Annotated in this window: 49 protein-coding genes and 3 pseudogenes (2 of these 52 cut by a window edge); 28 read left to right on the top strand and 24 right to left on the bottom strand. The window is 33.2% G+C overall.

The window, feature by feature from the left end; genetic code table 11:
- The 6 genes from P8I29_05600 to P8I29_05575 all read left to right on the top strand — a co-directional run.
- Window positions 1–792 carry the 3' portion of a tetratricopeptide repeat protein gene (locus P8I29_05600; GenBank protein ID MDG1917276.1) on the top strand. Its footprint begins 1,041 nt before the window's first position, so 792 of the gene's 1,833 nt are visible here — the last part of the coding sequence; the start codon falls outside the window, past its left edge; the stop codon is at window positions 790–792.
- Complete coding sequence (gene mltG, locus P8I29_05595) at window positions 792–1,844, top strand: endolytic transglycosylase MltG (GenBank protein ID MDG1917275.1); 1,053 nt, start codon at window positions 792–794, stop codon at window positions 1,842–1,844. The genes P8I29_05600 and mltG overlap by 1 nt, the downstream gene beginning before the upstream one ends.
- A gap of 7 nt (window positions 1,845–1,851) precedes the next feature.
- The gene (locus tag P8I29_05590) at window positions 1,852–3,237 is read left to right on the top strand and encodes a phosphoglucomutase/phosphomannomutase family protein (GenBank protein ID MDG1917274.1); all 1,386 of its coding nucleotides are present in this window, start codon (window positions 1,852–1,854) and stop codon (window positions 3,235–3,237) included.
- Window positions 3,238–3,409: 172 nt separating this feature from the next.
- On the top strand, window positions 3,410–4,675 hold the full coding sequence (locus P8I29_05585; GenBank protein MDG1917273.1) for a DEAD/DEAH box helicase: 1,266 nt from the start codon (window positions 3,410–3,412) through the stop codon (window positions 4,673–4,675).
- A 92-nt stretch (window positions 4,676–4,767) separates the two neighbouring features.
- The gene (locus P8I29_05580) at window positions 4,768–5,532 is read left to right on the top strand and encodes a hypothetical protein (GenBank protein ID MDG1917272.1); all 765 of its coding nucleotides are present in this window, start codon (window positions 4,768–4,770) and stop codon (window positions 5,530–5,532) included.
- 13 nt (window positions 5,533–5,545) lie between these two features.
- On the top strand, window positions 5,546–5,962 hold the full coding sequence (locus P8I29_05575) for a DUF2141 domain-containing protein (protein MDG1917271.1): 417 nt from the start codon (window positions 5,546–5,548) through the stop codon (window positions 5,960–5,962).
- A gap of 66 nt (window positions 5,963–6,028) precedes the next feature.
- Here the strand turns inward: P8I29_05575 and P8I29_05570 are convergent, their stop codons facing one another.
- Window positions 6,029–6,658 carry a peroxiredoxin gene (locus tag P8I29_05570; protein MDG1917270.1) on the bottom strand — a complete coding sequence of 210 codons (630 nt, stop codon included), beginning with the start codon at window positions 6,656–6,658 and terminating at the stop codon, window positions 6,029–6,031.
- 59 nt (window positions 6,659–6,717) lie between these two features.
- Window positions 6,718–7,293: pseudogene (locus P8I29_05565) on the bottom strand (DNA-3-methyladenine glycosylase I).
- Between the two features lie 83 nt (window positions 7,294–7,376).
- Here P8I29_05565 and ettA point away from each other — a divergent pair.
- Complete coding sequence (ettA, locus tag P8I29_05560) at window positions 7,377–9,065, top strand: energy-dependent translational throttle protein EttA (GenBank protein ID MDG1917269.1); 1,689 nt, start codon at window positions 7,377–7,379, stop codon at window positions 9,063–9,065.
- On the opposite strand, the gene P8I29_05555 is transcribed toward ettA, so the two are convergent.
- From P8I29_05555 to P8I29_05525, 7 genes are all read right to left on the bottom strand, one after another.
- Window positions 9,062–10,438 carry an LptF/LptG family permease gene (locus tag P8I29_05555; protein MDG1917268.1) on the bottom strand — a complete coding sequence of 459 codons (1,377 nt, stop codon included), beginning with the start codon at window positions 10,436–10,438 and terminating at the stop codon, window positions 9,062–9,064. The two genes, ettA and P8I29_05555, sit on opposite strands and share 4 nt — an antisense overlap.
- A gap of 16 nt (window positions 10,439–10,454) precedes the next feature.
- The gene (locus tag P8I29_05550) at window positions 10,455–10,829 is read right to left on the bottom strand and encodes an START-like domain-containing protein (protein ID MDG1917267.1); all 375 of its coding nucleotides are present in this window, start codon (window positions 10,827–10,829) and stop codon (window positions 10,455–10,457) included.
- 58 nt (window positions 10,830–10,887) lie between these two features.
- Window positions 10,888–11,604: an SAM-dependent methyltransferase gene (locus P8I29_05545; protein ID MDG1917266.1), complete on the bottom strand. Its 717-nt coding sequence runs from the start codon at window positions 11,602–11,604 to the stop codon at window positions 10,888–10,890.
- Entirely contained in the window at window positions 11,591–12,019 is a 429-nt protein-coding gene (locus P8I29_05540) for a low molecular weight phosphotyrosine protein phosphatase (protein MDG1917265.1), read from the bottom strand. The genes P8I29_05545 and P8I29_05540 overlap by 14 nt, the downstream gene beginning before the upstream one ends.
- Window positions 12,020–12,040: 21 nt before the next feature.
- The gene (gene dnaA, locus P8I29_05535) at window positions 12,041–13,474 is read right to left on the bottom strand and encodes a chromosomal replication initiator protein DnaA (GenBank protein ID MDG1917264.1); all 1,434 of its coding nucleotides are present in this window, start codon (window positions 13,472–13,474) and stop codon (window positions 12,041–12,043) included.
- 184 nt (window positions 13,475–13,658) lie between these two features.
- A complete protein-coding gene (locus P8I29_05530; GenBank protein MDG1917263.1) occupies window positions 13,659–14,588 on the bottom strand; it encodes a metallophosphatase in 930 nt (309 codons plus the stop codon).
- Entirely contained in the window at window positions 14,578–15,255 is a 678-nt protein-coding gene (locus tag P8I29_05525) for a 5'-nucleotidase (protein ID MDG1917262.1), read from the bottom strand. The genes P8I29_05530 and P8I29_05525 overlap by 11 nt, the downstream gene beginning before the upstream one ends.
- 128 nt (window positions 15,256–15,383) lie before the next feature.
- Here P8I29_05525 and P8I29_05520 point away from each other — a divergent pair, with 128 nt between their 5' ends.
- The 3 genes from P8I29_05520 to P8I29_05510 are packed head-to-tail and all read left to right on the top strand — an operon-like array spanning window position 15,384 to window position 17,358.
- A complete protein-coding gene (locus P8I29_05520) occupies window positions 15,384–16,313 on the top strand; it encodes an SPFH domain-containing protein (protein MDG1917261.1) in 930 nt (309 codons plus the stop codon).
- 5 nt (window positions 16,314–16,318) lie between these two features.
- A complete protein-coding gene (locus P8I29_05515; GenBank protein MDG1917260.1) occupies window positions 16,319–16,726 on the top strand; it encodes a thioesterase family protein in 408 nt (135 codons plus the stop codon).
- Window positions 16,723–17,358: an aquaporin gene (locus tag P8I29_05510; GenBank protein MDG1917259.1), complete on the top strand. Its 636-nt coding sequence runs from the start codon at window positions 16,723–16,725 to the stop codon at window positions 17,356–17,358. The genes P8I29_05515 and P8I29_05510 overlap by 4 nt, the downstream gene beginning before the upstream one ends.
- On the opposite strand, the gene P8I29_05505 is transcribed toward P8I29_05510, so the two are convergent.
- From P8I29_05505 to ribD, 4 genes are read right to left on the bottom strand one after another with little or no spacing between them, the layout of a single operon-like run.
- Window positions 17,348–18,268: a M20/M25/M40 family metallo-hydrolase gene (locus tag P8I29_05505; GenBank protein ID MDG1917258.1), complete on the bottom strand. Its 921-nt coding sequence runs from the start codon at window positions 18,266–18,268 to the stop codon at window positions 17,348–17,350. The two genes, P8I29_05510 and P8I29_05505, sit on opposite strands and share 11 nt — an antisense overlap.
- A complete protein-coding gene (locus tag P8I29_05500) occupies window positions 18,269–18,883 on the bottom strand; it encodes a YigZ family protein (protein MDG1917257.1) in 615 nt (204 codons plus the stop codon). It abuts the gene before it with no gap.
- Window positions 18,884–19,723: a DMT family transporter gene (locus P8I29_05495; protein MDG1917256.1), complete on the bottom strand. Its 840-nt coding sequence runs from the start codon at window positions 19,721–19,723 to the stop codon at window positions 18,884–18,886.
- Complete coding sequence (gene ribD / locus P8I29_05490) at window positions 19,720–20,730, bottom strand: bifunctional diaminohydroxyphosphoribosylaminopyrimidine deaminase/5-amino-6-(5-phosphoribosylamino)uracil reductase RibD (GenBank protein ID MDG1917255.1); 1,011 nt, start codon at window positions 20,728–20,730, stop codon at window positions 19,720–19,722. The genes P8I29_05495 and ribD overlap by 4 nt, the downstream gene beginning before the upstream one ends.
- 31 nt (window positions 20,731–20,761) lie before the next feature.
- Between ribD and prmC the strand changes: the two genes are divergently transcribed.
- The 4 genes from prmC to dapA are packed head-to-tail and all read left to right on the top strand — an operon-like array spanning window position 20,762 to window position 25,033.
- The gene (gene prmC, locus P8I29_05485; protein MDG1917254.1) at window positions 20,762–21,601 is read left to right on the top strand and encodes a peptide chain release factor N(5)-glutamine methyltransferase; all 840 of its coding nucleotides are present in this window, start codon (window positions 20,762–20,764) and stop codon (window positions 21,599–21,601) included.
- A gap of 12 nt (window positions 21,602–21,613) precedes the next feature.
- Window positions 21,614–23,605, top strand: coding sequence for an NAD-dependent DNA ligase LigA (gene ligA / locus P8I29_05480; protein ID MDG1917253.1), 1,992 nt, complete (start codon window positions 21,614–21,616; stop codon window positions 23,603–23,605).
- A complete protein-coding gene (locus P8I29_05475; protein ID MDG1917252.1) occupies window positions 23,605–24,162 on the top strand; it encodes a hypothetical protein in 558 nt (185 codons plus the stop codon). Before ligA ends, P8I29_05475 begins: the two co-directional genes overlap by 1 nt.
- On the top strand, window positions 24,152–25,033 hold the full coding sequence (gene dapA / locus P8I29_05470) for a 4-hydroxy-tetrahydrodipicolinate synthase (GenBank protein MDG1917251.1): 882 nt from the start codon (window positions 24,152–24,154) through the stop codon (window positions 25,031–25,033). Before P8I29_05475 ends, dapA begins: the two co-directional genes overlap by 11 nt.
- Here the strand turns inward: dapA and P8I29_05465 are convergent.
- Window positions 25,030–26,271 carry a pyridoxal phosphate-dependent aminotransferase family protein gene (locus tag P8I29_05465; protein MDG1917250.1) on the bottom strand — a complete coding sequence of 414 codons (1,242 nt, stop codon included), beginning with the start codon at window positions 26,269–26,271 and terminating at the stop codon, window positions 25,030–25,032. The genes dapA and P8I29_05465 overlap by 4 nt on opposite strands.
- Window positions 26,272–26,400: 129 nt before the next feature.
- Here P8I29_05465 and bamD point away from each other — a divergent pair, with 129 nt between their 5' ends.
- Genes bamD through P8I29_05435 form a run of 6 tightly spaced genes read left to right on the top strand, consistent with a single transcriptional unit; the run spans window position 26,401 to window position 32,193 of the window.
- Window positions 26,401–27,192, top strand: a complete 792-nt coding sequence (gene bamD, locus P8I29_05460; GenBank protein MDG1917249.1) for an outer membrane protein assembly factor BamD — start codon at window positions 26,401–26,403, stop codon at window positions 27,190–27,192.
- On the top strand, window positions 27,189–27,533 hold the full coding sequence (locus tag P8I29_05455; GenBank protein MDG1917248.1) for a DNA-directed RNA polymerase subunit omega: 345 nt from the start codon (window positions 27,189–27,191) through the stop codon (window positions 27,531–27,533). Before bamD ends, P8I29_05455 begins: the two co-directional genes overlap by 4 nt.
- A complete protein-coding gene (gene coaBC, locus P8I29_05450; GenBank protein ID MDG1917247.1) occupies window positions 27,533–28,738 on the top strand; it encodes a bifunctional phosphopantothenoylcysteine decarboxylase/phosphopantothenate--cysteine ligase CoaBC in 1,206 nt (401 codons plus the stop codon). Before P8I29_05455 ends, coaBC begins: the two co-directional genes overlap by 1 nt.
- Window positions 28,738–29,679 (top strand): DUF4835 family protein, encoded by a 942-nt coding sequence (locus P8I29_05445; GenBank protein ID MDG1917246.1) that lies wholly within the window; start codon window positions 28,738–28,740, stop codon window positions 29,677–29,679. The genes coaBC and P8I29_05445 overlap by 1 nt, the downstream gene beginning before the upstream one ends.
- Before the next feature lie 3 nt (window positions 29,680–29,682).
- Complete coding sequence (recN, locus tag P8I29_05440; GenBank protein ID MDG1917245.1) at window positions 29,683–31,341, top strand: DNA repair protein RecN; 1,659 nt, start codon at window positions 29,683–29,685, stop codon at window positions 31,339–31,341.
- Between the two features lie 39 nt (window positions 31,342–31,380).
- Window positions 31,381–32,193: an SDR family oxidoreductase gene (locus P8I29_05435; protein ID MDG1917244.1), complete on the top strand. Its 813-nt coding sequence runs from the start codon at window positions 31,381–31,383 to the stop codon at window positions 32,191–32,193.
- A 54-nt stretch (window positions 32,194–32,247) separates the two neighbouring features.
- On the opposite strand, the gene P8I29_05430 is transcribed toward P8I29_05435, so the two are convergent.
- On the bottom strand, window positions 32,248–34,818 hold the full coding sequence (locus tag P8I29_05430; protein ID MDG1917243.1) for an ATP-dependent Clp protease ATP-binding subunit: 2,571 nt from the start codon (window positions 34,816–34,818) through the stop codon (window positions 32,248–32,250).
- A 179-nt stretch (window positions 34,819–34,997) separates the two neighbouring features.
- On the opposite strand from P8I29_05430, the gene gyrA reads away from it, so the two are divergent.
- The 3 genes from gyrA (at window position 34,998) to P8I29_05415 (ending at window position 41,562) form a co-directional block, all read left to right on the top strand.
- On the top strand, window positions 34,998–37,511 hold the full coding sequence (gene gyrA / locus P8I29_05425) for a DNA gyrase subunit A (GenBank protein MDG1917242.1): 2,514 nt from the start codon (window positions 34,998–35,000) through the stop codon (window positions 37,509–37,511).
- Between the two features lie 85 nt (window positions 37,512–37,596).
- Window positions 37,597–40,401, top strand: a complete 2,805-nt coding sequence (locus P8I29_05420; protein ID MDG1917241.1) for a pitrilysin family protein — start codon at window positions 37,597–37,599, stop codon at window positions 40,399–40,401.
- A complete protein-coding gene (locus P8I29_05415; GenBank protein ID MDG1917240.1) occupies window positions 40,402–41,562 on the top strand; it encodes a tetratricopeptide repeat protein in 1,161 nt (386 codons plus the stop codon).
- A gap of 197 nt (window positions 41,563–41,759) precedes the next feature.
- Here P8I29_05415 and P8I29_05410 read toward each other — a convergent pair.
- From P8I29_05410 to yaaA, 7 genes and pseudogenes are all read right to left on the bottom strand, one after another.
- Window positions 41,760–41,885 (bottom strand): annotated as a pseudogene (locus tag P8I29_05410) (M48 family peptidase).
- Window positions 41,886–41,997: 112 nt separating this feature from the next.
- Entirely contained in the window at window positions 41,998–43,878 is a 1,881-nt protein-coding gene (locus P8I29_05405) for an ABC-F family ATP-binding cassette domain-containing protein (protein MDG1917239.1), read from the bottom strand.
- Window positions 43,875–45,080, bottom strand: coding sequence for an NAD(P)/FAD-dependent oxidoreductase (locus tag P8I29_05400; protein ID MDG1917238.1), 1,206 nt, complete (start codon window positions 45,078–45,080; stop codon window positions 43,875–43,877). Before P8I29_05400 ends, P8I29_05405 begins: the two co-directional genes overlap by 4 nt.
- A gap of 70 nt (window positions 45,081–45,150) precedes the next feature.
- Window positions 45,151–46,908, bottom strand: a complete 1,758-nt coding sequence (typA, locus tag P8I29_05395; protein MDG1917237.1) for a translational GTPase TypA — start codon at window positions 46,906–46,908, stop codon at window positions 45,151–45,153.
- A 3-nt stretch (window positions 46,909–46,911) separates the two neighbouring features.
- Window positions 46,912–48,630: a DEAD/DEAH box helicase gene (locus tag P8I29_05390; GenBank protein ID MDG1917236.1), complete on the bottom strand. Its 1,719-nt coding sequence runs from the start codon at window positions 48,628–48,630 to the stop codon at window positions 46,912–46,914.
- 126 nt (window positions 48,631–48,756) lie between these two features.
- Complete coding sequence (locus P8I29_05385; protein MDG1917235.1) at window positions 48,757–48,957, bottom strand: hypothetical protein; 201 nt, start codon at window positions 48,955–48,957, stop codon at window positions 48,757–48,759.
- Window positions 48,958–49,450: 493 nt separating this feature from the next.
- Window positions 49,451–50,224 (bottom strand): peroxide stress protein YaaA, encoded by a 774-nt coding sequence (gene yaaA / locus P8I29_05380; protein MDG1917234.1) that lies wholly within the window; start codon window positions 50,222–50,224, stop codon window positions 49,451–49,453.
- A 97-nt stretch (window positions 50,225–50,321) separates the two neighbouring features.
- On the opposite strand from yaaA, the gene P8I29_05375 reads away from it, so the two are divergent.
- The 3 genes and pseudogenes from P8I29_05375 (at window position 50,322) to P8I29_05365 (ending at window position 53,866) form a co-directional block, all read left to right on the top strand.
- Window positions 50,322–51,179, top strand: coding sequence for a DMT family transporter (locus P8I29_05375; protein ID MDG1917233.1), 858 nt, complete (start codon window positions 50,322–50,324; stop codon window positions 51,177–51,179).
- 55 nt (window positions 51,180–51,234) lie between these two features.
- A complete protein-coding gene (locus tag P8I29_05370) occupies window positions 51,235–52,698 on the top strand; it encodes a DUF5106 domain-containing protein (protein ID MDG1917232.1) in 1,464 nt (487 codons plus the stop codon).
- 63 nt (window positions 52,699–52,761) lie between these two features.
- Window positions 52,762–53,866: pseudogene (locus P8I29_05365) on the top strand (OmpA family protein).
- 50 nt (window positions 53,867–53,916) lie between these two features.
- On the opposite strand, the gene P8I29_05360 reads toward P8I29_05365, so the two are convergent.
- Window positions 53,917–54,447 (bottom strand): Smr/MutS family protein, encoded by a 531-nt coding sequence (locus P8I29_05360; protein MDG1917231.1) that lies wholly within the window; start codon window positions 54,445–54,447, stop codon window positions 53,917–53,919.
- Window positions 54,437–55,288 (bottom strand): DUF2279 domain-containing protein, encoded by an 852-nt coding sequence (locus P8I29_05355; protein MDG1917230.1) that lies wholly within the window; start codon window positions 55,286–55,288, stop codon window positions 54,437–54,439. The genes P8I29_05360 and P8I29_05355 overlap by 11 nt, the downstream gene beginning before the upstream one ends.
- A gap of 88 nt (window positions 55,289–55,376) precedes the next feature.
- Between P8I29_05355 and fahA the strand changes: the two genes are divergently transcribed.
- Both fahA and P8I29_05345 read left to right on the top strand, forming a co-directional pair.
- Window positions 55,377–56,627, top strand: coding sequence for a fumarylacetoacetase (gene fahA / locus P8I29_05350; protein ID MDG1917229.1), 1,251 nt, complete (start codon window positions 55,377–55,379; stop codon window positions 56,625–56,627).
- Window positions 56,628–56,639: 12 nt separating this feature from the next.
- A protein-coding gene (locus tag P8I29_05345; GenBank protein ID MDG1917228.1) for a bifunctional (p)ppGpp synthetase/guanosine-3',5'-bis(diphosphate) 3'-pyrophosphohydrolase crosses the window boundary here: on the top strand, window positions 56,640–57,671 show its start. It continues 1,176 nt past the right edge of the window; the window shows 1,032 of its 2,208 coding nt (coding positions 1–1,032); it begins with the start codon at window positions 56,640–56,642; its stop codon lies off the right edge, out of view.

Below are 57,671 nucleotides of genomic sequence, written 5' to 3'. Positions count from 1 at the left end.
TCTACAATTGACATTCCACATGTGAGTATTCACGATCATAAAATAGGAATCCATAATCTTAAAGACACTCTCCATCCTAAGGGTGAATTCATAGGACTTGAGGCGGTTAATAATTCTAATCCATCGAAAATAACTAGAGCAAAAGCCTATTTATATCAGTACGAAAAATTTGATTCTCAACCGTATTTGCTCGACTCAGCACTTAGCTTATTAAATTCTATTTCTTTGGAAAAGTCTTTTAAAGAACGCATACACCTTTACTACCTTAAAGAAGATGATATTTCTATTTTAAATATTTGTAACTCTTTAGATGATTTATCTCTTGATAAGAAGTCATATGACAATTCTGATGCTTGGACAGCTTATCGAATAGCGCAATCTTATCAAAATCAAGGGTTGAGTAAACAAAGTTTATCATTCTATCTGATATCAGTGGACTTGAGCCCTTATGTATTAGATTTTCGCTTGAAGTTAGCAGATATGTACTCCTCATTATTATTATACCCAGAAGCGGAGAAAGAATACAGAACCCTTTTGGCGCAGTTTTCAAAGCATGAAAACGCATGGTGTAACTTGGGTTATGTTTTGCTACAGCAAGGACAACAGCAAGCCGCTTTGGACTGTTACAATAATGCTTTAGATTTAAACCCTCAACACATACAATCTCTATTGAATAAAGCAAGTTTAATGATTTTGAAAGGTGAAATTAGTAAAGGAAAGTTATATTTGAAGCTAATTTTAGATATAGACCCTGATAACGCCAAGGTTGAGTATCTTTTGAGTACACTTTAATGAGAAAGAAGAAAAGTTTTTTTACAAAATTTATTTGGAGTTTAATAGGCGTTCTTTTTTTAAGTGGCGCTATTACGGCATCGGTTTTTTTAGGCAGAATATATAAGCCCAATGTATCTTTAGAGTATCAAAAAGACGTTTATATTTATATTCCTACTGGTGCTAGTTTTGAGGATGTTTTACAGATACTTTCAGATGAAGGTGTCATCATCAGTTCGTCTTCTTTTCGTTGGATTTCGGAGCAGAAGCGTTATACCAATAACATCAAGTCGGGTCGTTATCTTTTAAAAGATGGCATGAACAATAATGAGCTAGTTAATCTGCTTCGTTCTGGACGTCAAACACCTGTCAATGTAGTTTTCAATAACATGCGTACTAAAGAAGAGTTTGCTGGTAAAATAGCCTCTCAGATAGAATTAGACTCTTTAGAGATTTTGGATGCTATGCTAGATACCATTTTTTTAAATCAAGTGGGGTTAAATGCTTTTAATGTCAGTAGTTTGTTTATACCCAATACCTATGAATTTTATTGGAATACTACCGTAACGAATTTTCTTTCACGTATGGTTGCAGAACACCATCATTTTTGGAATAATAGCCGTAGGGCAAAAGCTAGGCAATTAAATTTATCTCCTGAAGAAGTGGTTACTTTAGCTTCTATAGTAGAGAAAGAAACTCTTCAAAAAAGTGAGCAGCCAATAGTAGCGGGATTATACATTAACCGCCTGAGAAAGGGTATGAAATTACAATCCGATCCAACCGTGATTTTTGCCATTGGCGATTTTTCAATTAGACGGGTACTGAAGAAAGATTTAAAATACGATTCTCCTTTCAATACATACAAATACAAAGGATTACCTATAGGGCCAATCTTTTTACCATCCATTCGTGCTATAGATGCCGTATTAAATTACGAAAAGCATGATTATTTATACATGTGTGCAAAAGAGGATTTTTCAGGATTTCATAATTTTGCCGTATCTGGATTGCAACACTATGCTAATGCAGCTAAATATAGAAATGCCCTGAATAACAGAAACATTAAAAGATAAAACATTTATGAAAATTAAATTTGGAACTGACGGCTGGAGAGCTATAATAGCACAAGACTACACTGTAGATAATGTAGCACGAGTAACCGTAGCTGCCTCACAATGGTTAAATGATAATTTCGATAATCCATCGGTAGTTATTGGTCACGATTGTCGTTTTGCAGGGCCTTTATTTGCTGAAACAGCGGCTAAGGTATTTAACCATTTTGGTATTAAGGTAACTATGGCAGACCGTTTTGTGAGTACGCCTATGCTTTCTTTGGGTGTTGTAGAGCTTAAAGCTGATTTGGGTGTTGTTATTACAGCTAGTCATAATCCGCCAGAATACAACGGCTACAAGCTTAAAGGGAATTTTGGAGGTCCATTGTTATCAGACGATATACAAGCGGTAGAAGATATTATCCCTGATACTCATGGCTTGGATTTAAAAAGCCTAACAATGGATGGAGTAGAAACGGCTGATTTGGTTCAGATGTATTTGGATAAGGCCAAAGCTAATTTTGACTTAGAGGCTATTAATAATTCAGATTTCAATTGGGGTTATGATGCTATGTATGGTGCTGGTAGAGAAGCTGTTCCAGCTTTATTACCTGAAACGACCTTATTCCATTGCACTAATAACCCCGGTTTTAAAGGCACTGCTCCTGAGCCTATACACAGAAATCTTTTAGAATTTTCAGAATATATCAAAACTACTGGCAAAATAGATTGCGGTTTAGCTACCGATGGTGATGCCGATAGGATAGGGCTTTATAATAGCAAAGGTGATTTCATTGACTCTCATCACATTATTTTGTTGTTAATTCATTATTTGGTAAAATATAAGGGAATGAATGGCAAGATTGTTACAGCCTTTTCTTGTTCAGTTAAGGTAGAGCAAATGTGTAAGCATTATGGATTGGAGCACGAAATTGTCAAAGTAGGGTTTAAGCACGTAGCAGGAGTGATGCTCAAAGAAGATGTTTTACTAGGTGGTGAAGAGTCTGGTGGTGTCGCTATCAAAGGGCATATTCCTGAAAGAGATGGTATATGGATGGGCTTAGTCATTTGGGAATACATGGCAAAGACAGGTAAGAGTTTAGACGATCTTATTCAAGAAGTGTACGATATAGTAGGGGAATTTGCCTTTGAACGTATAGACTTACACCTTGATGAAGCTAAAAAGTTAGAAATAGTAGAGAATTGCGAGAAAGGTGTTTATACAGCCTTTGGCGATATGCCAATAGTAAAAACAGAAACTATTGATGGTTTTAAATACTACTTCGATGCAGACAGTTGGATAATGATACGACCTTCAGGAACAGAACCCGTATTGCGTACCTATGCTGAAGCTAAAAATCAAGCTAAGTGTTTTGAGATTCTTAAAAAGGTACATCAAGCTCTACTAGATTAGATTTGACGCTTTGATCTTTTAATAAAAGCAAATCCGTAATCTTATTTTTCTTTAGGTTCAAACATTGTATAATATTTAGCCTGTTCTATTAAAATTCAATTAGATTTGCTTTTTCCTATCAATTAGCGCCTTAGGACTAATATGACCTAAAATATGGCGAAAATCAATATATATGAATTTTAAAGATTTAAAATTAATTCCTTCTATACTACAAGCATTAAAGGATCAAAAATACACTGAGCCCACTTCTATACAAGCTAAAGCAATACCACTAATCCTAAGTGGGAATGATATATTAGGAAGTGCACAAACTGGAACAGGAAAAACGGCTGCTTTTTCTATCCCTATTGTTCAAAACCTTGAGAATATGCGACAGCATTCAAAGGGGCAAAGAAAAGTATTGTCGTTAATAGTAACCCCAACCAGAGAACTTGCCATACAAATTGGAGAAAGTTTTACAGCTTATTCGAAATACACTAAGCTGAAGAATACCGTCATCTTTGGTGGTGTTGGTCAGGGTGCACAAGTCAAAGCATTGAACAATGGGGTTGATGTGTTGGTAGCCACACCAGGCCGTTTGCTAGATTTGATTAATCAGGGTTATATTTCTTTAAAAAATGTAAAATACTTTGTTTTAGATGAAGCCGACAGAATGCTAGATATGGGCTTTATTCACGACATTAAGAAGATTTTAGCTATGTTGCCACACAAAAGGCAGTCTTTGTTTTTTTCTGCTACTATGCCTAAAAACATTTTGGATTTATCTCGACAGATATTAGATAATCCAGAGAAAGTAGTGGTTAATCCAGTATCTTCAACAGCAGAAACCATACAGCAGTTTGTTTATATGACAAATAAAAACTGTAAAAGTAGTTTGTTATTACACATCCTCGACAATAAAGAGATTAAGCAAGTTCTATTATTTTCAAAGACCAAACATGGCGCAGATAAAATAGTAAAAAACCTTGCTAAGAAGGGCATTGCTTCCGCTGCTATCCATGGTAATAAGGGACAAAACCAACGTCAAAAAGCACTTAAAAATTTCAAGGAAGGACATATTAGAGTGCTGGTTGCTACGGATATTGCAGCACGAGGGATAGATATTGATAAATTACGTTTTGTTATCAATTATGATATTCCTAACGAATCAGAAACCTATGTGCACCGTATTGGTCGTTGTGGTCGTGCTGGTGAAGAGGGTATATCAATCTCTATTTGTGAGCCCGAAGAAATAGTTTTTTTAAAAGATATAGAAAAGCTAACCAAACAGAGGATTAATGTTGTCGATGAGAATCCATTTCCTCAGACTGATAAACCGATGACTGCAGCAGAGCGTAAAGAAGCAGAAAAAGAAAAGCAAAGGAGAAAACAAGAGTTCTTTGCCAATAGAAAGAAGAAAAAAAACGCATCAAATTCTAATAGAAACAGAAGAAGGTAATAGCTTATTTATTGTCAATTAAAGTTTATTTATAACTAAATTTTAATGAGTTTTTAATAACATTGATTTGAACTTATTTAAAACTTAAAACGATGAAAAAAACGATCTTTTCCATTATAGCATTAGTGCTATTTTTTGCCTGTGGCAACAGCTCTACTTCGGAGTGTAAAAAATCTTCTGACAATGTAATTTCTAATGTACAACTTAAAAATTATGCCGTAGTATGGCAATGGGCAGTTAATGATGCTGATATGATACGTAAGCATCTTCCTGCTATGAATGAAGAAATGTTAGCCATGTGGCGAAATGGTGATATTGAAAATGCCTACTACAACGCTGATTCGGAAATATCAGTGGTGGAGAATCTGCCTAATATCTGTTATTTTTTGAAGGCAGAATCTTACAAAAGTGCTAGAGAATTCTTAAATTCATTATCAGTAGTTAAAAATGGAATAGCCACTTTTAGTGTCTTTCCAGTAGGAAGCAAGTGGTTTGGTAGAAACGCTGAAGCCATACAAGCAAACGGCATTCGTAGATCTTATGTTTCCGTATGGAAAGTACTTGAAGAAATTAAGCAAGAAGAGAATCTGCAAATGATTCAAACTCAAGCCAATTCCATTAAATCCCTATATCAGCAAGGCAGTATAGAAAATGTATATTGGGAACTCTCTGGAGAAGAAGATGCTTACAAACGAAGAAATAACAATATTACAGATTTCGTCTTTTTCATCAATAGTGATAGTAAAGATGAAGCTAGAGCCCTTTGCGATAGTTTGCCTTTTACGGCTGAAGGTTTGGTTTCTTATGACCTTATTCCAGTTGGTGTCTTTTGGTTAGGTGATTATGAGGAAAACTAAAAAGTGAGATTGTATGCGTTACTTACTTATAGTACTTGTCCTATTGGTGATTTTTCTCTTTCCTAGAAAGAATAAGTGCGAAATAGAAGTAGTGGTTACTAATGTTTCTGAACGAAAAGGAAGTATAGAACTCGCTATTTTTAATGATCCGGAAGTATTCCTTTTAAAAAATAAATCCTTTAAAAAATATTCCAAAAAAGCTAAAAGCGATAGTTTAATTCTTCGCCTTAAAAACATACCTAAAGGCAATTATGCTATATCTTTATATCAAGATGTTAATTCTGATAATGTATGTAATCTAAGTTTTGCAGGTATTCCTAAAGAACCCTTTGGTTTTTCAAATAATTACAAACCTTTTTTGAAAAAACCATCTTTTAAGGATTGTCAATTTAGTCTGCAAAAAGATACCTATACATATACGGTTAATTGATGTTATCCCATAAAAAAAGCCCGAGCAAACGCTCGGGCTTTTAATTGAATATATTTTACGAATTATCTAGTGCTTAGAAAGGTAGTCTGCTACACCAGCAAAACTTTCTTTCATAGCCTCTTTACCTTTTGACCAGTTAGCTGGACAAACTTCGCCTTCTTCTTCAAAATGCTGTAAAGCATCTACCATTCTTAGAGCTTCATCTACATTTCTCCCTAAAGGGAAATTATTGACAATTTGGTGTTGCACAACACCTTCTTTGTCGATAAGGAATAACCCTCTGTAGGCAATCATTGGGCCATCAGCTTCTAGTTCGTCATTTTCATTAACGAAGTAGTCACCTGCTAATACACCGAAGTTTTCGGCTACTGTCTTGGCAACATCTGCAACTATAGGGTAAGTGATGCCTTTGATACCACCGTTTTCTTTAGCAACTTGTAACCATCCCCAGTGACTTTCAGGAGTATCCGTTGAACAAGCAACTACTTCAACACCTTTAGCCTTAAATTCGTCTAATTTAGCTTGAAAAGCATGCAATTCTGATGGGCATACGAAAGTAAAATCCTTAGGGTAAAAGAAAAACAACACGTGCTTTTTACCTATGAATTGTTCCAATGAAAAGTCAGAAACTATTTCTCCACCATTAACAACAGCTTTAGTGTTGAACTTTGGTGCTTTTTTTCCTACTAATACCATATTTTTAAATTTAATTTATTGAGTTACTTTAAATAAGGTGCAAATTTAAGCATAAAGAACTACTTATCGAAACTTATTTTTTGTATTTCTTGATATCTGAAACAATGTATAGTATGATCATTTACTAGACCTGAGGCTTGCATAAAAGCGTAACAAATAGTACTTACAACAAATTTAAATCCTCTAGCTTTTAAATCTTTACTCATTTTATCAGAAAGGGGGGTGGTAGTGGGTATTTCAGACAAATGTTGATAACGATTGTGAATAACCTTACCATCTGTAAATTGCCAAATGTAAGTGTTGAAACTGCTAAATCCTTTTTGAATATCAATAAAGGCTTGGGCATTGCTTACGGTAGCTTTAATTTTTAATCGGTTACTAATGATGTTAGAGTCCTCTTTGAGTTTAGCCATTTCTTCCTCTGTCATTTGAGCTACCTTATGCACATCGAAATCATAAAAAGCATTCCTAAAACCTTCTCTTTTTTGCAAAATGATTTTTCAACTCAAACCAGCCTGAAAGGTATCCAATACGAGGTATTCAAACCATTTTTTGTCATCTGTAACAGGAACGCCCCATTCGGTATCGTGGTAATCCATTTCTACTGTTGAAGGCCATTGACATCGTTTTTTCATAAGTGATCGTATTTCGTTCAAAACTATTGCTTTTTCTAACAACATATTTTTTCAAAATAACGATATTTGTGGCAAATATTCTAATTATGTCCGACCAGCAAATCATATTTTCAATGAACAGGGTAAGTAAGACTTTCCCTTCCAATAACAAACAAGTTTTAAAAGATATACACCTATCCTTTTTCTATGGTGCTAAAATTGGTATTATAGGTCTTAATGGCTCAGGAAAATCTACTTTACTCAAAATAATCGCTGGTTTGGATAAATCTTTTCAAGGAGATGTCCATTTTTCTAAAGATCATACTATAGGATATCTAGCGCAAGAGCCTGAAATGGACGATTCCAAGACAGTCATGGACATCGTTAAAGAAGGTATGCAAGAAGCTGTTGACCTTATTGCAGAATACAACGATATCAATAATCAGTTTGCTTTACCTGAAGTTTATGAAAATCCAGATAAGATGGAAAAACTGATGGCAAAACAAGGTGAGCTGCAAGACCAAATAGATGCTGCAGGAGCTTGGGATTTAGAAACTAAGCTTAATATCGCAATGGATGCTTTACGTTGCCCTGAAGGTGAAAAGTCTGTTTCTGTATTATCAGGAGGAGAGAAGAGACGTGTAGCACTTTGTCGATTATTGTTGAAAGAACCAGATATCTTATTATTGGATGAGCCAACTAACCACTTAGATGCTGAATCCGTACACTGGTTAGAACAGCATTTACAACAATATAAAGGAACAGTTATTGCCATTACTCACGATAGGTATTTCTTAGATAATGTAGCCGGATGGATATTGGAATTAGATAGAGGAGAAGGTATTCCTTGGAAGGGCAATTATTCTTCGTGGTTAGACCAAAAATCTAAGCGTTTGGCACAAGAAGAAAAACAAGCTAGCAAACGAAGAAAAACTCTAGAAAGAGAATTGGAATGGGTACGTATGAGCCCTAAAGGAAGACAGTCCAAATCCAAAGCTCGTTTGAGTAATTACGATAAACTCTTGAGTGAAGAAAACAGACAGCAAGAGGAAAAAATCGAATTATATATTCCGCCAGGACCACGATTAGGGACTAATGTAATTGAGGCTAATGGTGTTTCCAAAGCCTTTGATGATAAGTTATTGTACGAAGATTTGAACTTTAAATTACCTCCAGCAGGTATAGTGGGTATAGTAGGACCAAATGGAGCAGGAAAAACTACCCTGTTCAGAATGATCATGGGACAGGAAGAAGCTGATGGTGGTTCTTTTAGTATTGGTGAAACGGTTAAGGTTTCTTACGTTGACCAACAACATGCTGATATAGACCCTGAAAAAACCATTTGGGAACAAGTCACAGGTGGTAATGAATTGCTCGAAGTGGCTGGTAAAAAAGTCAATTCACGTTCTTATGTAGCGAAGTTTAATTTTCAAGGTTCTGACCAAAACAAAAAAGTAGGGGTTTTATCTGGGGGAGAAAGAAACAGACTTCACTTGGCTATGACATTAAGAGATGAGGGTAATGTATTACTCCTTGATGAGCCTACAAACGACCTTGATGTCAATACTTTACGTGCTTTGGAAGAAGGCTTAGAAAACTTTGGTGGATGTGCTGTTATTATCTCTCACGATCGTTGGTTCTTAGATAGAGTATGTACGCATATCCTAGCTTTTGAAGGCGATTCTCAGGTTTATTTCTTTGAAGGTGGGTACAGCGATTATGAAGAAAATCGTAAAAAGAGATTAGGTGATGTAGGGCCTACACGTATAAGGTATAAAAAGCTTGTTCGTTAATTCTTTCTTACCAATAATTTTTTGATCGAGGGTAAGCTAAATACTTGAGAGTCCGAATTAGCTTTTAAGCTCAAAAAGATACCCACAGGCAAGAGGATAAGGTTAGCAGTCCACATGCCTTCTGTAACAGACAATTCAGATTCTTTAACCATCTTTTCTGCTGTTACTGAAACAATGTGGTATGTGATGAAAAATCCAACAGAAACAATCACAGGCATTCCAAAGCCCCCTTTTCTAATAATTGCACCAAGTGGTGCTCCAATTAAAAAAAAGATAATACAAGCAACAGCAAGTGTCCATTTTCTATGCCATTCCACTTTGTGTTTAATTGCAATTTTATTAGCGTAGTTTTGATCGTTAATGGTATTACTAAGCATCGACTTTAAGTACTTGACAGAGGAAATAGCATTGCTATACACCTTAGAGGGATAATATGCCATATTCTTGTCTTTTTTAGCAAAACTACTTTCCAATTGTGAGTAGTTTACCTCAATCTTATCTGAAATATTGTTTTTGAATAGTTGTAGTTTAGTATCTGATTTAGAGTAAATAGAGTCTATTGCTACTGTTAGTTGTTGGTTATTCATCATCGCATAGTGATTGCGATACAATTCTTCACTGGTGCGTTTCATACCAAAATCAGACATGTCAAAACGTAAAATATCTTGTTTAAATTGACTGCGTTGAAGTGGGCGTTTTTCTTTCTTTTTATTAATATTCATCTCATAGTAGCTGTAGCCATTCTCTAGTGAAATGATAAAGTAATTTTCGTTTTCTGACAGATACATTTGCCCTTTTTCGGCAACAATTACTTTGTCGTTGCCTTGTTCGGAGGTATGATCGTAAATCATAACACCCTCTAGATCAATACCGTTTTCTAGTTTTTTGTCAATTTTGATACTGTATCCACTCAATTCATTATAAAACATACCTTCCTTAATGTTTAAGGCTGGTTTTTGTTTTCTAATATCGTATAGGAGCGATCCCGCTTTCAAATTGGCATAAGGCATAAAATAATTAGAAAATAGAAATGATGAAATTGAAATAACAATAATAAAAGCTAATAATGGCGTCATACATTTCCTTAAAGATACACCAGCAGATTTTATAGCCATGAGTTCGTTTTTCTCAGCGATATTACCAAATGTCATGATAGAGGAAAGTAGAATAGATATAGGTAATGCCATAGGGACAAAACGAGCGGCGGCATAGAAAAGCAATTTAGCTATAATTATAAAATCCAATCCTTTACCGACTAAGTCGTCAATGTATTTCCACAAGAACTGCATAAGCAATAGAAAAATTGCTATGAGAAAAGTAAAAATGAATGGACCGATAAATGATTTAATAATGAAAAGATGTAACTTTTTCATTCGGTCAGAATTCTTATTATGATCCTATCAAATGCTTCAAGTTATCAATCTGAGCATCCCATAGGTTAGTAGCGTCTTCTTTATCCTCTTCATCTTCAGCAAAGTCTGAAACAATTAGAGAGACATCAGAGGTTAATTCATCAATTTGAATTCTAAATTCAAAGTATTCATCATCTTCAGAGTCTAACCATCTAAAGCGTATGTGTTCTCCTTTTTTCTTACTGATTAGTTCAGCTTCTTGAGAGCTTCCTTCCCAAGTAAATGTGTAAATACCTTCTCTACTAACGTTTACATCATCGGCAAACCATTCGGATAAGCCACTGATTGTAGATAAGCGTTCGTATAGTATTTTTATAGAGGAGTGTAAAGGATATTCTAGTTGATATAGCATATTTTTTTGTTTTTTAGCTTTGCTGTCAATATATACAAATAATTTGCAATTGCAAGAGTTAGTATTTGTGAATTAAAAAAACACTAGGTTTTTTATTTAAGTTTAGAGACTTTTTTCTCCAATTTTTAATCGTATCTCTTGTTATATTTTCTGATTCTGTACTAATATTTGTCGCTACTACTAGCACAGTATTAGGATGGCAATATTTGCATAAATCTTCAAGCATATGATTGTTACGAAAGGGTGTTTCTATAAACAATTGTGTTTGTTGATGTCTTAACGATAAATCTTCTAAAAATAGTATGCGCTTTTTACGTTCAGCCTTATCTTTTGGTAAATAACCATTAAAAGCAAAGTTCTGACCATTGAGTCCAGATGCCATTACGGACATTAAAATGGATGATGGACCAACAAGAGGTACAACTTTTATCTTTTTTGAGTGTGCAATTTTTACTATATCAGCTCCTGGATCTGCAATGCCGGGGCAACCTGCTTCAGATAAAAGTCCTATATTTTCCCCTTCTTCAATACTATTCAGCATACTTGTTAGCTCTAGATTTTTAGTATGTTTATTTAGTAAATGGAACTTTAAATCGTCAATGGCAGTTTTGATGTTTGACTTGATAAGAAAGCGTCTTGCTGAACGTATATTTTCTACAATAAACTCGGAGCAACTGTTAATTTGAAGTGTATTTTCAGAAGGTAAGACCGAATTTATTTCTGTATCACCTAATGTACAAGGTATTAGTATGAGTTTTCCTCTATTGGATTTCATGGTTTATCTTTTGACAAGCATCGTAAACTAATTCATAAACTTGTATAAAGCCGTCTTTTCCACCAAAATAAGGGTCTGGAACATTACGGTTGTCAGATAAGGTGTGATAGACCTTTTCCATTTGAGATTCGTTTTGTGCTAATGCCACAACATTATTATAATTTTCAGAGTCCATTACGAATATCTTATCGAACTTATCAAAGTCATTTGAAGTAAATTGTCTAGCAGTAAGATTGGAAATGTCTATTCCATAAGCTTTGGCTGTTTCAATCATCCTTGAGTCTGGTGGGTTACCAATATGATAATTAGACGTTCCCGCAGAATCCACAATAATATCAGGGTTGATATGAGATAAAATACCTTCAGCTAGAGGAGATCGACATATATTTCCTAAACAAACAAACAGTATTTTCATTGTACTGAGTTTGAGAAAATATTAATTGAGTGTTAGTTTCTTCTCAATATCGTTCACAAAAGCTCTGAATTGCTTATCAGTATCAATGAGGTTATTGACAGTTTTACAAGCGTGTAATACGGTAGCATGGTCTTTATTACCACAATGAATACCAATATTAGCAAGAGAGTTTTTGGTTAGCTGTTTAGAAAAATACATAGCTAATTGTCTAGCCTGTACAATTTCTCTTTTTCTTGTTTTTGACTTCATCAATTCGATAGGAATATCGAAATAGTCGCAAACTACTTTTTGTATGTAGTCAATAGAAATTTCTCTTGCTGTATTTTTCACAAATTTATCTAGCATTTCTTTTGCTAAATCGATAGTGATATTCTTCTTGTTAAGTGAAGATTGAGCTAATAGAGATATCAAAGCGCCTTCTAATTCTCTAACATTGGTTGTGATAGAGTAGGCAATATATTCAACGACTTCGTAAGGCATTTCTATACCATCGTTGTATAGTTTCTTTTTCAGTATTGCAATTCGTGTTTCTAAATCTGGAGACTGCAAGTCCGCTGATAATCCCCACTTAAAGCGAGATAATAAACGTTGTTCAACACCTTGCATATCTACAGGTGCTTTATCCGATGTTAAAATGATTTGTTTTCCGTTTTGGTGCAAGTGGTTGAAAATATGGAAGAACGCATCTTGTGTTTTTTCTTTTCCTGCAAAAAACTGAACATCATCTATAATAAGTACATCTATAGACTGGTAGAAATGAATAAAGTCATTCTTTTTGTTGTCCATTATGGCGTCAACAAATTGAGTTTGGAATTTGTCGGCTGATACATATAAAACCGTCTTTTCAGGGTCTAAATTTTTAACCTCTATACCAATGGCATTAGCAAGGTGAGTTTTTCCTAGTCCGCCATTACCATAAATAAGTAGGGGATTAAAAGAAGTGCCACCAGGTTTTTGCGCTACTGCATATCCTGCAGAACGAGCCAGCCTGTTGCAATCGCCCTCAACAAAAGTGTTGAATGAAAAATTAGCATTTAGTTGTGGATCAACTTGTATCTTTTTAAGCCCAGGAATAACAAATGGATTTCTTATTGAAGTCTCATTGATATTGATAGGCATGTGAATGGGTGTGTTCTTTAGATTGCCTTTGCCGCTACTTGGCACCTTTGTTACATAAGGTTTAGTATTGTAGTTGTTGTCCATTACTATACTATACTCTAACTTACCATCTTCGCCTAATTCTTTCTTTACGGTCTTTTTAAGTAAGTCGATATAATGTTGCTCAAGCCACTCGTAGAAAAATTGAGATGGTACCTGTATTGTTAGTACGTCACCTTTCAAGCGGATTGGTTTAATTGGTTCAAACCAAGTTTTAAAAGATTGCGGGCTAACATTATCTTTTATAATGCTAAGGCAATTATTCCATACAATCTCGAAAACTTTATCTTCTGTCATTTAACTTGTTAAATTAAAAATTAAATACGCCTTTATTAATTGTTAAAATTCAAAAACAAATGTGTTAATAAAAAAGTTTAAAAAAAAATTTCTAGCTCTTGATTTTAATGTTTTTTTTACAGATGTACTTTTTTTCAATTCTTTTAATAACTCTTATCAGAAAGCAGAATTAAAAACTTTTTTGTTAGGAGCGTACATCTAACGTATTACTCTTAAAAGAGTGTTCTAAATTAAGAAATTCTGACTTATTTTCATCAAAATAAAAGTCAATTTTCCCTAATTTAATTGCACCGAATCCAACTTGACTGATTAACACCTCTTTATTAGCGCTGTTTTGAACAATTACGGGCTCATTAAGAAATGAGTGTGTATGGCCACCAATGATTAGATCAATGTTTTTTGTTTGAACAGCTAATTTCATATCACTCATCTTATTGGATTTATATTTAAATCCAAGATGCGAAAGACATATTACTAAATCGCAGTTTAATGTATTCTTTAAATAACGTGCCTTTTCATTAGCTGTAGATACAGGGTCCAAGTAGTTGGTGTTGCCATAAAGATTAGGATCAACTAAGCCTTTTAATTCAATACCAATGCCGAAAACACCTACTTTAATACCACTCTTATTGAATACTTTGTGTGGAATTACTTTATCTTGTAATATAGTGTTACTGAAGTCGTAATTAGATGATATAAATGGGAAGTTAGCATGATGCATTTGATTTGCTAAGCCATCTATACCATTATCGAAATCATGATTTCCGATAGTCACAGCATCATAGCCCATTTCACTCATTAGTCTAAATTCTAATTCGCCACCAAATAAGTTAAAATAGGGGGTGCCTTGAAAGATGTCTCCTGCATCTAGTAGAAGAATATTTTCCTCTTCTTGTCTTATCTTCTTTACTAAGGAAGATAATTGAAACATACCGCCTAATCCTTTATTTCTTCCAGATGAAAAAGCTTCTATATGGCTGTGCATATCATTAGTATGTAATATGGTAAGCTTTACGTTTTTTGGAGAAGGCGTTGAGAATGCTTGAAACGGCGCAAGTCCTAATAATGTTGTGCCTAAGCCAATTTGTTTTATAAATTTTCTTCTAGTTTTCATCAAATAAAATTAAATGTCTTTCATCTAAATTTGATGAAATAGTATCCTGTCTTGTACAGTAATTAATAAGGGCATCTCTCATTTTAACTCCAACTTTATGTTGTGTTTTATCTTTGAAGAACTTCATTTTATCTCCACCATTGGCTAAATAGTCTGTGGTAAGCACTAGAAATAAGGTGTCGTTTAATGTAAAGTTATCAGCAAAAGCGATAGGTTGCCCTTCAGTGATGTTGAAATAACTTTTGAGGTCAAGCATTTCTACTTTGTTCAATTCCAATACCACTAATTCGTTTTCAAAAGGCATAAGCTTAAATAAGTCACGTTTTGTAATATCGCCTTGTGGTAATGGACTTCTTAAACCTCCAGTATTGAAAAAGCTAAGGTCTATATCATCTGAATATAATTCTTGTGCCATTTCTAAACATACATCGGAAGTCCAATTACCGAGTAAACTCTCAGGTTTTGATTTTCTCATGTCTTTAGACGAATAACATAAAACAGTATTCATCTGTGCATCTAATTCGGTTTTGTAGGGTAGGATAGTATAATAAATACTGCTATCTACTTCTGTAGATTGGACATCATAAACCACACGGCTAACTGATGAATAGTCACTATTGGATTGATTGAATACCGCAAGGGCTAATAAAAAGTAAATGAACTGCATGACACAAATCTAAAGTTTATACTTTAATTATTGTTAAAAAATTATTGATTAATTAACGATTACAAAAATAAGTTAACGAATCTAATTCATTAAATTTGAAGTCAATAATAATTTAAATTAAAACAATCATGAATAAATTAATCTTTCTCTTACCTCTTGTTATCATTCTTTTACCCCTAACATTCTTTGTGGTAAAACAACAAACAGCAGCTGTTATTGAGCGTTTCGGTAAATTCACTTCAATACGTCATTCAGGCTTACAGCTTAAAATACCTGTTATTGATAGAATTGCAGGAAAACTCAGTTTGAAAATTCAGCAATTAGATGTTGTTGTTGAAACCAAAACTAAAGACGATGTATTTGTTAAGCTTAAAGTATCGGTACAGTTTCAAGTTATAAAAACAAAAGTGTATGACGCCTTCTATAAACTCGACTATCCTCACGACCAAATTACTTCTTATGTTTTTGATGTTATTAGAGCGGAAGTTCCTAAGATGAAGTTAGACGATGTATTTGAGAAGAAAAATGATATCGCAATAGCGGTTAAGTCTGAGCTTAATGACGCTATGATAGAATACGGTTATGATATTATTAAGACTCTTGTTACTGATATTGACCCAGACGCTCAAGTTAAAAATGCGATGAACCGTATTAATGCTGCTGAACGTGAAAAAGTTGCTGCTCAATACGAAGGGGATGCTGCTCGTATTTTAATTGTAGAGAAAGCTAAAGCAGAGGCAGAAAGTAAACGTTTGCAAGGACAAGGTATTGCCGATCAAAGAAGAGAAATAGCGAGAGGCTTGGAAGAATCTGTTGAAGTGTTAAATAAGGTTGGGATCAATTCGCAGGAAGCTTCTGCACTGATTGTTGTTACTCAACATTACGATACCTTACAAGCTGTTGGTGCTGACACTAATAGTAATCTTATTTTATTACCTAATTCGCCACAAGCCGGTTCGGATATGCTGAATAATATGGTAGCTTCTTTTACGGCTAGTAATCAGATTGGTGAGGCAATGAAGAAACAAGATCAGAGAAAAGATAAAAAATCAGAATAAAGTACATGTTCACCTTTCAAACAAGCTTAAGAGTTCGTTATGCTGAAACGGACAAAATGGGTTACGTCTATTATGGCAATTATGCTACTTACTTTGAAGTGGCTCGGGTAGAAGCCCTTAGGAGTTTGGGTATTAACTATAAAGAAATGGAAGATAAGGGGGTAATGCTACCTGTTCTTTCTTATTCTACCAAATTTTTCAAACCAGCATTTTACGATGAAGAATTAACTATTAAGCTATTCATTAAAGAAATGCCCAAGGCACGAATTCATTTTCATTTTGAAACTTATAACGAATCATCAGTTAAAATTAATGAGGCTGAAGTTGTACTCGTCTTTGTTGATATGGCAAAAAACAAGCCTTGTTCAGCACCTCAAGAGTTAATCACACAATTAAAACATTTCGGTTTATGAAAAGATATTGGGCAGAGTTTTTAGGTACTTTCATGATGGTATTTGCGGGTACTGGTGCTATGGTCATAAATGATCTTTACGGTAGTGTTTCTCATTTGGGTATTGGCTTAACTTTTGGCTTGGTCGTTATGGCTGTTATTTATTCTATAGGAAGTATTTCAGGAGCACATATAAATCCGGCAGTTAGTATTGCTTTTTGGGTAGCCAAACGTTTTGAAGGTAAAGAATTATTGCCATATATAAGTTTTCAGTTAATGGGTGCTTTTGTGGCTAGTCTGAGTTTAAAAGTTATGTTCCCAGAACATGAATTATTAGGAGCTACTTTGCCAGTAGATACTTGGCAACAATCGTTTGTATTGGAATTTATTTTAACCTTTATTCTAATGTTTGTCATTTTACTTCTTTCTGAAGGAAGCAAAGAAGTAGGCGTAATGACGGGTTTAGTGATAGGCTCGGTAGTAGCTTTTGAAGCTATTTTTGCAGGGCCTGTATCGGGAGCGTCTATGAATCCAGCTCGTTCTATTGCTCCAGCAGTTGTATCAGGACATTTAGCTCATCTGTGGTTATATGTCGTTTCTACAACTTTAGGAGCTGTGGCTTCTGTTTTTGCAGTAAAATTGATTAAAGATTAATCATCAGATAATTATACATTTTAACCATAGATTCTATATCTGACTTATGTACTTTCTCATCTGGTGTATGTACAAAGTCTTCGGGAGCACCAATAAAACACCAATCAAAAGGGTAGGGCGAACGCTGTAGCGCATTTCCATCACTACCTCCAGCACTTTCTACTTCCAGTTGAAAAGGGATTTGGCTTTCTTTAGCTAATGATATAATTTTATTGATATAACTTCTTCTTGGAATACCACTATCTCGGATAGAAATGGCTACCCCTTCAGCGTGTTTTACACCTTCCGTTACCCATGTGATATCAGAAATAAGAGCCTGTTTAACCCCGTATTTTTCATAAATAAATTTGGCTAAATAGCCTACTGAACCACCACCGTGTTCTTCCCATGTGGAGAAGCAAATAATGCCATTTTCTAGATTTTCAGCCACTTTAAGCGCATTCCACACACCCAAACGGTTATCCATATAACAAGACTGAACAAAGTCATCAGTCTCTCTAAAATCGACTTTAAAAGTGAGTGTAGTACCTCTTTCAACTTCTCTACCACCTATATAGAGGGTTTTGTTGCCGTTATTATCTTCTTTATGCTGTAGTTTTTCTTCAATTCTTCCTAGGCTATCTTGACCCACTAATACGATGCCCTCTTTGGTAGTAGGGCCTCCAATTTTAATCACCTCATTGTTGTACTTTACGGTATAGCCGATACTGTCTAGGTGAGCAAAAATAGCTGTAGTCGGTTTGCCAAAAACCATTACTATACAATCTTGAAAACCTTCGCCATAATACAGTTCAGGTTGAACTTTCCAGTGCTTTTGATTATTCTGAATGTAGTTTAACACAAAATCGGTCATTTTCTGTTCTGAACCAGAAGGTGCTTCTATTTGGCAAAGTGTTTTTAATAGTTCCATTTATATTGTTTTTTGATAGGCTAATTTTACTTTATGATTGAGAGCAAATTTACTTTGCATTTTTTCGGATTGACTTTTTCTGATACTAAAAGTGAGTTGACATTCCAATTCAAAGTTTTGCTCGATAACATTTAGATTCAAATCTTTAACTATTCGCATCACATTATTCATTTCTGGATATTGAAAATAAACACTAAAGACTTCCTTAACAAAGCGTTGCTCAATAACGATGTTTTCTAGAGCAGCAGCAGCAGCATTTCTATAAGCGTTGATAAGACCTCCTACACCGAGTTTTACACCACCAAAATAACGCACAACTATGATAAGCGTATTAGTCAAATTATTAGAGAGTATTTGTCCTAAAATGGGTTTTCCAGCCGTATTGGATGGTTCGCCATCGTCACTATCTCGTTGTGCCGATTTATCTGGATTCAGTATGTAGGCATAACAATGATGACGAGCGGCGTACTCCTTCTTTTTAATTTCTGCTATACGAGATTTTACTTCATCCTCATCTTTGACATGAAAAGCATAGGCAATAAACTTACTGCCCTTATCTTTAAAAAGACCTTCAGATGAGGCCACCACCTCTTGATATGAATCTTCAAAAAGCATTTATGAGTAAATCAGAATACATATTGAGACAATAGCTAGAATGACTCCTAGCCAATTTAATTTTGATAATTGCTCTTTGTAATAACCCCAGCCAACAAGAGCAGATAGTACCACTACACCAATATTCAATATAGGAAAGACTAAGCTAGAATCCATTTTGTTTAGGCTTTTCAATACGAACAAAATACTTAAGTAGTTGGGTATTCCTAGTGATAGACCAAAAACTATATTTCTAATTTTAAACTTCTGTTTTTTGATAATTAGCATGAGAAAGCCAACACAAAAAGCCACTAGAAAAACAGTAGTGGTGAAATAGTCTTTTAACGCTTGTGAATCTAAGTATTTGAATTGAATATGTGATAAAACAGTATCTAGCAAGCCTGCACCAACAAATAAAAGTATAGCTAAATAAATAGGTCCATTTTTTTCTTCATATTTCTTAACAGTAAGATAAACCGACAATAGTGCTATTACAATACCTATTGTTTTTAGCGCAGTCCAAGAATCTCCTTGAAAGAGTAGAGCAAAAATTACAGGTATGATGAGGGACATCTTACTTGCTAATGAACCAATAGTAACCCCCAATTTCTGAGTAGTTAAAGCCATTATATTAAACATGACTATGAAAAATATTCCCAAGAAAACAGTAAGAATAAACCAATCTGTATATAGGGTGCTTTCTAGAGAATAACCTGAACTGCCAAAAGCAATGGAAAGTAGTCCAGCTGAAAGATAATTAAAAGTAATTGCCTCTAAAGTGTCTACTTTTCGTCTATCGAATTCTTTGAAGAATAAAAACAGACAAATCGTAAATAAAATTGATAAAGTTAATTCTATCATGTGTTTATGAAATAGGTTAAGGTGTCTTTTCCAATAGTTTCCGAACCGCTTATAACAGACTGTATTGTAGGTGATTGAACCCCCTCTTCTAATAATTTGCTTGATGTAAATACTCTAGCCTCATCCCAAATATTAGACTCAATAAATGTATTTAATGTTTGTGATCCTCCTTCAATTATCACAGACTGAATATCACGATTATGAAGTTGGTTCATTAAGGATGATGCAAGGTTATTAAAATCAACTTTTATATGGTTTTCTGAAGAGATAGTGTCATTTGCAATCAGAGTAGGAGCTTCATTATTAAACAGAGCTAAATCCATTTTCAAGCTTAGTTTTCTATCTAACACTATACGAATAGGATTCTTACCCTTTACTTCTCTTGTAGTAAGCCGAGGGTTGTCTAGTTCAGCTGTTTTGCGTCCAACCAAAATGGCTTGTTCTTCACTACGCCATTGGTGTACTAATATTTTGGATTCAGAAGAACTTATCCATAACGGTTCTTTTTGGTCTAAAGGAGCAATAAAACCATCCGATGTTTGAGCCCATTTAAGAATAATATATGGGCGCTTTTTCTCATGAAATGTAAAGAATCTTTTGTTGATTGCTCTACACTCTTTTTCTAATATAGAAGTGATGACTTCAATACCAGCATCTTTTAAACGTTGAATACCTTTGCCATTCACTTCAGAAAAAGTATCTAAACTGCCAATAACAACTCTAGGAATTCCTTTTTCTATTATCAAGTTTGCACATGGTGGTGTTTTGCCATAATGGGCACAGGGTTCGAGGCTAACATACAGGGTCGATTCTTTTAGTAATTCAGCGTTTTCAACACTATTAATAGCGTTTACTTCTGCATGGTACGAGCCGTATTCTTTATGATATCCTTGTCCGATAATTTTATCCTTATGAACAATAACGCAACCCACCATCGGATTAGGCATTGCCATAGGAAAGCCCTTTATAGCTAAATCGATACAAACTTGCATGTATTTTTTATCCATCAACACGCACAAATTTAATTAAATTGCTCGGATGAAAATGACTAAAGATATTATGCCATATTTCACTAAGGAATTGAACTCATTTTACTCTAACAATGAGCTTGAAAGTATGGCTTTTTGGTGTATAGATTCTGTGTCTAATCTAAATCGTTCGGAATACCTTTTGTCGTCTAATAGCCCATTGTCAGAACAAGATATTACTGTCTACAAAAATATAATTAAGCGACTTAAGACCTATGAACCATTACAATACATTTTGGGTAAATGCGACTTTTATGGATTAACATTAAAAGTTAATCCATCTTGCTTAATTCCTCGTCCAGAAACCGAGGAGCTAGTGCAGTGGATACTTGAACATAATTTCAAGAATATTGCTGATATTGGTACAGGAAGTGGATGCATTCCTATTGCTGTTGCCAAACATTCAAATGCTGATATAACAGCTTTTGATATTTCATCTGAAGCTTTACTAGTAGCTCAAGAAAATGCAAAATATAATCATGTAGAAGTCGATTTTATAGAGCACGATATTTTTAATGATATTGATTTAGATAAGTCTTTTGATTTGATAGTTAGTAACCCACCTTATGTATTAGAAAGCCAAAAGATTTGGATGAATAAAAACGTCTTGGATTACGAACCACATTTGGCTTTGTTCGTAACAGACAATGAGGCCTTACGGTACTATCAGCGTATAATTGAATTTTCAAAAGTCCATTTACAAAAAGAAGGCTTATTGTTTTTTGAAATAAATGAACAAAAATCAGTTGAAATAAAAGAAATGCTAGAGAACAATGGTTTTGCTGACATCTTAATAAAAAAAGATATGCAAGGTAAAAATAGGATGGTAAAAGCCGTTAGGAAATTGTAAATTCGTTGTCTAATGACTGTACAAGACCGCATCGTTTTTTTAAGAAGTGAATTGCAACAACACAATCACAATTATTATGTGTTGGATAATCCTAGTATTAGCGATTTTGAGTTTGATATGCTTTTGAATGAGCTTATTGAGTTAGAAAAACAACATCCAGAATTTTACGATGCCAATTCTCCAACTCAAAGAGTAGGAGGAGATTTGATAAAATCTTTTAATACTGTAGCCCACCAATACCGTATGTTATCTCTAGGCAACACCTATTCTTCTGATGAGCTTTTAGGCTTTGATAAACGAATAACTAAATTGGTTGAAACCGAAATAGAATATGTTTGTGAGCTTAAATACGATGGTGTATCCATAAGTTTGAAATATGAAAATGGCGAATTAGTGCAAGCACTAACTCGAGGAAATGGTACACATGGTGATGATGTTACAGTCAATGTAAAAACCATTAATAGTATTCCCCTTAAGTTGAAAGGTGATTATCCTTCTAAATTTGAAATACGAGGAGAAATATTTTTACCACATCAAGGCTTTGAGCAAATGAATGAAAAAAGGCTTGCCGATGATTTAGAACCATTTGCTAACCCTAGAAATGCCGCGTCTGGAAGTATGAAAATGCAGGATAGCAAAGAAGTTGCCAAACGACCTTTAGACTGCTTTTTATATTATCTTCTTGGAAAAGAATTACCATCCTTTAAACATTTCGATAATTTACAAAGCGCTAAAAAATGGGGGTTTAAAATGCCAGATGAAATACAAGTTTGTTCTTCAATAGAAAAGGTCATCAGCTTTGTTAATTATTGGGACGAAAAAAGACATAATTTGCCTTATGATATCGATGGCATAGTTATAAAAGTCAATGATTTGAAGTTGCAAGAGCAAATGGGTTTTACTGCCAAAACACCACGTTGGGCAATTTCTTATAAATTTAAGGCAGAGCAAGTGGTAACCACTCTAAATGAAATCACTTATCAAGTAGGAAGAACCGGTGCTATAACACCAGTTGCTAACCTTGAACCTGTATTATTAGCAGGTACTATTATTAAACGAGCCTCTTTGCATAATGCCGACCAAATAGAAAAACTTGATATTAGGGAGGGAGATAAAGTTTATGTTGAAAAAGGAGGGGAGATAATTCCAAAAATTGTTGGTGTGGCTATAAAAGAAAGGGATTTGTTTTCTCAACCAACCGTTTATATTGGTCATTGTACAGAATGTCAAACTGAACTAATTCGATCTGAGGGCGATGCCAAGCATTACTGTCCTAACGAATTGTTTTGTCCGCCACAGATAAAGGGTAAATTTGAACACTTTATCAGTAAAAAAGCCATGGATATTGATGGTATAGGACCAGAAACAATAGATCTTCTTTTCGAAAATAAACTTATAAGCACTATTCCAGACTTATATGATTTAAAGAAAGAAGATTTATTACCTTTTAAAAAGGATGGAGATAAATGGGCTACTAATATTATTGAAGGGCTTAAACAATCCAAAACCATTCCTTTTGAGCGTTTACTATTTGCTTTAGGAATACGCTATGTAGGAGAAACAGTATCTAAAGTTTTAGTGAAAGAATATCAGCACATTGATGCCCTAATGTGTGCATCACAAGAAGAATTGGAAAATGTCAATGAAATAGGAGGGAAGATAGCTGAAAGTGTTGTTCAATTTTTTCATGATGAAAACAATGTTACACTTGTACAACGCTTAAAAAATCACGATTTATGTTTTGAAATTGGTGAAGAAAATAAAGCCATTTCATCTAAATTGTCTGGTATGTCTATTGTAATCTCAGGCGTGTTCAGTAAATTCTCAAGAGATGAGCTAAAAAAAATTATTGAACAACATAGTGGTAAAAATGTCGGTTCAATTTCTAAAAAAACTACTTTTGTAGTCGCTGGTGAGAATATGGGACCAAGCAAACTTCAAAAAGCCGAAAAGTTAAATGTTCCCTTATTATCCGAAGATGAATTCATTAAAAAGATAAGTTAATGCACATTCAATTTGTAGAAAATATTAAGCAAAAGGTTGGCGATTACGTTTTTAAGCGTGATTTAAAGTACAACGATAGAACTCGTGAAGTACATAACTTACATACGGCTAAATCTATTGGTATTCTTTATGATGCTACTGACTTGAAAGATATGATGCTTGTGAGTGAATTTGCAAATGAGCTTTTTAAAACTAAAAAAGATGTTAAAGCCTTAGGTTTCGTTAATAGAAATGAGCTAACGCATCATCATATGCCAATGCTTCAATTTGATTTTTTCTTTCTTAAAGATTTGAATTGGTATTATAAGCCACAGAACTATATTATCAAGAATTTTTTAGAGAAGGATTACGATATTCTAATCAATTTGTGTACTAGTAATTGTGTGCCTGTCAAATATTTGGCTGGTGGATCAAAAGCTAAATTTAAGGTTGGTAAGTATGAAGAAGACTTGTCTATCTATGATATGATGATTGATGTCAAGAAAGACACTCTTTCCGCCTTAGTGACTGAAGTTAAACATTATCTTAACCTAATTAACAAGAGAAATGCATCCTAAGATAAGTGGTACTGGAGTAGCTTTAGTAACTCCTTTCAATTCGGATTTAAGTATAGATTACAATGGATTAGCAGCTTTGGTAAATCATTGTGTTGATGGAAATGTCGATTTTCTTGTTGTGATGGGAACAACGGGCGAAAGTGTGACACTTTCCTTAGAAGAAAAAAACACAGTCTTAGATTGCGTTAAAAAAGCTAATAATAATAGACTCCCTATTGTATTAGGTATAGGAGGTAATAATACCGATAATGTGATTCAGTCATTTTCATCATTTGATTTAAGTGGTGTAGATGCAATTCTTTCTGTTTCACCGGCTTATAATAAGCCTACTCAAGAAGGGATTTATCAGCATTTTAAAGCTGTTTCAGAAAAATCACCTTTACCTATCATATTATACAATGTCCCTGGTAGAACCTCATCAAACATGACTGCCGAAACAACATTAAGATTAGCTCACGATTTTGATAATATCGTTGCAGTAAAAGAGGCTAGTGGAGATATGGAGCAAATTATGGAAATCATTGCCAAAAAACCAGATGATTTTTTGGTCCTTTCTGGTGATGATGCTATTACTTTACCTATAATTTTATTAGGTGGTAAGGGTGTAATATCTGTTTTAGGACAAGCTCTACCAAATGAATTTTCATCAATGGTCAATTTTGCTATTGATGGCGATGTTAAATCATCAAATACAATACATTATAAAATATTGAGCTTCGTTAAACCATTATTTGTAGAAGGGAATCCAGCAGGAGTGAAGACCTTACTTAACATACTAGGTATTTGCCAAGATGAAGTAAGGCTACCATTAGTGAAATCTTCAAAAAATCTTAGAAAAATTATCAGTAAAGAATTAGAAAAATTGAATTAGAAACTAGCAAGTTTCTCAGATACATATTCACCTTTTTCTAACTTGTTCTTAATAGCGCTGAATGAATCAATAGTGTACCTAACATCCTCTAACGTATGAATAGCTGTAGGAATAAGTCTAAGTAAAATTACGCCTTTAGGAACAACCGGATAAGTAACGATAGAACAGAAAATACCATAGTTTTCTCTCAAATCTAGCGTCAAGTTAGTTGCTTCTCCAACACCACCTGTAAGATAAACTGGAGTAACTGCCGACTCAGTATTGCCAAGGTTAAATCCAGCTTCTTTAAGACCAGATTGTAAATTATTAGCAATATTCCATAAACCAGCTTTTAACTCAGGTCTAGATTGCAACAACTCTAACCTTTTGATAGCACCAATGACAATTGGCATAGGTAATGATTTTGCAAATATCTGAGAACGCATATTGTATCTTAGAAATTCTACAACATCTTCGGTAGACGAAATAAAGGCACCTATACTAGCCATAGACTTGGCAAAAGTTCCGAAATAAACGTCTATTTCATCGTGACAACCTAAGTGTTCTCCAGCTCCGTAACCCGTTTCTCCCATAGTACCAAAACCATGAGCATCATCTACAAACAAGCGGAAGTTATATTTTGGCTTTAATGCAGTAATTTCTTTTAGTTTTCCTAAATCACCAGACATACCAAAAACGCCTTCGGTAATAACTAAAATTCCACCACCAGTTTCATCTGTTATTTTTTGAGCTCTTTGTAATTGTTTTTCAAAGTTTTCAATGTTGTTGTGAGGAAAAACAAAACGTTTTCCCTGATGTAAACGAACACCATCTATAATACAAGCATGGCATTCACTGTCATATACAATTACATCTTTTCTGTCTACCAAAGCATCGATAGAGGATACCATACCTTGATATCCAAAATTAAGAAGGATAGTATCTTCTTTTTTCATGAATGCAGAAAGATTGTGTTCTAATTCTTCATGATAGTTAGTGTTACCTGACATCATTCTGGAACCCATAGGATAACCTAATCCCCAATTTTTAGCAGCTTCTTCGTCAGCACGTCTGACTTCTTCTTGATTTGATAGACCAATGTAATTATTGATGCTCCATACTAAAACTTCTTTACCACGAAACACCATCTTATTGGATATTTCTCCTTCTAGCTTTGGGAATGTAAAATAACCATGCGCATCTTTTGCATGTTTGCCTAAAGGTCCTCTATTATTTCTTATCTTGTCAAAAAGATCCATACTAACTTGTTCGTTTAAGTTGGCTAAAATAATCAATAGTATTTATCTTACAAAATACATTTTAAACTATGTAAAATAAAATATTTTAAAAGTCGTTCCAATTACTATCTTTGCAACTGATTATTTTAGATGAAAAATTACTTATATATCGTTTTATTAGCAGTGTTATTCTCTTGTAATGGCTATCAGAAAATAGTTAAGAGCAATGATATTGAGTTAAAGTATATCATGGCCAAAAAGTACTACGAAGAGGATGAGTACTTCAAGGCATTACCACTTCTTGATGAGTTACATACTCTGTTTAAGGGAACAAAGAAAGCAGAAGAAGTAGATTATTTACTGGCGTACACTCATTATGGTTTAGGTGCCAATATGTTAGCTAGTTATAAATTCAAAATATTTACTTTAACCTATCCATCAAGTAAGCATAATGAAGAATTGTCGTTTATGGCAGCTTATTGCTATTATTTAGAATCTCCAAAATATTCTTTAGACAAAACGAATACAATAAAAGCCATACAAGAGCTTCAAACTTTTATTAATAATTATCCTGAAAGTGATAAAGTTGCAGAATGCAACGCCCTAATTGATGATTTGACAGAAAAAGTTCATAAAAAAGTTTACGGTATTGCAAAGCTATATTATGACATTGAAGATTACAATGCTGCAATTACAGCCTTAAATAATGTTATAACTGATTATCCTACTATTGACAATCAATCTGAAATACAATTTTTAATTTTAGATGCTAATTATAAATTAGCAATAAATAGTGTGACAAATAAAAAAATAGAGCGATTAAATAATACGATAGCATCTTATCGATATTTTTCCAAAAATTTCCCTGAAGACGAGAAGTTAAAAGATGCACAGAACATTTATGAAAAATCAATTAAACAACTAGAAAAGTTTCAACAATGACAGATTTTAAAAAATCAAAAGCAGCTAATACAACAGAAACAAGAAATGTTAAGCAAATGGCTCAGCGTACAGGAAATATGTACGAAGCTGTAGCTATAATGTCAAAGCGTGCTGTTCAAATCAATAAAGATATTAAAGAAGAATTACTTTCTAAATTAGCAGAATTTGCTACTCCTAGTGAGTCAATAGAAGAAATTTTTGAAAACAGTGAACAGATTGAAGTTTCTAAGTTTTATGAAAGACTACCAAAAGGAACACTTATTGCTGTACAAGAATTTCTAGAAGAAAACATTTACCACAGGAACGCTAAGTTAGATAATAGCGAAGAAGGCAATATCTAATGTCTTTTTTAAGGGGTAAAAATGTAATTATTGGTGTCACTGCAAGTATTGCAGCCTACAAATCTGCTCTATTAGTAAGAGAATTTGTAAAATATGGCGCCAATGTTAAAGTCATTCAAACTCCAGAATCTCAAGAATTTATAACTCCGCTAACGTTATCTACCTTGTCCAAAAACCCTGTTCTGACAGGTTTAGTCAAACAAGAGGATAAAGGCGTTTGGAATAATCATGTAGATATCGGTCTTTGGGCCGATTTGTTTGTTATTGCTCCTGCAACTGCCAAAACTCTATCTAAGATGGCGAATGGCGAATGTGATAACCTATTATTAACCACCTATCTCTCTGCTAAATGCCCAATATTTTTTGCTCCTGCTATGGACTTAGATATGTTTAAACACCAATCTACTCAAGAAAATATTGAAAAACTAATTTCTTTTGGTAACACATATATTCCTCCGGGTGATGGAGAATTAGCAAGTGGACTAAGTGGAAAGGGAAGAATGGCAGAACCTGAAGATATTATTTTAGCTATTGAAGATGAGCTATTCAATAATCTTCCATTGAAGGGTAAAAAGGTACTAATAACTGCTGGACCAACATTTGAAGCCATTGACCCAGTAAGATTTATTGGTAATCATTCATCAGGAAAAATGGGGTTTTCTGTTGCTGAGTCAGCGGCTAAAGCTGGTGCTATTGTTACTCTAATAGCTGGGCCAACTCACCAACAAATTCAGAATAATAGCATAAAGCTTATCAATGTGGTTAGTGCTAAAGAGATGTTTGATGAATGTCATAAGTCTTTTAAATCATCGGATATAGCTATTTTGAGCGCTGCTGTATCTGATTATACTCCTAAATTGGTGTCAGCTACTAAAATGAAGAAAAAGACTGAAAATCTTACTATTGAGTTTATACAAACTCAAGACATTCTCAAAAGCTTAGGTCAAATTAAAAACCATAAACAAATACTTATTGGTTTTGCTCTAGAAACTAATGATGAAATTGTTAATGCTAAAAAGAAATTAAAAGACAAAAACCTAGATTTCATTGTCTTAAATTCAATGAATGATGATGGAGCAGGTTTTAAACACGACACTAATAAGATAACTATCATTGATAACAACAATAAATTGCATAAATTTGAGTTGAAATCAAAGCAAGATGTCGCTGATGATATCATTAACTATCTGATAGATAAACTCTAATGAATAAATTATTTCTTACTCTTTCGCTCCTTATTTTTTCTTGTAGTTTACAAGCACAAGAAGTATTGTGCAACATTAGAGTAATTCCTAAAAATGACATTCCAATAAGTGATCGTCAAAAGCTACAAACACTTCAAAAATCAGCTAGGGAGTTTATCAATAATAGAAAATGGACTAACGAAGTATTTAAAGAAGATGAGCGTATAGAATTTAACCTTTCATTCAATATTTTGAAAAAAGTTTCCACAGATAGGTATGAAGGAACACTTCAGGTACAATTTTCTAGACCGATATTCAACAGTTCATATTATTCACCTATATTAAATTATCTTGATAAAGAAATTGAATTTGACTACATAGAAACTCAACCTCTTGAATACAACGAAAACACACATAGTTCTAATCTATCAGCTATATTATCTTTTTACACTTATCTCATTATTGGGTTAGACTATTCTACATTTAGTAATAATGGTGGTAATTTTTATTTTCAAAAAGCCAAAAAAATTGTTGAAAATGCCCAATCCGCACCTGAAAATGGGTGGAAAGCTTTTGAAAGTAATAAAAATAGATATTGGATGGCTGAAGAATTGTTAGATGCCAAGTACAGTGCTTTTCAATCCGTATTATATAGTTACCACAGAAGTGGTTTGGATATAATGCATGATGATAATGAAAAGGGTAGAGGTTATGTTTCTGAAAGTATTGAAAATATGCGTAAGGTAAAACAGCTAAACCCTACAGCTTTTATTCTGCAATTATTCTTTAATGCTAAGGCAGACGAAATAGCAAGTATTTATTCTAATGCCTTTCAAGATGAAAAGAATAGAATTTATAAGTTGCTTTCTGAGTTAGATCCAGGAAATATCAGCAAGTACAATAAGATAAAAGAGGAAAGCTCAAACAACTTTCCAGATGACCGAATGCCAAACTTAAAATAATTTATGCTTAATCGTTTGTCCATTAATAACTATGCGCTTATTGATGAGTTATCCATCGATTTTAAAAAAGGATTTACCACAATAACTGGAGAAACTGGAGCTGGTAAATCTATTTTGCTCTCTGCTTTAGGTCTTATACTCGGTGAGAGAGCAGAATTGAAGGCTATTGCTGATGCAAACAAAAAGTGTGTTGTTGAAGGTGAAATTATTATTGATAAATATGATATACAGTCATTTTTTGAAATTCATGATTTAGATTATTTAAATCCAACTTTGATTCGCAGAGAAATTGCTCCAAGTGGCAGGAGCAGAGCTTTTGTAAATGACACTCCAGTAAGCCTTAATCAACTAAAAGAATTAGGTTCATATCTCATTGATATACATTCCCAACACCAAACATTATTGTTAAATTCTCAAAATTATCAGCTTAAAATAGTTGATGTTTTTTGTAACCATAAGAATGAGCTCTCTCAGTTTCAGAATGACTATCAATCTTACCTTTCTAAGCAGACGGAGCTTGACGAATTATTAGAAAAAGAAAAGCAAATTTCTAGAGAGCTGGATTACAAACAATTTTTATTTGACGAATTAGAAGGTGCTAAACTTACTAAACAAGATAGTAAGATAGAAGATGAACTTAGTAAGCTTGAGAATTTTGAAGAAATTCAGCATAAGCTAAATCAAATTATTTCCATTTCTGATAACGAGGAGTCATCAGTAAGTTCATTGTTGTCATCTATAGTTATGTCAATAGACAGTATTAAAGAGAAAGACTCAAATCTAGTTCCGATAAATGATAGGTTAAATAGTTTGTGGATCGAATTTAAAGATTGTCTTTCCGAATTAGAAAGTATTGCATCTTCATATAGTATTGATTTTGATGTAAAACAATTTTTATTTCTTCAAGAGCGATTTAACCTTGTGAATAAATTGTTTCAAAAGCATAATGTTCAGACTATTGAACAATTAATGGAATTGCACTCTGATTTATCTAAAGAATTAGAAAGATTTCACACCATTGACTCTTCTATTGAATCTTTAAAAAAAGATTGCAAAAATACTTTCATTAAAGCCTCAGATTCAGCCAAAAAGTTAAGTAAGAACAGATTGGCTATTTTGCCTGTTTTAGAAAAAGAATTGATATCACTACTTTCTAATTTAGGTATGCCAAGCGCAAAGCTTAAAATTAATACTAATTCGTTTGATGACTTAACTATAAAAGGCTATGAAGATTTCACTTTTTGTTTTTCTTCAAATAAAGGGGTTGATCCAATGGAAATTTCAAAAATAGCGTCAGGTGGAGAGTTGTCTCGTTTAATGCTATGTTTCAAATATGTTTTGGCTCAAAAAACAAACCTTCCAACTATTATTTTTGATGAAATAGATGCTGGTGTTTCTGGTGAAATAGCTCATAAGATGGCAGGTTTAATGAGTCAAATGTCAAAATCTATGCAGGTTATTGGTATTACTCATCTTCCACAGGTTGCTGCAAAAGGAAATGTACACCTTTTAGTGTCTAAAGCAGAATCGACAAATAGAACTCAAACAGTTATAAAAGAATTGAAAGAAGAGGAGAGAGTTGATGAACTTGCAAAAATGTTAAGTGGTAAATCAATTACTGAATCTTCATTGAGTAACGCTAGAGATTTATTGAATACTTGATAAATCGTTTATATTTGCAATTCATAAAATATTTATACAATGTCAAATAATTTATTAAAAGGAAAAAGAGGTATAATTTTTGGTGCTTTAGATAGCAAATCAATTGCTTGGAAAGTTGCAGAACATTGCAAAGAACAAGGCGCAGAGTTTGTTTTGACTAATGCCCCAATAGCTATGCGAATGGGAACAATCAATGATTTAGCAGAAAAAACTAATTCTACAATTATTCCTGCTGATGCAACATCTGTTGAAGATATTGACAACCTCATTACGAAGTCAATGGAAATTTTAGGAGGTAAAATCGATTTTATCTTACACTCTATAGGTATGTCTGTTAATGTTAGAAAAGGTAGACATTATACAGATCAAAATTATGACTTTACCGTAAAGGGTTTAGACGTTTCTGCAATGTCGTTTCATAAAGTAATGCAATCGGCTTGGAAATTAGAAGCCATGAATGATTATGGTTCTATCTTAGCCTTGTCATACATCGCAGCTCAAAGGACTTTTCCTGATTATAACGATATGGCTGATAACAAATCTTTTCTTGAAAGTATAGCAAGAAGCTTCGGTTATCATTTTGGAAAAAGAAATAATGTGAGGGTTAATACTATATCTCAGTCACCGACGATCACAACTGCTGGTAGTGGAGTTAAAGGTTTTGAAGGATTTTTTAAATATGCTGAGCAAATATCACCATTAGGAAATGCATCTGCTGATGATTGTGCTAAGTATTGCGTTTCTTTATTTTCTGATTTTACTCAATCTGTTACTATGCAAAACCTATTCCATGACGGTGGTTTTTCTAACACAGGAGTTAGTGAAGAAGTTTTAGAGAATTTTTTAAAATAACCAATAAAAATTAAGCAAAAAAAGCTCCATTTAGGAGCTTTTTTTATATCAGGATTATTCTCCTTTAGGCTTTTTGGGTTTGTCTTTTTTAGCCTTATTAATGTTTATCTTCAGTTCTGCTTTTTCTTCATCTAGACTAATCTTAATAGTATCCCCTTCATCGAGATTTGAGTTAACAATTTCTTCAGCAATGATATCCTCTAAATATTTTTGAATAGCCCTTTTTAGTGGTCTTGCCCCAAATTGAGAGTCATAACCTTTATCAGCAATAAAATCTTTGGCCTTACTGCCAAGTTTTAAAGAATATCCAAGCTGAGTTATTCTGTTAAATAAAGCTTTCAATTCGATATCTATAATCTCATGAATATGCTCACTGCTCAAAGAGTTAAACATAACAACATCATCAATACGATTTAAAAATTCTGGTGCAAATGCTTTCTTTAAAGCCTTAGCAATAACACCTTTTGCGTCTGATTGATATGACTCTTTTTTAGCTGTTGTTGAAAAACCTACACCTTGACCAAAATCTTTGAGCTGACGAGAGCCAATATTTGAAGTCATTATAATTATAGTGTTTTTGAAGTTTATCTTTCTTCCTAGACTATCAGTCATGTAGCCATCATCTAATACTTGTAATAATAAGTTAAATACATCAGGATGTGCCTTTTCAACTTCATCTAGCAATATAATAGAGTAGGGCTTTCTTCTAACCTTTTCGGTTAATTGTCCGCCCTCTTCATAACCAACATAGCCAGGAGGTGAACCAACCAATCGAGTAACTGCAAATTTTTCCATGTATTCACTCATATCAATCCTAATAAGTGAGTCATTAGTATCAAACATCAGTTTTGACAATTCTTTAGCTAATTGTGTTTTACCAACACCAGTAGGCCCAAGGAAAATAAATGATCCAATAGGTTTGTCTGGATCTTTCAAGCCAACTCTATTTCTCCTTATTGCTTTTACAATTTTACCGATAGCTTCATCTTGTCCAATAACACGTTTTTGAAGATCGCTTTCCATCTGAACGAGTTTTTTACTTTCTTGTTCAGCAATTCTTTGAACGGGTACACCGGTCATCATAGCGACTACTTCAGCTACGTTATCTTCAGTCACAGTTTCTCTTTGATTCTTTAATTCCTCTTCCCAGACTGCCTTAGCTTGTTTGAGGCTATTTTCAATCTTTCTTTCCTCATCTCTAAGCTTAGCGGCTTCTTCAAAGCGTTGTTTTTTTATAACTTGACCTTTTTGAGATTTTATAGCGTCCAGTTCTTTCTCAAGTTTTAGAATATTTTCTGGAACATTGATGTTATTGATATGTACTCTAGAACCAGCTTCGTCCAATGCGTCAATTGCTTTATCTGGAAGGTGTCTATCACTCATGTAGCGATTAGTTAATGCTACACAAGATTCTAAAGCTTCATCGGTGTATGATACATTATGATGTTCTTCATACCTTTCCTTGATATTTTGTAGTATTTGTAAAGTTTCTTCAATAGAAGTAGGTTCTACTAATACTTTTTGAAAACGCCTTTCTAGTGCGCCATCTTTTTCTATATTTTGTCTATACTCGTCTAAAGTAGTAGCACCAATACATTGGAGTTCTCCTCTAGCTAAAGCGGGTTTAAACATATTCGAAGCATCTAGAGATCCTGAAGCGCCACCTGCACCAACAATAGTGTGTATTTCATCAATAAATAAGATGATATCGCTATTTGTTTCTAATTCGTTTAGGATTGCCTTCATTCGCTCTTCAAACTGCCCTCTGTATTTTGTCCCTGCTACAAGAGCTGCTAGGTCTAAAGAAATAATTCTTTTATTAAATAATACACGTGAAACCTTGCGCTGTACTATTCGGAGTGCTAAACCTTCTGCAATCGCCGATTTACCTACACCAGGTTCACCAATAAGAATTGGATTGTTCTTTTTTCTACGGCTTAAAATCTGAGAAACACGTTCAATTTCTTTTTCTCTTCCAACAATTGGATCTAACTTGTCGTCTGACGCCATTTTGGTTAGATCTCTTCCAAAATTATCCAATACAGGAGTCGAAGATTTGGTATTTCCACTTGGTCGTTTAGGTTTATTTGAGAATAGTTCTTCATCTTCTTGGTCAGAACCACCTAATTCAGCACTTGGACTAGAAGAGAAATCGGAAATATCTTCTTCAGAATCATCGCCATTACTATCAATCATAGAAGCAAATTCATTTTTCACCGTATCATAATTAACGTTAAATTGTTTTAATGACAGCGTTACGATACTATCGTCGTCTTTAAGCATTGATAAAAGTAGGTGTATGGTTTTTATTTCTACACTATTGAATATCATTAACTCTAAATGGGCAAGTTTAACAGCTTTAGCAGCTTGTTTTTTTAACTCTAAATTGCTAGAATTTGAATACTCACTTTTTTCATTATTGACAATTGAGCTCTCAACGACCTTTCTTAAGGCAGACAAATCGACATCAAGAGCTTTAAGAATAAGGGCTGCTGAGCCTTTACCTTCTCTCAATATTCCAAGTAAAAAATGTTCTGGTCCAATAGCATTATGACCTAGTCGAAGGGCTTCTTCTCGACTAAAACTAAGAACCTCATTCAATCGGGGTGAAAATTTTGAATCCATATCGTGTAAAGGGTTTACTTATACTTCACAAAGTAATGATTAGATTAAGAATCTAACAATAAATCATACTTAGATTTATCAACATTTATTGTGTTGATAATTATTGATTTTTTTTAAGGCTCAACAAAGAGTGATTAGTTAAATTCGTCAATTAAATATAAACAATAAAATTCAATTTTATGGCTGACGGAGAGAAAATCATTCCTATTAATATAGAAGAGGAAATGAAGTCAAAATACATCGATTACTCGATGTCTGTAATTGTTTCTAGGGCGTTACCTGATGTAAGAGACGGGCTTAAACCTGTGCATCGTAGAGTATTGTTTGGAATGCACGAATTAGGTGTTACTTCAACTAAAGCATATAAAAAGTCAGCACGTATTGTTGGTGAGGTCCTCGGTAAGTTCCACCCACATGGTGATACTTCAGTTTATGATACAATGGTTAGGATGGCTCAAGAATGGTCGCTTCGTTACATGTTGGTTGACGGTCAAGGTAACTTCGGATCTATCGATGGTGATAGCCCTGCAGCTATGCGTTATACAGAAGCACGTTTAAGAAAAACTGCCGAAGAATTACTTTCCGATATCGACAAAAATACCGTTGATTATCAATTGAATTTTGATGATACTATAAAAGAACCTGTTGTATTACCTGCTAGAATTCCTAACCTTTTATGTAATGGTACTTCTGGTATAGCAGTAGGTATGGCTACCAATATGGCGCCACATAATTTATCTGAAGTTGTTGATGCTACTATTGCATACATTGACAATAGAGATATAGAAATTCAAGGCTTGATGCAACACATTAAAGCACCTGATTTTCCAACAGGAGGTATCATATATGGTTATGAAGGAGTTAAAGATGCATTCGAGACCGGTCGAGGAAAAGTAGTGATGCGTGCTAAAACTTCTTTTGAAGAAGTAGGAAATAGAGAAGCAATTATTGTTTCGGAAATACCATACATGGTTAATAAAGCTGATATGATTAAGAAAACAGCGGATTTAATCAACGATAAAAAAATAGATGGCATTCATGACATTAGAGATGAATCTGATAGAAAAGGAATGCGTATCGTCTATGAACTTAAAAGAGATGCTATTCCTAACATTGTTTTAAATAAACTCTTTAAATACACACAGTTACAATCCTCATTCAGTGTAAATAACATTGCACTAGTTAATGGTCGTCCTGAACAGCTAAATCTGAAGCAAATCATTGGTCATTTTGTAGATCACAGACACGAAGTTGTTGTTAGAAGAACACAATATGAGCTAGAGCAAGCTGAGAAAAGAGCACATGTTTTAGAGGGACTCCTTATAGCCTTAGATAATTTAGATGCCATAATCAAAATGATTAGAAGTTCTAGAACACCTGAAGATGCTAGAAATGGATTAATGACATCGTTCAAATTATCTGAAATTCAAGCAAGAGCAATTTTAGATTTAAGACTGCAAAAGCTAACAGGTTTAGAAAGAGATAAACTGAAAGAAGAGTACGATGAATTAATGAAGACGATTGCCTTCTTGAAAAATATCTTAGAAAATGAAGATGTGAGAATGGACATTATCAAAACTGAGCTTTCTGAGGTAAAAGAAAAATACGGTGATGAAAGACGATCTACTATTGAATATGGTGGTGGTGACTTCAGAATTGAAGATATGATTCCTGACGAAGAAGTCGTTATTACAATTTCTCACTTAGGATACGTAAAAAGAACCAAACTGACAGAATATAAATCCCAAAATAGAGGAGGAGTAGGGTCAAAAGGCGCTACTACAAGAGATGCCGATTTCTTAGAAGATATGTTCGTAGCTAATAACCACGATTATATGTTATTCTTCACAGAAAAAGGAAGATGTTTCTGGCTAAGAGTTTTTGAAATTCCAGAAGGAGCTAAGGCTACTAAAGGTAGAGCTATTCAAAATATGATTAATATACCTTCTGATGACAAGGTTATGGCATTTATTAATACCAAAGACTTGAAAGATGAAGAATATGTTAATGGTCATTGTGTGGTAATGTGTACCAAAAAAGGTGTTGTTAAAAAGACTTCTTTAGAATCTTATTCAAGACCAAGACAGAATGGTATAAATGCTATTACTATTAGAGAAGGAGATCAATTACTAGAAGCTAAATTAACGACTGGTAATTCACAAATTATGTTAGCTGTAAAATCGGGTAAAGCAATTCGTTTTGAAGGAGAAAAGGTAAGACCAATGGGTAGGACTGCATCTGGAGTTAGAGGAGTTACTTTAGCTAATGATAAAGATGAAGTTGTAGGGATGATTTGTGTCAATGACTTTGAATCTGATGTGTTAGTTGTTTCTGAAAATGGTTACGGTAAGCGTTCAAGCATTGAAGATTACAGAATTACTAACAGAGGTGGAAAAGGGGTTAAGACTATTAATGTAACTGAAAAGACAGGTAGTCTGATAGCCCTTAAAAATGTTACGGATGAAAACGACCTAATGGTCGTAAATAAGTCTGGTGTTACAATTAGAATTTCTGTTGCAGATTTACGTCAAATGGGAAGAGCTACTCAAGGAGTTAGAATCATTAAACTTAGAGAAAAGGATTCCATTGCAGCAGTTGCTAAAGTTCCTGCTGTAAGTAATGAAGAAGAGGAATTAAATGAAGGGCAAACAGAATCTAACGATTCCGTTGAAAATACTTCATCCGAAGATTAATTAAAATATTAATCAATATCAACAATTAAACGGCACTGAGTGCCGTTTTTTGTTTTAAATTTACGACTTTAAAATTTATATAAAAATGAAGAATTTATTATTTCTAGTTTTCACTTTGTTTACATCATCGTTGTTGTATTCACAGACATTAAAACATAAAATTACACCTGCAAATAATTATGATATTGCTTATGAAGTGTGGGAGCTTGACAATGGTCTAACAATTATTGTTCATGAAGACAACTCCGACCCAATGGTACACGTTGAAGTAACCTATCATGTTGGGTCAAATAGGGAGCAAATCGGTATCACTGGTTTTGCCCACTTTTTCGAACACATGATGTTTCAAGGTTCAGATAATGTAGGAGATGATGAACATTTTAAAATTATTTCTGAAAGTGGTGGAACAATGAATGGAACTACCAATAGAGACAGGACTAATTATTTTGAAACTATACCTAGTAATCAACTTGAAACTGCTTTATGGTTAGAAGCGGATAGAATGGGGTTTTTGTTAGATGCTGTAACCGTTGTAAAATTTGAAAATCAACGAGATGCAGTAAAGAATGAAAAAATGCAAAACCAAATCAATAGACCTTATGGAATGTTTTGGGAAATTAAAGACCAAACATTATATCCAGAAGGACACCCTTATTCTTGGCCTACAATTGGTTATGTCGATGATTTAGACCGAGTTACAGTAGATGACCTTAAAGATTTTTTTATGCGCTGGTATGGACCTAACAATGCTTATCTAGTTGTTGCAGGTGACGTTAAAACAGAAGATGTTATTGCACTTTCTAAAAAATATTTTGGTTCAATTCCAAGAGGTCAAGAAGTAAGAGATTTAAGAGTTCCTAGAGTAAACTTACCGCAAAATAAATACAGAAAATTTGCCGACAGAATTTATTTCCCTATGGCTGCTTTTGTTTATCCAACAGTTGGAAACCATCATAAAGATGAAGCTGCTTTAGATGCATTATCCGATATGATGGGTGGAGGGAACAATTCATTATTTTACAAAGAATTTGTTAAAACTGAAAAGGCAGTACAAGCATCTGTATCTCATCCTTGTTCTGAGTTATCGGGTGAATTTTTGATTCAAATCATTTCTTATCCTGAATATACATTTGCAGAAACCGAAGAAAAAATCAATAGCCTAATAAATAATTTCGAAGAATACATTACTGATGAAGCCCTAGAACGTTTTAAATCAACCATGCGTTCTGATATTATTGATGGTCTGTCAAGTGTTGCCGGTAAAGCTTCTCAATTGACATCATGGTCGTATCTTCTAGATGAACCTCACAATTTTAGTAAAGAAATTGAAAGGTATGAAGCTGTAACTAAAGAAGATGTTTTAAAGGTTTATTTCAAGTATATTAAAAATAAGAAATCGGTCGGAATTGATTATTTTCCATTACCACCCTTTTCCGAAGATTCTGTTCAGAGTATAAACCCATATGCTCATGTTCCATATAAAAAAGATGCACAGTATGAAGGTTTAACTTATACAAAGCCAACGGATTCATTTGATCGTTCAGTTAGACCTACGGCACCAGCAGCTAAATCTGTAAAAGTGCCCGTATATTATCAAACAAATATAAATCAATTAGCTGGTGAGAATAAAAATAGTATTCCTGTAATTGGAGCAGAAAATAATGAAGTTCCTAAGGTTAATATACTCATTACTCTTGAGGGAGGAGACCTATTGATTGATAACCCTAAAAAAGCAGGTATATCGGACCTAACTGCAATGATGCTTAACGAGGGAACTAAAAATTTCACTACGGAAGAAATGAGTTCAAAGTTAGACAACTTAGGAAGTTCAATTACTTTCAATTCTAGCGACAGAACCTCTTCAATTTTTGTCTCTAGTTTAGTTGGTAATATTGATGAGACTATTTCATTACTTGAAGAGAAAATGTTTAACCCTGCATTTAACGAAGAGGATTATAAGCGTATTAACAAGCAGTACAAAGAATCCATAAACAACAGTAAGAAATCTGCTCAAAACATGGCTAGACAAGCCGTGATGGAGTTAATGTATGGAAATACTATTAGGGGTACAATGCCATCTGTAAAAGGTGTTGAAAAAATTAAACTATCCGAGGTTAGAGAGTTCTATAAAAAACAATATAATGCAACATTAGCTAGTGTGGTTGTAGTAGGCGATTTAACCGAAGAAGAAATGTTACCAAGACTTCAATTTTTAAATAGATGGGAGGGAAGTGAGGTTACCATAAACAAGAATCTACCTTTGGAAGAAATTGAAGGAAAAACTATTTATTTAGTACATAAACCAGGTCCGCAATCAATTATCACTTTAGCTCATAAAGGTATAAAATACGATGTTGATGGTGATTATTATAAAGCTGGTGTGATGAACTTCTGTTTGGGTGGAGCTTTCAGTAGTCGTTTAAATCTTAACCTTAGAGAAGATAAAGGATTTACTTATGGAATCCGTTCAGGCTTTAGTGGAAACGATACAGACGGTATGTTCAGTATCAGTACATCTGTTCGTTCTGAAGCTACCGATAGTGCAATGACAGAGATTTATAAAGAGTTCGAAAATTATATCACTGAAGGAATAAATGATGAAGAATTAGCGTTTACTAAGAGTTCAATAGCTAATTCCGATGCTTTAAAGTATGAAACTGCCTTTCAGAAATCAAGATTTTTAGCTCGAATTCAACGTTATGGACTAGATGGTAATTATCCTAACAAACAAAAAGAAATATTAAATGCAATGACTGTTAACGATATTAAAAATTTGGCAAATACATATTTAGATAAAGACAACCATGTAGTAGTTGTGGTAGGTAATAAATATGCTTTGAAAGATAAGTTACAGAAATTTGGAAAAGTCACAGAATTAAAAATTAAATAAATGAAAGTATCTAAGATTATAATTTGTTCACTAATTCTTTGCTCAAGTATTAGTGTTAATGCACAAAAAAGTAATGTGCAAAATGCATATAGATCTCTTGAAAAGAAAAATTTGCAAGAAGCTGTTGATTACATAGAATTAGCGGCGGCTAACTCAAGTACAGCTAATGATGTGAAAATGCATAATTACAGAGGTAAAATTTATTATGAAATATATTCAAACTCTGAATTTAGTTCTTTAGATGATATGGCTATTATGAAGTGTGCTGAAAGTTGGGTTGCCGTTTATAATCATCCTAAAGCAAAAAAATGGTTTGATAAAGATGAACTAAGTTCTAATATTACTAAATCTGGAGTAGGGCTTTTCAATAAGGCTATATCGTTTTATAACTCTAAAGATTACGCATCTTCTAAGAAAATGTTTAACAAAATCTTTGAATTGTTTAGTTACGATGAAAAAAATAATCTAGAAAGAAGTAATGTTACTAAAGAAAGTATCTGGTTAAATCTATTCTATGTTTCATCTGCTGAAAAAGATAATGTAGCCTCTAAGAAATACTTACAGAATTTGATTGATGTTAATTACCAAGATCCTCAGATTTATTCATACATGGCTAACATATTAATAGAAGAAAAAGATAATGAGGGTGCTTTAAAAATCATTAAATACGGACGTGAATTTTTTGAAACAGATGTAAATTTAATTATTGCAGAGTTAAATTATTACCTAGCACAAGAAGACTTTGTCAAAGCAGAAGAACTTTTAACTTTAGCTGTTGAGGAAGATCCAAATAACCACAATTTATTTTTTGCTCTGGGAAGCAGTTATGATAATCTTGGTGAATTTGAAAAAGCAGAAAATGCATATCTTGAAGCTGTCGATATAAAGCCCGATTTTTATGATGCTTTATATAATTTAGGAGTTATGTATTATAATAAAGGTGGAGATATGCTTAAAGAGGCTAATAATATTAAAGACTTTAAAAAATACGATATAGCTAAAAATAACGCAGAACAAACTATGCTTAAAGGATTACCATTTATTGAGAGTTGTTATAATATCGATTCAGATGATAAAAACATCCTTTTAGTTCTTAAGGAATTATATTATAGAAACGGTGATGATGAAAAATACAAAAACATCATAACCAAACTAAAGTAAATACAATAGGGGAATATTTGTGGTATTCCCCTTATTATTAAAATTCTTACTTAACATAATAATAATTATCGTTCAAAAGATGCTAGTTATCTGAAAAGACCAAATGCACTGGTATTGTTATTATAATTCTCACGCTCAAAACGCTGAGAATCGCATATTTGAAAACAAGCTGAAAATAAATACGATAAATAAAAAAATTATTTAAAAGATGTCACACCAAACTTTTTAGCTTCAGCTTTAGCTAATGGTGCCCATTTTGTAAGATTAGCAATTCTTGTATCGTTTGATGGATGTGTACTTAAAAATTCTGGTGTTGAACCACCACTTAATATTTTTTCGGAATTTTGAGAAGTGTTTTTGCATGATGAATTTAAGTTGGTTATGATGAAATAAAAATATCTCAGCATTGCTTTAAGTATATGCAAAAGTAAGCAATTACATCAATTCATCGAGCTCTAACCAACGCATTGTTTTTTCATCTAACTCAAGAATAACCTTTCCTAGTTCATCACTTTTCTTATTAATATCTTGAAATGATAAGCCTTCGACAACTAACTCTTCTTCTAATTTCTTTTTACTCATTTCTAGAAGCTCAATCTCTTTCTCTAACTGTTCATATTCAAATTTGTCCTTGAAGCTAATTTTTTTGGTTTTTTTTACTTCTTTATCAACAGTTGCTAACTTAATTTGAGCTGCTTGATCTTTATTCTTTTTTTCTTCAATAAGTTGTTTTTCCCTATACTCTGAATAGCTACAATATTCATCTTTTATTATGCCCTCACCTTTAAACACAAACAAGTGATCGGTAAGTTTATCCATGAAATACCTATCATGTGAAACGATTATTAAACAACCGCTAAATTGTAATAAAAATTCTTCAAGTTTATTAAGAGTTAATAAATCCAAATCATTTGTAGGTTCATCAAGGATTAAGAAATTAGGATTTTTCATGAGGACCATAAGTAAATATAATCTTCTCTTTTCTCCTCCACTGAGTTTTGATACAAAAGTATGTTGTGTCTTTGGCGGAAACATGAAATGAGTTAGCATTTGTGATGCTGTAACTTTCGAGCCATTAGCCATAATGATTACTTCAGCTATCTCTTTTAATGAGTCAATAACTCTTTTATCCTCTTTAAGTTGAATTCCTTTTTGAGAAAAATATCCGTAAACTATCGTTTCGCCAATATTTACTTTTCCACTATCTGGTTTTTCTAAACCTGTAAGAATATTTAAAAAAGTTGACTTTCCAACTCCATTTTTACCAACTATACCAATGCGTTCACCCTTTTTAAAGGTGTAGTCGAAACCGTTTAATATTTTGAGATCATCATAGCTTTTATAAACCTTTTTGAGTTCAAGGATTTTACCTCCTATCCTACTCATTTTAATTTCAAGGTTTAATTCATGTTTTACCTTTTTATTACTTGCTTTCTCTTTAATAATTTCAAAATTAGTTATCCTAGCCTTAGATTTTGTTGTACGGGCTTTTGGAGATCTTCTCATCCATTCTAATTCCTTTTTCATTAGCTTTCCCGCTTTTGATAAATCAGTGTCGTAAATCGCTTCTCTTTCAGCTCTTTTTTCAAGAAAATAGGCGTAATTTCCTGAATGATGAAAAAGTTTACCGTCTTCTAATTCTAATATATGATTACATACTCTATCTAGAAAATACCTGTCATGGGTAACCATAAGTAATGTGATTTTCTGTTGTTGGAGGTATTTTTCTAACCATTCTATCATTTCTACATCAAGATGGTTAGTTGGTTCATCAAGTAGAAGCAATTCAGGCTCATCTAATAATAGTAAAGCGAGAGATAATCGTTTTTTCTGTCCACCGGAAAGGTCACCTACTTCTTGAGATAAATCATTGATATTAAATTTAGATAGTATTTGTTTAATCCTTCGTTCATAGTCCCAGGCATTAACCTTATCCATTTTAGCAGTTAACTCTTCTAAAGACTTGTTATTGTGAGAGTTATGCTCCTTTTCTATATTGATAAGTGCTTGTTCATATTCTTTAATTAGTTTGGTTATTTCAGTCTGACTTTCAGTAATTAGCTTTTCAATAGTTAAAGAGTTATCAAAGTTTGGTTCTTGAGAAAGATATCCAGTTCTAATACCATTTCTCAAGGTTACACTTCCTTCATCTGATACATCTGCACCAGCTATTATTTTTAACATACTAGATTTACCTGTGCCATTATTGGCAATAAGTGCCATTTTATCACCTTGACTTAGTCCAAAGGTTAAACCTTCAAACAAAACACGTTCTCCATAATTTTTACCTAAATTTTCTACCGATAAATAATTCATAATGTACTGTTTTTACCAGCTAAATACCCAGTGGTCCATGCGGATTGAAAATTAAAGCCCCCTGTTACTCCATCAATATCTAATATTTCACCACAGAAAAACATCCCTTTGTGAATTTTACTCTCCAGAGTGTTAGGGTTTACTTGATCTAATGAAACACCTCCACAAGTAACAAATTCTTCTTTAAAAGTTGTTTTTCCATTTACTTTATATGAATCGTTAAATAAAACGTTTAACAATCTATTCCCGCTTTTTTTATCCAATTTATTCCATTCAATATTACTATCAACACCTATTTTTTTGAGTAGGTATAGCCATAGTCGATTAGGTAAATTAAATGGGTTTTTATTTCCTATAATTCTATTGCTGTTTTTATTTTCTTTTATATAATCGATATAGTCTATCTCATTCAAATTTGCCCAATTAATATGAACAGTAAATTGGTAGTTGTTTTCGGCTAGCTTTCTTGCTCCCCAAGCCGATGATTTTAATATGGCAGGTCCACTCATACCCCAATGAGTAATTAATAAAGGTCCGCTATGTTTTAATTTACTTCCTTGTATATGAACCTTTGTGTTTTGAGCAACAACCCCCATGAGTTCTTTTATATCCTCATTTGGCATATTGAAAGTGAAAAGTGATGGTACAGGCTTTTCTACTTTGTATCCCAAATCCATCAACCATTGCAAGCCTTGTATTTTTGGACTTCCGCCAGTAGCAATGATTAATCTATCTACTTTTATATTTTGACTATTTACTTCTAGTGTACAGCCCTTATTTGAATGTGGTGATATTTTTTTAATTGCACTTTGATAACATAACTTTATATTTAATGACTTGAGTTCGCTTATCAAGCAATCTATAATAGTTTGTGAATCATCTGAAGTAGGAAACATTCTGTTATCCTCTTCGGCTTTTAGGGTTACTCCTTTTTCATTAAACCAACCTATGGTATCTTTAGTAAAAAAATGTGAAAAGGATTTTTTAAGAAAAGCTCCCCCTCTTGGGTATTGCTTAGTTAATTCTGCAATACTGAAACAAGCATTTGTGACATTACAACGCCCTCCACCAGATATTTTGACCTTTGATAAAACTTTGTCTGATTTTTCGAATAGAATAACATCTGACTTTGGATCAGATGACTGTGCTGTTATGGCTGCCATAAATCCGGCTGCCCCTCCGCCTATTACTGCTATTCTCATTTAAGCTCAAATATAAAAAGAAAATGACGAGAATTACTCGTCATTTTTCAAGAGTATTATCTAGTGATATTTAGATTTTTCTCATTCTAAGACTTTCTGGTGTTACTTCTAAATATTCATCTTCTGCTATATACTCCATAGCTTCTTCTAATGAAAATTGTGTTTTAGGTGCTATTTTCATAGCATCATCGGTTCCAGATTTACGCATATTAGTCAACTGTTTTCCTTTAACTAAGTTAACTTCTAGATCGTTATCTCGTGAATGTTCGCCAATAACTTGACCTTTGTAAATAACATCAGCTGGTCCAACAAAGAATCGGCCTCTATCTTGCAACCTATTCAATGCAAAAGGGGTTGCAGGCCCTTGCTCAGATGATATTAAAGATCCTTTTAATCGAGATGGTATATTTCCTTTGAATGGCTTATACTCTCTAAATCGGTGTGTCATTACGGCTTGACCAGATGTCGATGTTAGCATATTATTCCTCAAACCAATTAATCCTCTTGAAGGAATATCAAATTCAAGATGCTGAAGGTCACCTTTAGGTTCCATAACTAATAAATCGCCCTTTCTCATTGTGACTAACTCTATAGCTTTTCCTGAAAATTCTTCAGGTACATCTATAACAAGAGTTTCATAAGGCTCACATTTTACTTCATCAATCTCTTTTATTATTACTTGTGGCTTGCCAACTTGTAATTCATAACCCTCTCGACGCATGGTTTCAATAAGTACAGATAAGTGAAGAATTCCCCTTCCATACACATTAAATTTATCTTCTGTATCTGTTGCATCTACTCTAAGAGCTAAATTCTTCTCTGTTTCTTTATATAACCTATCTCTCAGGTGCCTTGAAGTAACAAACTTGCCTTCTTTTCCGAAAAATGGAGAATTGTTAATAGTAAACAACATACTCATTGTTGGCTCATCAACTTCAATTCTTGGCATAGCTTCTGGATTTTCGAAGTCAGCTAAAGTGTCACCAATCTCAAAATCATCAAGCCCAATAATAGCACATAAATCACCACTACGAACAGTTTTCACTTCTTCCCTACCCAGACCACTAAAGACATATAATTCTTTAATACGCACTTTCTTTTGACTATCTTTTTTGCAAAGCATATAATCTTTACCAACAGATAAATCTCCTCTAAAAACTCTACCAATAGCAATTCTTCCCTTAAATGATGAATAATCTAATGAGGTAATTTGCATCTGAGGAGAACCTTCATGATAAGGTGCTTCTGGAATATTTTCTAAAATAGCATCCAGTAATGGGATAATATTATCGTTTTGTTTTTTCCAATCGGTATTCATCCAACCCATTTTAGAAGATCCATAAATGGTTTCAAAATCCAATTGCTCTTCTGAAGCATCAAGATTAAACATTAAATCAAATACCGCTTCATGAACTATATCAGGTGTACAGTTTTCCTTATCAACCTTATTCACTACAACGATAGGCTTTAATCCTAATTCAATAGCTTTTCCAAGAACAAAACGAGTTTGTGGCATAGGTCCTTCAAAAGCATCGACTAATAATAGTACACCATCAGCCATTTTTAATACTCTCTCTACTTCTCCACCAAAATCGGCGTGACCCGGAGTATCAATAATATTGATTTTAACATCTTTGTACATTACTGATACATTTTTAGAAAGGATAGTAATTCCTCTTTCCCTTTCCAAATCATTATTATCAAGTATTAGTTCGCCAGTATCTTTCCTATTATCTAGTGTTTCACACTCTTGAATAATTTTGTCGACTAAAGTAGTTTTACCGTGGTCAACGTGTGCTATAATAGCAATGTTACGAATGGATTGCATCATTTATCTTGAATCTCTATTTACTCTTAATTCTCTTCCGTCTATATATATTCCCTTAAAGCTGTTAGCTACATTTTTAGAATGACGACTATCTACTTCAAAGAAGCTACAGTTTTTTTGTAAATCAATATCACCAACTTCTGATTTACGTATTTTAACTGTTTCTGCAATAAAATCGACCATATCTGATTTGCTTACACCATCAGATTTCCCAACATTAATGAAAAAACGATTCCCCTTTTTAGCAGAGGATTTTCTATCTCTATTTTCTGATTTATCTTTTCTTTTAAAGTCAGACTTAGAGCGATCTCTTTTTTCAGATTTTCTATCTCCTTTTCTGTCCCGACCTTTAGATCTTCTGTCAGAATCTCTAGAAGAACGTTTAGAAGCTCTACTGCTTTCGTTAAGGTCTTTACTTTTTTTAGTGTAGTTTAAAGAGTCTATTTCTTTTGAAACTAATTTTTCAACTAACTCTTCAAAAGTCATTGAGCCTAAAAGCATTTGAATATCTGTTAGTAGCTTTCCATTTAAATCCTTTTTAATTGGAAGCTCTAAAATGTTTTGTGCCCACTTACCTAATCGAATAGTTAGTATATCTTCAACAGAAGGAATACTAATTTTATCAATCTTAAGTTTTAGGCTTCTTTCCAAGCCGTCTAGCTTACGCATATCTCTATTAGTCAATAGAGATAATGAAATTCCTTTTTTGCCTGCTCTGGCTGTACGACCACTTCTGTGTGTATAATAAGATGGGTCATCAGGCAAAGCATAATGAATAACATGGGTTAAATCATTCACATCAATTCCTCTTGCTGCTACATCTGTTGCAACTAATACTTGTAAGGAATGGTCTTTAAAGCGTTTCATCACCCTATCTCTTTGCGCTTGCGATAAATCGCCATGAAGCGCCTCTGATTGATAACCACTTTTATTTAAGTCATCAGCCAATTGTTGAGTTTTGATTCTAGTACGGCAAAATATTACCCCTCTAAAACCCTCTTCAACATCTAATACTCTTTTTAATCCTTCAAATTTGTCTGAAGACTTAACAACAGCATACTGATGCTCTATATTTTCATTGACTTGATTGCCAGTAGAAACCTTAACTTCAACAGGCTTAGACATATAGCTTTTTACTATATGTCTAATTTCTTTAGGCATAGTAGCAGAAAATAACCATGTGTTTTTGGTATCTCCAGTATATGCTAGAATATCATCCAAATCTTCTTTAAAACCCATATTAAGCATTTCATCAGCTTCGTCAAGAACGACAAACCTAATAGTGCTTAAATCAAGAACCTTTCTCCTCATTAAATCTAGTAATCGACCTGGTGTGGCAATAACAATTTGAGGAGTTCGGCGTTTGATATCCTTCATTTGCACAACAATAGAAGCACCACCATAAACAGATTGGATTCGAATATTTGGTAGATACTTAGCGAAAATCTCTAATTGACCAGCTATTTGCTGACCCAACTCTCTAGTAGGCGCTAAGATTAGAGCTTGTGTATCTTTTTGATCTGGGTTTATCCAATCAAGTAATGGTAAGCCAAAAGCAGCTGTTTTACCGGTTCCAGTTTGCGCTAAACCAATAAAATCCTGTGGTTTTTCATTAAGTAAAGGAATGGCTTGTTCTTGTATTGGAGATGGATTTTCAAAACCTAGTTCAGGAAGAACTTGCATTAATGGTTTTGAAAGTCCTAATTCTGAGAAACTTTTCAAAGTATAAATAGGTTGTTTTAATAGTTTGCAAAAGTACTCTTTTTTATCTCTAGGAGACTATAATATGTATAAAACAAAAAAGCCTCTTCAAATGAAGAGGCTTTCTAGATAGAAATATCTAAAAAACTATGCTTTCTTTAGGAAAGGAAGACCAGTTTTTGGGTTTTCAACAACTGTTTTTCCAGCAGGAACTGCATCTAAACCAGTGCTACGCTCGTCTTTTGAGAAATAATAGATAGTTTGTACTCTTCCTGTAGATTTTAAAGTAACGTCTTTTGAGTTAAGGTAATAAGTTGTTCCTTTACTATTTGTATGCGAAAATGCCATAATTAAAGTTTTTAAATTAAAAATTTGTTTTATAATCGAGGTTCAATTTATAAAAAAAATGATTCTACTAGATGTTTATTCATTATTTTTCAGAAAAAAATTATTGACAATTTAAATCCAATCTTTTAGATTTTAAATTCATATACTTTTTTAAGACTCTTCTAGTCAATAATTTATCAATTCATTAATTACTAGATTAAAATTATAAAATAGTCATATCTAATCAAGCGGATAATAAATATTAAAACACAAAGTACTGATAATCAGATTTTTACATCGAATAGGTGTAAATAATACAATTAGCGCCTTTATTATCTTATGATTGATAAAAAAATTGATTTCACATATATCTGAAATCAAGATGAAAATTGGATTAACTATAGAAGAAATACAATCCTAATTAGATTAAATTTAAAAGTTATCAACAGATAAAATCAATTTATATCGAATTTTCTGATATAAAAAAAGAAAAAATAAGTCGAAAATATATATATCATTGGGTATTTCTTGTGAAAACAGGAGTGTTTGCAGACGACATTTCTTCGTTATATATATAGCCATCACTTTGAAAACCCTTCAAATCTTTAACATTGCTTATTTGATTTTCTAAAAAGAATCGAGCCATAAGCCCCCTAGCTCTTTTGGCATAAAAACTAATAATCTTAAACTTTCCATTTTTCCAATCTTTAAATACGGGAGATATAACTTCAGCATTTAAATTTTTAAAAACAATTGACTTAGAGTATTCATTAGATGCCAAGTTTAATAATATGCTAGAATTAGTAGCTCTTAATTCTTTATTTAACTCTGTAGTAATAATGTTGGACCAAAAATCATAAAGAGTACGTTTATCTCCAATACTAATCTTGGTGCCCATTTCAAGTCTATATGCTTGTATTAAATCCAATGGCTTAATAACCCCATATAATCCTGATAATAATTTTAAATTACTTTGAGCATAGCTGATAGAATCGTCGGTTAATGAAATAGCATCCAAACCTTTATAAACATCGCCAGTAAAAGCATAAATGGCTTGTTTAGCGTTATTCATGTTGAACGGAAGACTCCAATTTTGATATCTATTAGCGTTTAATAAACCTAAATCGGCACTGATATTCATTAATTCTGAAATTTCAGAAGGTGAATAGTCTGCTAGTTTGTCAACTATTTTCTGACTATCGTTTAAAAAAGAAGACTGACTATGTTTTTTTATAGGTGCTTTATTATCAAAATCTAAAGATTTTGCTGGTGAAAGGATACATATCATATAATAGTATTTGCATTATTAAAAACAATCGATTTCATTTGCAGGCTAAAATTAGACAATTTTGAGAAACTTTATACATAAGCATAGTTTATTAACGATGCACCTTATAGTAGTTTTGTTAGGGCTGACAGGTGTGCTTGGTAAACTTATTACCACTGGTTCTACTATATTAGTCTGGTATCGAATGTTAATTGCTTTTTTATTTTTGTTTGCATACATCTATTTTAAGTCAGATTCTTTAAAAGTTTCAAAGAAGCATTTTGTAGAGATATTTGGTATTGGATGTATAGTTGCTGCTCATTGGTTATTTTTTTTTGAGAGTATAAAAGTTTCGAATGTTTCTGTTGCTGTAGTTTGTATGGGTACTTCTTCCCTATTTTCTTCAATCTTAGAGCCTCTAATTATTAGAAGGAAAATATATTTAAGAGAAATTATTTTAGGTGTTTTGGTTCTAATAGCAATCGGTATGGCAATGAATGCTGACTTTTCCTATTTAACAGGTTATATATATGGTATTATTGCTGCTTTCTTAGCTACTTTATTTACAATCTTAAATGCTTTATATGTAGATAAAGTTGAATCTGAAAAAATAACTTCAATTGAGATGTTAGGGGGTTTCCTGTTCGTATGTATATACATGTTATTTTCAGATTCATTTACATTTCAAGATTTAATTATCGATTGGACTGATGTGCTTTACCTCATTATATTAGGCGGAATATGTACTAGTTTTGCCTTTGTTGTGAGTGTAGAAGTCATGAAGTTTTTATCTCCTTTTAATGTTATAATGGCTGTTAACCTTGAACCGGTATACAGTATTTTGTTGGCATTATTATTGTTTGGTGAGTCTGAAAACATGAATTTTTCTTTCTATTTAGGAGCTGTGATAATAATAGGCACAGTATTTTTAGATGGATACCTAAAGAAAAAGGGAGATAAAAAATCTATAAAATAGAAATTAGTTTAATTCGTTATAACTCTATATTTTTGAACTTCAATTTTATAATATTATGAGAAAAAATTTGTCTTGCGCCCTATTATTTTTAGCAATTATTACAAGTAACATTTCTATTGCACAAGAGACCTTTCGATTTGAAGGTCAAGTAAAGGGAATAAAAGATACTACTTGTATGTTAGCTTATTATTATGGTGATAAACAATACGCTAAGGATACAGCAGACATAGACAACGATGGTAGATTTGTTTTTAGTGGAACTGATACACTTGACCATGGTATGTATATGGTTGTATTACCTGATGGTAATTATTTTGAAATGGTAGTTACAGAAGAACGTTTTTCATTTTCTACTTCTATTGATGATTTAATTGGAAATATGAAATTTAGCAATTCATATGAAAATGAAAAGTTTTATGGTTATATTCAGTTTATTTCCAAAAAACAAAAAGCATTGAAAGAATTACAAGGCTCAAAAGAAAATGCTAATGAAAATGATGCGAAAAATATAGATATTCAAATTGAAGAAATGGGTAAAATTGTAATGGATTTTCAAGAGAATTTCACAACCAATAACCCTGATATTTTATTCAGCAAAATATTGAACGCAAGTAAAGAGGTAGAGATTCCAGATGCCCCACTTTTAGAAGATGGCACTCCAGATAAGGATTTTCAATTTAAATATTATAAAGCACATTTCTTCGACACATTTGATTTTTCTGATGATCGCTTAATAAGAACTCCTGTTTTTCATAGTAAGATTAATACTTATCTTGAAAACCTAACTTCAAAAGTGCCTGATTCTATTATTGTATCATGCGACTATTTGATTGAAAAATCAAGAGCAAATCCGGTCGTATTCAGATATGTTGTTTCTTATCTGACATCTAATTATGAACGATCTAAAATAATGGGCCTAGAAAAGGTTTTTGTTCATTTAGTAAATAAATATTACAAAACAAATGAGGTTACTTGGGTCGATGATACTCAAATGTTCAAGATTGTAGATAGAGCAGAAACGATTGAACCATTAATGATTGGTTCAAAAGCCCCTAACTTGATTTTAAGAGACTCTTCCGATGTCATTCACAACTTACATCAAATTGATAAAGATTTGACAATGGTGATTTTCTATGACCCCGATTGCGGACATTGTAAGAAAGAAATCCCTGTAATCAAGCAAAACTATGACCAATGGTTAAAAGATGGCATTAGTATAGAAGTAGTGGCTGTTAGTGTTGAACTTGATAGAGGCAAATGGACTGACTTCATCAACACATATGATATTGGTGATTGGACAAATGTTGCTGAATTTAAAACCTATGTTGATGGTGAATACAATCGACAAAATGACCCTTACGTTACCCCTTTCCCCTACATTAAGCAACTGTACGATATCAATGGAACTCCAAAGGTTTACCTATTAGATAATGAGAAGAAAATTCTTGTTAATGCAATAAAAGGAAATATTGGTGTAGAGCAGTTATCAGAAGTTGTACTTAAAGAAGCAAATAAATGATTGATTTGGTTTATTAATAGTTAAGTTGTTATATATTTACAGCCTTAATAAATAATAAAAATCATGAAAAAAACTCTACTCCTATGCCTTATGGCATTCGGCTCTTTTGCTTTAATAGCTCAAGACTTGCCACAAAATCCAGAACCAGGTAAATGTTATGTAAGATGTACCACTCCTGACATATACGTCAATGAAGAGGTAAAAATTCAAATTAAACCCTCTTACAAAATCATCAAAACTATTCCTGCTAAATTTGAAAAAAGAACCGAAAAAGTTCTTTTAAAAGCAGAAGAGAAAAAATTAAAAGTTGTTCCTGCTAAATGGGGAAAAGAAGTTATCGAATACGTAAAGAAAGATGGCTCTTCTGTACTTACTCCAACAGTAGCAAAATTTAAAAATGATGTTGAAACCATTGAGATTAAACCAAAATATGCTCAATGGGAAATGGGAGATTCAAATCCAGATTGTGAATCTAACAATCCTAATGATTGTAAAATTTGGTGCTACAAAGAATATCCTGCTGAATTTAAAATGGTAAATATTAAAAAGTTAGATAAAAATGCTATTGTAAATAGAAAGCCTATTAACTCACAAACAGCAACTTATACAAGGAAAGTTATTACAGAATCTGCAAAAGTTGTTGAGGAAATTGTACCTGCTGAATATGCTACAATAACCAAAAATGTTAGAATTGAAGATGCAAAAACCATTGAAGAAGTAGTACCTGCTGAATATACCACTGTTACTAGAGAAGTGTTGAAAGAAAAAGGCGGTTTAACTAGTTGGAAAGAAGTGGATTGTAGTCTAGTCGAATACCAAGCACTACCAATTAATTGGAATTTAAATAGTTACGTTCTAACTAATCAAGCTAAAAGTATCATTGATACAAAACTGATGCCTGTTCTAGCTAATAATCCAACAGCTAAATTAGAAATAGCATCCCATACTGACTCCAGAGGGACAGACGAATCTAATCAATTACTTTCTGAAAGAAGAGCCCAAGCTGTGGTTAATTACCTTCAAGAAAAGAGGAATTAACTAAAGTTTATTAGTAGCAAACGGTTATGGAGAAAAGAGACTAAAAAACAGATGTTCTGATGGTGTTTCTTGTACAGAAAGAGAACATTCGGTAAACAGAAGAACAGAATTTAGGTTGATAAACAACTAACCCAAATAGCAATATATTTAAAAGGCAAGCATTATATGTTTGCCTTTTTTTTATCTAAAAAATACATCCGTAGCGCCACCAGAATATCTCATGTAGTCAGCGTCTTTAAAATCGAGTCGAAAAGAATACAATAAATTATGCACCTCCCTCCTTAACACTCCCTGCCCTTTTCCATGAATAATCACTAGTTTATGAATCTTAGATTTCAACGCTTTATGAATTATATTTTCACACTTGTCTAACTGATAATTTACTATTTCATGGTTACTCATGTGATGAAAATTGTCAAGTAAATTTTCAATATGAATATCTATTTCCCAAACTAGTGGAGACTTTGATTTAAAAATAGAGTTTTTCTCTAGCTTTTTAGTAATTTTTTTAAACCCAACTGGCACATAAGTTGTTTTTAGAGTTTTCTCAATAGCTATGTCAACCTTAACAATAGATTGTAAAGAATGAAATTCTTCAAACCCCTCATCTGTAGATATCAAAAATTGATTACCCGAAATGGAGATAACCTCTCCTCCACCTTCAGAGTCTAAAAATTTAATTTTATCACCTATTCTAATATTATTGTCCATAATGAAAAGGATAAAACTGCAACTTATTTTTTGATAGTTTAAAAGCAGGCAAAGGAACTTTTATGAAGCTAAATATTTTTAATGTTTTTTGAAGAAACTTTTTCTTTGTTTTGATCTTCCTAAGATTTATATCTAAGCTGGCGTAATATTCTCTATAGGTGTTAGGCTCAGATGGTGAGCCATTATACATACCATCAGCCCCATAACCAAATGCTATATTTAGCCAATCAGGTAAAGAGGTTTTATGGAAAGAATTGATATTAAAAGATAACCAATATAGCTGACCATTATAATCTTTTATAGTTTGTTGTAAAAAATTAGAGCCTAATAAATCAGGTCTGTAATCTGCATATTTAGATGGTTTAAAAGAATATTTCATTTGTATTCTTTGTTCATTCCAAAGTAATTCCTGACCAATAAAAACAAGAGTTCCAGAAGTGTTAGCAATTAAATCACCCCACGATGCCCCCCACTCTTTTGAAAAACCATCTAATGTTTCAATGGTAGTAAGAAAAAAAGCTCCATACAAACCGCCATACCATAAGGCTTTTTTCTCTGTTACACCCGACCATTGCATTACATCTTTTCCTAACATTCCAACTTGATATGCTGTAGTTGCATGCCCTATTTTATCCATTTGTAGCCAATTAGAATTATCATTTATCCAATGAAATTCACTTTTAGGATAATCTTTATACCATAAATCATTTAGAGCATACATCGTTGTTGAATATAATACAATCTCTGTACCTAGAGCAATATGAAATGCACGTGTACTATCTGCTTTTTGTGCAAAGGAAAAATTATAGAATATTAAGAATAAAATTATGAGGCCTCTCATTGTGCAAATATAGTTAGTAGCTTTTTGATTTCTTACTAAATGAATTGAATTGTTTATATATCTTTGCTTTAAGAAAAAAATAGAAGCAATGATTGAAGCTAATAATCCTAAATTAACAAGCTGGATAGAAGTCCCTAACACTAGTGATTTCCCTATTCAAAATATTCCTTTCGGAATGGCAATTATTAACAGTGAAAAGTTAGCTGTCAGCCGTATTGGAGATGTGGTAATAAACTTATCCTCATTATATGATTTAGATGCCTTTGATGGTATTATTTCAGAAAATTTTTTCAATAAGCCATTTTTAAATGATTTTTTAAAACAAAAAAAATCAGATTGGCGAGCAGTGAGAAATAGGATTTCTGAAATTTTTTCTAATGAAAGCAATAAAGAAAAATTCACTTCAGCGTTATTTGACATTAAAGATGTTAGTATGTGTATGCCTGTTAAAGTAGGCGATTACACTGATTTTTATTCATCAAGACAGCATGCTTATAATGTAGGCTGTATGTTTAGAGACCCCGATAATGCACTACTACCTAATTGGCTACACATTCCTGTTGGATACCACGGTCGTGCATCATCCATAGTTTTGTCAGGAACAGATATTCATAGGCCTAAAGGTCAACAACTACCATTAGATGCAACATCACCTGTTTTCGGACCTTGTAAACTTCTCGACTTCGAATTAGAAATGGCGTTTATTACTGGGCAAGGTAAATCCTTAGGTGATTCTATTTCTATAGATGAAGCTGAAGACTATATCTTTGGTATGGTTATTTTTAATGATTGGTCAGCAAGAGATATTCAAAAATGGGAATATGTCCCATTAGGACCGTTTTTGGCTAAGAACTTTGCATCTTCTATATCTCCATGGATAGTTACCCTTGATGCTCTTGAACCGTTTAGATGCCAAGGTGAAGTGCAAGAACCTGAAGTACTTCCTTACCTTAAGTATTTTGGTAATAAAAATATAGACATTAATCTAGAAGTTCAGATTGAATCAGATAATTTTCCTGCTCATACTGTATCAAAATCTAACTACAAATACATGTATTGGAATATGAATCAGCAATTAGCACACCATTCTGTAAATGGTTGCGATATTCATGCTGGTGATATGATGGCGTCTGGTACAATTTCTGGAAATGATGAAAGCGCATACGGATCAATGCTTGAGCTATCTTGGAAAGGTACAAAACCCTTATCTATGCCTGATGGTAGTGAACGAAAATTCATACTCGATGGAGATAGCGTGATAATGAAAGCTCACAGTATCAAAAACAATGTTAGAGTTGGTTTTGGTGAAGTTAGAACAAAAGTTTTACCAACAAAATAAGCTCCTCCAAGTTTGCAATCTATTAATCTTGACATAGAAAGAAAAGAAATCCTCAATAGATATAAAGGGTTATTAAGAGATTGTAGAGATAAAACTAGTAAAGAAGATAAAAAGCGTATTCGTAAAGCTTTTAACATTGCTGTTGAAGCTCACAAAGATATGCGTAGGAAATCTGGCGAACCGTACATTTATCATCCGATAGATGTTGCCAGGATTGCTGCAAAAGATATAGGACTAGGAACGACTTCTATTATATGTGCTTTATTACATGATGTTGTAGAAGATACAGACTATACTCTAGAAGATATAGAACGTATTTTTGACTCTAAAGTTGCCAGAATTATAGATGGTCTAACAAAGATTTCTGATGTATACGACCAGAACGTATCTATGCAGGCAGAAAACTTTAGAAAAATGCTGCTAACTCTTTCTGATGATGTTAGGGTTATTCTTATCAAATTGGCAGATAGATTGCATAATATGCGCACCCTATCCTCAATGCCAAAACATAAACAATTGAAAATAGCCTCTGAAACGCTGTATTTATATGCTCCTCTTGCCCATCGTTTAGGCTTGTATGCTATAAAAACAGAATTAGAAGATTTGGGGTTGAAATATACCAAATCAGAAATTTACAAAGCTATTTCAGAAAAACTAGCTGAAAGTAAAAGATCACGAGTACGCTATATAAATAAGTTTACTATTCCTCTTAAAGAAGAACTCAATAAACAAGACTTTGCCTACACGATAAAAGGTCGACCTAAATCCATTTATTCTATTCGAAATAAGATGTTAAAACAAGGTGTTGAATTTGAGGAAGTGTTTGACAAGTTTGCAATTAGAATTATTGTGAAAGCAACACAGGAAAATGAAAAGTCTATTTGCTGGAGGGTTTATTCCATAGTGACGGACTTTTACAAGCCAAATCCCGATAGACTGAGGGATTGGATTTCTACACCAAAAGCTAATGGGTATGAAGCCTTACACACTACTGTAATGGGTCCTAATGGTAAATGGGTAGAGGTGCAAATTCGGACAGAAAGA

Source organism: Flavobacteriales bacterium (assembly GCA_029248105.1).
Classification (GTDB): domain Bacteria; phylum Bacteroidota; class Bacteroidia; order Flavobacteriales; family UBA7312; genus UBA8444.
This window is presented reverse-complemented; position numbering and strand designations above follow the sequence as displayed.

What these genes read in the sequence shown, in the direction of transcription:
- dapA (MDG1917251.1), top strand. Translation starts at nt 24,152, where the DNA reads ATGCATCCTAAGATAAGTGGTACTGGAGTAGCTTTAGTAACTCCTTTC.
- P8I29_05585 (MDG1917273.1), top strand. Translation starts at nt 3,410, where the DNA reads ATGAATTTTAAAGATTTAAAATTAATTCCTTCTATACTACAAGCATTA.
- P8I29_05405 (MDG1917239.1), bottom strand. Translation starts at nt 43,878, where the DNA reads ATGAATTATTTATCGGTAGAAAATTTAGGTAAAAATTATGGAGAACGT.
- coaBC (MDG1917247.1), top strand. Translation starts at nt 27,533, where the DNA reads ATGTCTTTTTTAAGGGGTAAAAATGTAATTATTGGTGTCACTGCAAGT.
- yaaA (MDG1917234.1), bottom strand. Translation starts at nt 50,224, where the DNA reads ATGATATGTATCCTTTCACCAGCAAAATCTTTAGATTTTGATAATAAA.
- P8I29_05445 (MDG1917246.1), top strand. Translation starts at nt 28,738, where the DNA reads ATGAATAAATTATTTCTTACTCTTTCGCTCCTTATTTTTTCTTGTAGT.
- prmC (MDG1917254.1), top strand. Translation starts at nt 20,762, where the DNA reads ATGAAAATGACTAAAGATATTATGCCATATTTCACTAAGGAATTGAAC.
- P8I29_05540 (MDG1917265.1), bottom strand. Translation starts at nt 12,019, where the DNA reads ATGAAAATACTGTTTGTTTGTTTAGGAAATATATGTCGATCTCCTCTA.
- P8I29_05510 (MDG1917259.1), top strand. Translation starts at nt 16,723, where the DNA reads ATGAAAAGATATTGGGCAGAGTTTTTAGGTACTTTCATGATGGTATTT.
- P8I29_05555 (MDG1917268.1), bottom strand. Translation starts at nt 10,438, where the DNA reads ATGAAAAAGTTACATCTTTTCATTATTAAATCATTTATCGGTCCATTC.
- P8I29_05355 (MDG1917230.1), bottom strand. Translation starts at nt 55,288, where the DNA reads ATGAGAGGCCTCATAATTTTATTCTTAATATTCTATAATTTTTCCTTT.
- P8I29_05385 (MDG1917235.1), bottom strand. Translation starts at nt 48,957, where the DNA reads ATGGCATTTTCGCATACAAATAGTAAAGGAACAACTTATTACCTTAAC.
- P8I29_05475 (MDG1917252.1), top strand. Translation starts at nt 23,605, where the DNA reads ATGCACATTCAATTTGTAGAAAATATTAAGCAAAAGGTTGGCGATTAC.
- P8I29_05525 (MDG1917262.1), bottom strand. Translation starts at nt 15,255, where the DNA reads ATGCAGTTCATTTACTTTTTATTAGCCCTTGCGGTATTCAATCAATCC.
- P8I29_05465 (MDG1917250.1), bottom strand. Translation starts at nt 26,271, where the DNA reads ATGGATCTTTTTGACAAGATAAGAAATAATAGAGGACCTTTAGGCAAA.
- P8I29_05415 (MDG1917240.1), top strand. Translation starts at nt 40,402, where the DNA reads ATGAAAGTATCTAAGATTATAATTTGTTCACTAATTCTTTGCTCAAGT.
- mltG (MDG1917275.1), top strand. Translation starts at nt 792, where the DNA reads ATGAGAAAGAAGAAAAGTTTTTTTACAAAATTTATTTGGAGTTTAATA.
- P8I29_05375 (MDG1917233.1), top strand. Translation starts at nt 50,322, where the DNA reads ATGCACCTTATAGTAGTTTTGTTAGGGCTGACAGGTGTGCTTGGTAAA.
- bamD (MDG1917249.1), top strand. Translation starts at nt 26,401, where the DNA reads ATGAAAAATTACTTATATATCGTTTTATTAGCAGTGTTATTCTCTTGT.
- P8I29_05360 (MDG1917231.1), bottom strand. Translation starts at nt 54,447, where the DNA reads ATGGACAATAATATTAGAATAGGTGATAAAATTAAATTTTTAGACTCT.
- P8I29_05570 (MDG1917270.1), bottom strand. Translation starts at nt 6,658, where the DNA reads ATGGTATTAGTAGGAAAAAAAGCACCAAAGTTCAACACTAAAGCTGTT.
- P8I29_05430 (MDG1917243.1), bottom strand. Translation starts at nt 34,818, where the DNA reads ATGGATTCAAAATTTTCACCCCGATTGAATGAGGTTCTTAGTTTTAGT.
- gyrA (MDG1917242.1), top strand. Translation starts at nt 34,998, where the DNA reads ATGGCTGACGGAGAGAAAATCATTCCTATTAATATAGAAGAGGAAATG.
- P8I29_05420 (MDG1917241.1), top strand. Translation starts at nt 37,597, where the DNA reads ATGAAGAATTTATTATTTCTAGTTTTCACTTTGTTTACATCATCGTTG.
- P8I29_05495 (MDG1917256.1), bottom strand. Translation starts at nt 19,723, where the DNA reads ATGATAGAATTAACTTTATCAATTTTATTTACGATTTGTCTGTTTTTA.
- P8I29_05580 (MDG1917272.1), top strand. Translation starts at nt 4,768, where the DNA reads ATGAAAAAAACGATCTTTTCCATTATAGCATTAGTGCTATTTTTTGCC.
- P8I29_05500 (MDG1917257.1), bottom strand. Translation starts at nt 18,883, where the DNA reads ATGCTTTTTGAAGATTCATATCAAGAGGTGGTGGCCTCATCTGAAGGT.
- dnaA (MDG1917264.1), bottom strand. Translation starts at nt 13,474, where the DNA reads ATGACAGAAGATAAAGTTTTCGAGATTGTATGGAATAATTGCCTTAGC.
- P8I29_05515 (MDG1917260.1), top strand. Translation starts at nt 16,319, where the DNA reads ATGTTCACCTTTCAAACAAGCTTAAGAGTTCGTTATGCTGAAACGGAC.
- P8I29_05435 (MDG1917244.1), top strand. Translation starts at nt 31,381, where the DNA reads ATGTCAAATAATTTATTAAAAGGAAAAAGAGGTATAATTTTTGGTGCT.
- recN (MDG1917245.1), top strand. Translation starts at nt 29,683, where the DNA reads ATGCTTAATCGTTTGTCCATTAATAACTATGCGCTTATTGATGAGTTA.
- fahA (MDG1917229.1), top strand. Translation starts at nt 55,377, where the DNA reads ATGATTGAAGCTAATAATCCTAAATTAACAAGCTGGATAGAAGTCCCT.
- P8I29_05545 (MDG1917266.1), bottom strand. Translation starts at nt 11,604, where the DNA reads ATGAAATCCAATAGAGGAAAACTCATACTAATACCTTGTACATTAGGT.
- P8I29_05400 (MDG1917238.1), bottom strand. Translation starts at nt 45,080, where the DNA reads ATGAGAATAGCAGTAATAGGCGGAGGGGCAGCCGGATTTATGGCAGCC.
- P8I29_05590 (MDG1917274.1), top strand. Translation starts at nt 1,852, where the DNA reads ATGAAAATTAAATTTGGAACTGACGGCTGGAGAGCTATAATAGCACAA.
- P8I29_05530 (MDG1917263.1), bottom strand. Translation starts at nt 14,588, where the DNA reads ATGAAAACTAGAAGAAAATTTATAAAACAAATTGGCTTAGGCACAACA.
- P8I29_05520 (MDG1917261.1), top strand. Translation starts at nt 15,384, where the DNA reads ATGAATAAATTAATCTTTCTCTTACCTCTTGTTATCATTCTTTTACCC.
- P8I29_05550 (MDG1917267.1), bottom strand. Translation starts at nt 10,829, where the DNA reads ATGCTATATCAACTAGAATATCCTTTACACTCCTCTATAAAAATACTA.
- P8I29_05575 (MDG1917271.1), top strand. Translation starts at nt 5,546, where the DNA reads ATGCGTTACTTACTTATAGTACTTGTCCTATTGGTGATTTTTCTCTTT.
- P8I29_05455 (MDG1917248.1), top strand. Translation starts at nt 27,189, where the DNA reads ATGACAGATTTTAAAAAATCAAAAGCAGCTAATACAACAGAAACAAGA.
- ligA (MDG1917253.1), top strand. Translation starts at nt 21,614, where the DNA reads ATGACTGTACAAGACCGCATCGTTTTTTTAAGAAGTGAATTGCAACAA.
- ribD (MDG1917255.1), bottom strand. Translation starts at nt 20,730, where the DNA reads ATGGATAAAAAATACATGCAAGTTTGTATCGATTTAGCTATAAAGGGC.
- P8I29_05505 (MDG1917258.1), bottom strand. Translation starts at nt 18,268, where the DNA reads ATGGAACTATTAAAAACACTTTGCCAAATAGAAGCACCTTCTGGTTCA.
- P8I29_05370 (MDG1917232.1), top strand. Translation starts at nt 51,235, where the DNA reads ATGAGAAAAAATTTGTCTTGCGCCCTATTATTTTTAGCAATTATTACA.
- typA (MDG1917237.1), bottom strand. Translation starts at nt 46,908, where the DNA reads ATGCAATCCATTCGTAACATTGCTATTATAGCACACGTTGACCACGGT.